The following is a 56086-nucleotide window of genomic DNA, read 5'->3' on the forward strand; positions in this document are numbered from 1 at the left end:
GCCGTGCCCCGGCCCGTCGCCGCGAACTCCTCCACCCGGCGCAGGAGTTCCTCCGTGCGGGCCGCCGCCTGTTCGCGGTCGTAGGCCAGCAACAGGCGGCAGTCCTGGCCGTGTCCCGGGCGGACATGCGGGAGCCAGCCCAGCCAGGACCACTCGGCCGTCCGCTCCTCCTCGGGGCGGCTGCGGTCCGCGCTGATCAGCACGATCTCCAGCAGGTCGGGGGAGTGCAGCGCGGCCAGCTGGGCCAGCACCGCGCGGGCCAGCCCGGACAGCCGGGGGCGCGGACCGGCCAGGCCCAGCGCACCCGCCTCGCGCAGCGCGGCGGTCACCGGTACGGCGGGCAGCACGCCCGAGCCGTCCGGCGCGCTCCGGTCGGCCGTGCCAAGGCGCACGGTCAGCGCTTCCGGGTGTCCCGGCCCCCGCTCCCACAGCCGGGGCCCGGGACCCAGCACCGTCAGCAGCAGCGCGGCGGGGTCCGGCCAGGTCTCCGGCAGCTGCGGGACATCGGCCGACCGCACGCCGCCCACACCGGCGTCCGCGACGCCGTACGCCTCCGGCCGGGCCACGGGCTGCTCCCCGCGCCCACCGGCCAGCCGCCGCGCCCAGGCGCCTATTCCGCCCCGGCGGCGGCCGCCCTCGGGTGCGTCGGTGCCCCGCAGCGGGGTGTCCTTGCGGCCGCGGCCCTCTCCCGCGTCGGTGCTGGAGGAAGCACTGCCCGACGCCGGGCCGCGGGCCGTCGTACCGGCGTCGGCGGCCCCGGTCAGGCCCCCCGGGCCGCCGACGCCGTACGGCCCCGCGTGCGTGTCCCCGCCACGGGAAGTAGAACCGGGCATGCCGGGGGCGGCTATGTCACCGCCCGGTCCGCCGGCCCTGTAGCGGCCTGCGGCGGTGCCTCCGCCGCTGGTGGTTGCGCCGGGCATGCGGGGTGCTGGGTGTTCGCCGCTGGATCCGCCGGCCCCGTACCGGCCGGAGGCGGTGCCCCCGCCGCCGGTGGTCGCGCCGGGCATCCCGGGTGCCGGGTGTGCGCCGCTCGGTCCGCCGGTCGCGAAGCCGCCCGCGTCGACGGAAGCCCTACCGGGAGCCGGACCCGGCCCCCCTGCGCCTCCGCCGCGCGTCTCGATGCTCGGCGCCCCGCCCTGGTCCGGTACCGACGGCTGTTCGCCGCGCCGGTGCTCCTGGACCCCCGCGCCCGCGTCCGGGGCAGCCCAGCTCGCGGTGCCGTACGCGTGATGGGTCGGCCCTGAGGGGCCGTCGGCGGCCGGGCCCGAGGTGGGCTCCACGCGCGCGTGCCCGGCGGCGCCCGCCGTACCCGGATCACCGGCTCCGCCGGCCGGCCCCGGGGCGAAGCGCACGCACCCCTCCCCGTCCGGCACCGTCCGTACCCGCGCCGCGGGGCCGCCGGACGGGGTGAGCCGCAGGGCGGACTCGCCGATCCTCAGCAGGGCCCCCGGAGCGAACCGCACCGCACGGTCGCTCACCCGGGTGCCGTCCAGGGCCGTGCCGTTGGTGGAGCCGAGGTCGGCCACCGACACACGGCCGTCGGCGGCGACCGTGACCGCGCAGTGCAGGCGCGAGACGTCCGGGTCGTCCAGCGGGACGTCGGCGTCGGCGGAGCGGCCGACCGTGATCCGGCCGCCGTGCAGCAGATGGACCCCGCCCGCGTCCGGGCCCGCGACCACGTGCAACTGGGCCGGGGCGTCGTCCAGCTCGGGATGCGGCTCGGGGGCCGCAGGGGCGCCCAGGGACAGCACGGCGCCGTCGACCAGGGGAGGCTCGCCGAGGGTGCAGCGGCGCGGGTCCAGTCGCTCCGCGCCCGCGTACAGGACCACCGAGGCGCCGCCGGTGTCCCGGCCCGTGCCGCCGTCTCCGGTGACCGTCGTGGCCAGTGCCGAAGCCACCGCGGCCAGGTCCGTGCCCGCGGGCGCCGTCACCAGCACGTCGCGGCTCGCGGCGCGGCCCCGCTGCGGGGACGGGCCCAGCGGGTCTACGACGGTCAGCCGGATCTGCATCGGCGCAGCGGTCCCTTCTGCCCGGGCGCGGACATCCCCCACCCCCGCACGAGCACGTCGGCCAGTACTGCACGCATCCTCGCACCTGTCACTGACAACGCGCCCGCGGCCCGGTGTCAAGTGATCTTGATTGGTCAGCTCTGCCCCCAAAAGTGCCTGACCATTAATCCATCGGTGATCAGTTGAGATCGGTCACGTCCGGCACTGGGCAACCACGAGACCAAGGCGAGCGTCTTTCCTTCGAACATCGACGGGAACGCTTACGTAGTGCCCTCGGGGGCGGCACTACAGTGGGCCGGAACACCGGAACACAGGCGAACAGACAGCAGGGAGCGCGGAACGTGCGGCCAGTCGGCAGCAAGTACCTGCTCGAGGAGCCGCTCGGACGCGGCGCCACGGGCACCGTCTGGCGTGCCCGCCAGCGCGAGACCGCGGGCGCCGAGGCGGCCGTCGCCGGCCAGCCCGGCGAGACGGTCGCGATCAAGGTCCTCAAGGAGGAGCTGGCGAGCGACCCGGACATCGTGATGCGGTTCCTGCGGGAACGCTCCGTCCTGCTCCGGCTCACCCACCCCAACGTCGTCCGGGTCCGCGACCTGGTCGTCGAGGGCGATCTGCTGGCCCTGGTCATGGACCTCGTCGACGGGCCCGACCTACACCGCTACCTGCGCGAGAACGGCCCCTTCACGCCGGTCGCCGCCTCGCTGATGACGGCGCAGATCGCCGACGCCCTCGCCGCGAGCCACGCCGACGGCGTAGTCCACCGCGACCTGAAGCCCGCCAACGTGCTGCTCCAGCAGCTCGACGGCCGGATGCACCCGATGCTGACCGACTTCGGCATCGCCCGCCTCGCCGACTCCCCCGGCCTGACCCGCACCCACGAGTTCGTCGGCACGCCCGCGTACGTGGCGCCGGAGTCCGCCGAGGGCCGCCCGCAGACCTCCGCCGTCGACATCTACGGCGCCGGCATCCTGCTCTACGAACTGGTCACCGGCCACCCGCCGTTCTCCGGCGGCACCGCCCTCGAGGTGCTGCACCAGCACCTGAGCGCCGAGCCGCGCCGCCCCTCCACCGTCCCGGGCCCGTTGTGGACGGTGATAGAGCGCTGCCTGCGCAAGAACCCCGACCAGCGACCCAGCGCCGAGAACCTGGCGCGTGGGCTCCGGGTCGTGGCCGAGGGCGTCGGCGTGCACGCGAACGCCGCCCAGATCGCCGCCGCCGAGGGCGTCGGTGCCCTGCTGGCCCCGGACCCGGCCCCGACCGCCGTCCCGGGCGTGCCCGGCGCCGCCGACCCCACCCAGGTGCTGCCGACGAACGCGGGGGCGTTCGACCCGAACGCGGCGACCAGTGTCCTGCCGCACACCGGTGGCCCCGTCGGCGCGGCCGACCCCACCGCCGTCCTGCCGAACACCGGCGCGGCCGACCCGACGGCCGTCCTGCCGCCGATGCCGCAGGGACAGCCGGGCCAGCAGCCCGATCAGCCGCACCCCTGGCAGACCCAGCTGCGCGCGGCCCGGGACCGCAACGAGCAGACGCAGATCCAGTACCTCGACCCCGACGAGGACCCCCTGCGCCGCCGCCCGCAGCGGCAGGTCGCCCGGCCGCAGCAGCAGCCGCGCCAGGCCCCGCAGGCGCGCCCGCAGCAACCGCAGCCGCGCGGCCGGCAGCAACAGCCGCACGCCGGGTACGGCTACCCGCAGCAGCCCCAGCAGTACGCCCCGCAGCAGCAGCCCCAGCGGTACGCGCCCCCCGCCCCGGAGCCGCAGCGCCCCGCGCGCGAGCCCCGGCCGGCGCGGCAGCGCAGCGCCAACCCGATGAAGATCCCCGGACTCGGCTGCCTGAAGGGCTGCCTGTTCACGATCGTCATCCTGGTCGTCGCCAGCTGGCTGATCTGGGAGCTGACCCCGCTGCACACCTGGATCGGCCAGGGCAGGGGCTACTGGTCCCAGCTGAGCGACTGGGCCGGGAAGGTGGGCTCCTGGCTCAAGGAGCTGGGCTCGGCCTCCGGCAGCAGCAACTGACCGCGAGTTTGGGGATTTGTCGACACCTGGCGGGTGATTTCCGTCTCCGCGGTGAAGGTTGGCTCGTTCGGCGCGTAGTTTTGTCGGCAACACGCGTCAGTAGGAGCAGTCTTGGCACGGAAGATCGGCAGCCGGTACACCGCCAACCAGATCCTGGGGCGGGGCAGCGCCGGCACGGTGTGGCTGGGCGAGGGACCCGAGGGGCCCGTCGCGATCAAGCTCCTGCGTGAGGACCTCGCGTCCGACCAGGAGCTCGTCGGGCGCTTCGTCCAGGAGCGCACCGCACTGCTCGGCCTGGAGCACCCGCACATCGTCACCGTGCGTGACCTCGTGGTCGACGGCAGCGACCTGGCGCTCGTCATGGACCTGGTGCGCGGCACCGATCTGCGCACCCGCCTGGAGCGTGAGCGACGGATGGCCCCCGAGGCGGCCGTGGCGATCGTCGCCGACATCGCCGACGGGCTCGCGGCGGCCCACGCGTCCGGGGTCGTGCACCGGGACGTCAAGCCCGAGAACGTCCTGCTGGACATGCAGGGCCCGCTCGGCCCGGGCGGCGCGCACCCCGCCCTGCTGACGGACTTCGGCGTCGCGAAGCTGATCGACTCGCCGAAGCGGACCCGGGCCACGAAGATCATCGGCACACCGGACTACCTGGCCCCGGAGATCGTCGAGGGCCTGCCGCCGCGCGCCTCGGTCGACATCTACGCCCTCGCGACGGTGCTGTACGAGCTGCTGGCCGGCTTCACCCCCTTCGGGGGCGGGCACCCGGGGGCAGTGCTGCGCCGCCACGTGACGGAGACGGTCGTACCGCTGCCGGGGATCCCCGACGAGCTGTGGCAGCTGATCGTGCAGTGCCTCGCGAAGGCCCCGGCGTCGCGGCTGCGGGCGTCGGAGCTGGCGTCGCGACTGCGGGAGCAGCTGCCGACACTGACCGGGATGCCGCCCCTGGACGTCGACGAGCCGGACGCGGAGTCGGCCGAGGAGGGCCCGGAGGAGGCACCGGCCCCGGCCGCGCCCGGGGAGCCCGTACGGCGCCGGGGTGCGGTCCCCCTGGTGCCGGGGGCCAAGCCGGACTCCAACCGGGACACCCACACGTCGATGCGGGTGCCGGCGCCCGACGAGCTGGCGGGAGGAGCGCGGGGCACGGCGCGAGCGCCCCGCACGTCGGGCGCGCCCCGCCCCGGCTCGGCCCGCCACCGCGCCGCCGCCCGGCGCCGCAGGATCACCCTGAGCGTCGCCGGGGTGGTCCTGGCCGCGGCCGTAGGGGTGGGTGCGTGGGCGGCGACCTCCGGGGACGACGAGCCGCCGCAGGAGACCCACAGCACCTCGACGCCGTAGGCGCGAGGCAGGTCGCAAGGCGGGCGAAGAGGTGCTCCTCACCGCTCGGCCCTGGCTGCCCGGCGGAGCCGTTACGCTGGAGGCGTGGCAGTCGTCGATGTATCCGAAGAGCTGAAGTCCCTCTCCTCGACCATGGAGTCGATCGAGGCCGTCCTGGACCTCGACAAGCTGAGGGCAGACATCGCCGTGCTCGAGGAGCAGGCGGCCGCGCCGTCCCTGTGGGACAACCCGGACGAGGCGCAGAAGATCACCAGCAAGCTCTCCCACCTCCAGGCCGAGGTCAGGAAGGCGGAGGCGCTGCGCGGCCGGATCGACGATCTCGCGGTCCTCTTCGAGATGGCCGAGGAGGAGGACGACCCGGACACCCGTGCCGAGGCCGAGTCCGAGCTGGCCTCCGTGCGCAAGGCGCTGGACGAGATGGAGGTCCGGACGCTGCTCAGCGGTGAGTACGACTCCCGTGAGGCGCTCGTCAACATCCGCGCCGAGGCCGGTGGCGTCGACGCCGCCGACTTCGCCGAGAAGCTGCAGCGCATGTACCTGCGCTGGGCCGAGCAGCACGGCTACAAGACCGAGCTGATCGAGACGTCGTACGCGGAAGAGGCCGGCATCAAGTCGACCACCTTCTCCGTGCAGGCGCCGTACGCCTACGGGACGCTCTCCGTCGAGCAGGGCACGCACCGCCTCGTGCGCATCTCGCCCTACGACAACCAGGGGCGCCGCCAGACCTCCTTCGCGGGCGTCGAGATCCTCCCCGTGGTCGAGCAGACCGACCACATCGAGATCGACGAGTCCGAGCTGCGGGTGGACGTGTACCGCTCCTCCGGCCCCGGCGGTCAGGGCGTCAACACCACCGACTCCGCGGTGCGCCTGACCCACATCCCCACCGGCATCGTGGTCTCCTGCCAGAACGAGCGGTCGCAGATCCAGAACAAGGCCACCGCGATGAACGTCCTCCAGGCCAAGCTGCTGGAGCGCCGCCGCCAGGAGGAGCAGGCCAAGATGGACGCCCTCAAGGGCGACGGCGGCAACTCCTGGGGCAACCAGATGCGTTCGTACGTGCTGCACCCGTACCAGATGGTCAAGGACCTGCGCACCGAGTTCGAAGTGGGTAACCCGGAGGCCGTGTTCAACGGCGAGATCGACGGTTTCCTGGAGGCCGGCATTCGCTGGCGCAAGCAGCAGGAGAAGTAACTTTGTCGACATGACAACTGCCGCCCGAGAGGCGGCAGTTGTCATTTGTCTGGGTTTTACATCACACTCACAGGCTCCAAGTCCCCCCAAACGCCGCCCCGTCGGACATTGCGCGCGCAATGGCCTTGACGTTGCTTTGAAAAATGGGAAGGCTGAAGCGTGGCATGCGTATCTCTGGGGCGCATGTGAACCGGGGGAATGGGCGCACATCTCGTCACGGCTACCTCCGTCGATCACGGCAAGCCCCGCCACGCCGCCTCATTGACGAACAGCTACTGGGGGTAGCAACCATATGACGAAGAAGACGCGGATCCGGGTCGCGCGGATAGCCGCCGGTGCCGTGATCGCGGCCGGCGCCTCACTGACCGCCGCGGGTGCCGCCTCGGCTCTGGACCTCGGCGTCCAGGCCGGTCCGATCACCCTGGGCGTGAGCGCGGACGGTGACGACGCAGGGACCACCGGTGGCTGCGACCCCGTCGGTGTCTGTGACACCACGGGCGGCACCACCACGGGTGGCGACGACTCCACGGGCGGCACCACCACGGGTGGCGACGACTCCACCGGTGGCACCACCACCGGCGGCGACGACAGCACCGGCGGCACCACCACCATCGGTGGCGTCATCGGCGGCGACACCGGTGGTGACAACTCGACCGGTGGCGACAACAGCACCGGCGGTGACAACTCGACCGGTGGCGACAACAGCACCGGCGGTGACAACTCGACCGGTGGCGACAACAGCACCGGCGGTGACAACTCGACCGGCGGTGACAACAGCACCGGCGGCGACAGCTCCACCGGCGGCGACAGCTCCGGCGGTGACAGCTCGACCGGTGGCGACACCGGCGGCAACGGCAACTCCGGTGGCAACGGCAACTCGGGTGGCAATGGCAACTCGGGCGGCAACGGTTCCTCCGGTGGCAACAGCAGCACCGGTGGCAACGGCCACACCACCCCCGACGGCGGCAACAACAACGCGTCCCAGGAGGAGGGCTCCTCGGCCCTCACCGACACGGGCTCGGACACCTCGGCCCAGGGCGGTGACAAGCAGCTCGCCGAGACCGGTGCCGGGCAGACCGCGTTCCTGATCGTCGGCGCCGCGACCATGATCGCCGGCGGCGTCGGCTTCCGCGTCCTGCCGCGTCTGGTGAACGGCCGGGGCGGCGCGGCCGCCTGAGCGTAGCCTCACGGTCACGCGCTGTAGGCACAGTGCAGACGGAAGGGCCCGGAGCTTGGCGCTCCGGGCCCTTCCGGTGTTCCTGAGGTCTTCTTACACGGTCTGGTGCGCCAGCAGCGCCACCGCGGCGATCAGTACCGCCAGCAGTGTGATCAGCGCCATCGGGTTCAGCCCGGCGAAGAAGCCCTCCTGCTGCTGCAGCCGCTCGCGGTTGGCACGGCACACCGGGCACCGGCCCTCACTCACAGGCGACGCGCAGTTCGCGCACACCAACCGGTCGTACGTCATGCGCTCGCCCTCCTTGCACCGGCCATCACACATACAACGCACACGGGAACGAGAACGTTCCCCCTCCACTCTGCCAGGTTCCCGCGGAGCTTGCGCGGGGTGCCTGTACAGCCCGTGCCCCTGGGTGGGGAAGCTCACGCTCGTTGAAAAGTCCCGTACAAAAACGCACAAGCCTCCACCAACCCCGCCCGGACCCTGCACCCCCGGCCCCGGTTCGCGTATGGTCACGCACATCTACCCCCGGCGACCCGTGGTGCATCCGTGATCCGATTCGACAACGTCTCCAAGGTCTACCCCAAGCAGACCCGCCCCGCGCTCAGGGATGTGTCCCTGGAAGTGGAGAAGGGCGAGTTCGTCTTCCTCGTGGGGTCCTCCGGCTCCGGAAAGTCCACCTTCCTGCGGCTCATCCTCCGCGAGGAGCGGTGCAGCCACGGCCAGGTGCACGTCCTGGGCAAGGACCTCGCGCGCGTCTCCAACTGGAAGGTGCCGCAGATCCGCCGCCAGCTCGGGACGGTGTTCCAGGACTTCCGCCTGCTGCCCAACAAGACGGTCGCGGAGAACGTGGCCTTCGCGCAGGAGGTCATCGGCAAGTCGCGCGGCGAGATCCGCAAGTCCGTGCCGCAGGTGCTCGACCTCGTCGGGCTCGGCGGCAAGGAGGAACGGATGCCGGGCGAGCTCTCCGGTGGTGAGCAGCAGCGCGTGGCCATCGCGCGGGCCTTCGTCAACCGGCCCAAGCTGCTCATCTGCGACGAGCCCACCGGCAACCTCGACCCGCAGACCTCCGTCGGCATCATGAAGCTGCTCGACCGCATCAACCGGACGGGCACCACCGTGATCATGGCGACGCACGACCAGAACATCGTGGACCAGATGCGCAAGCGCGTCATCGAGCTGGAGAAGGGCCGCCTCGTCCGAGACCAGGCCCGCGGCGTCTACGGCTACCAGCACTGACCGCACGAGATCCACGGAAAGGCTTAACCAGTCGCCATGCGCGCCCAGTTCGTCCTGTCGGAGATCGGTGTCGGTCTCCGCCGCAATCTGACGATGACCTTCGCCGTCATCGTCTCCGTCGCCCTGTCCCTGGCCCTGTTCGGCGGTTCGCTGCTGATGAGCGACCAGGTGAGCACCATGAAGGGCTATTGGTACGACAAGGTCAACGTCTCGATCTTCCTGTGCAACAAGAGCGACGCACAGTCGGACGTCAACTGCTCCAAGGGTGCGGTCACCGAGGACCAGAAGAAGCAGATCCTCACCGACCTGCACAAGATGCCGATCGTCGAGAAGGTCGCGTACGAGTCGCAGGACCAGGCGTACAAGCACTACAAGGAGCAGTTCGGCAACTCCCCGCTGGCCAGCTCGCTGACGCCGGACCAGATGCAGGAGTCGTACCGCATCAAGCTCAAGGACCCGCAGAAGTACCAGGTGATCGCGACCGCGTTCAACGGGCGCGACGGTGTCCAGTCGGTGCAGGACCAGAAGGGCATCCTGGACAACCTCTTCCAGCTGCTGAACCTGATGAACCGGGCGGCGCTCGGCGTGATGGCGCTGATGCTGCTCGTCGCGCTGCTGCTGATCGTCAACACCGTGCGTGTCTCGGCGTTCAGCCGTAGGCGCGAGACCGGCATCATGCGCCTGGTCGGTGCCTCGGGCTTCTACATCCAGGCGCCGTTCATCATGGAGGCCGCGGTCGCCGGACTCATCGGCGGTGGCCTCGCCTGCATCTTCCTGGTGGTCGGGCGGTACTTCACCATCGACCACGGCATGGCGCTGTCCACCAAGCTCACGCTGATCAACTTCGTAGGCTGGGACGCGGTGTTGACCAAGCTCCCGCTGATCCTCGCCACCAGCGTCCTCATGCCGTCATTGGCGGCATTCTTCGCACTGCGCAAGTACCTGAAGGTGTGACGCATACCAAGAGGGCCGTACGGACATCCGACCGTACGGCCCTTCGCGTTCCCCTAGACTCACGGCCATGTCAGGCCGCGACCTGTTCTGCCAGCCCCGCCGCATCCGCCGCGGGGCCGCCCTGACATTGGTGTTCGCCGGCGTCCTCGTCGCGGGCGCCGCCACCGGCTCCTTCCCGGACACCGGCCAGGCGGTCAGTGCCGGCCGCAGGGCCGCCGCGGATGCCGCGCAAGCGGATCTCGGACACGAGGACGTGCAGCAGGCCGCCGCGGAGGCCATGGCCGACGGCAAGTCGCCGATGGAGGCCGCCGAGCGGGCCGTCAGCCGCAGCGGCGACCGCTGGGGCGCCGTCTACTCCGAGGGCGAGTACCAGGAGTTCCAGGAGGCCCTCGACGGCCAGTACACCGGCGTGGGCCTGTGGGCGCGGCGCGAGCGGGACGGCCGGATCGCGGTGACCCGGGTGCAGCCCGGCTCGCCCGCGGCCGACGCCGGGATCCGCCGGGGCGACCGGCTGCGCAGCGTCGACGGTGACACGGTCGACGGGCGGCCGGTCACCGAGGTCGTCTCCTTACTGCGCGGCGACGCGGAGGACGCGGCCGCCGGCACGACGGTCACGCTCGGCCTGCAGCGCGGCACGCGCGCGTGGACCGAGACCCTGCACCGGGCCCGGCTGTCCACGGACTCGGTGACCGTCCGCAGGCTGTCCGACGGGGTCACCGTCATCCAGATCGCCGCCTTCACCAAGGGCTCCGGCGACGCCGTCCGCGCCGCCGTACGGCAGGCCCCGGCCGACGCCGGCATCGTGCTCGACCTGCGCGGGAACTCCGGCGGCCTGGTCACCGAGGCGGTGGACACCGCCTCCGCCTTCCTCGACGGCGGCCTGGTCGCCACCTACGACGTCGACGGCGCCCAGCGCGCCCTGCACGCCGACACCGGCGGCGACACCGACCGGCCCCTGGTCACCCTGGTCGACGGGGGCACCATGAGCGCGGCCGAGATGCTCACCGGCGCCCTCCAGGACCGGGGCCGCGCGGTCGTGATCGGTTCCCGCACCTTCGGCAAGGGCTCCATCCAGATGCCGACCGTGCTGCCCGACGGCTCGGTGGCCGAGCTGACCGTGGGCCACTACCGCACCCCCTCCGGCCACAAGGTGGACGGCCGTGGCATCACCCCGGACCTGGAGGCGGGTCCGGAGGCCCTCCAGCGGGCGGAGACGGTGCTCACCGGCCTCGGCGATCCCTCCCAGCGCCCTTAATACGCTTCCCACCCACCCCCTCCGTGGTGCGAAAATGGTCTGCACTATGAGCAAGGGAATGTACGTACCGAAGGAGTCCCAGCCCAAGCAGGGCGGTGGGGCCGCGAAGGCCAGGGACGGCGAGAAGGGCGGCAAGCGCAAGATCGTCGCCCAGAACAAGAAGGCCCGGCACGACTACGCGATCGTCGACACCTACGAGGCCGGGCTCGTGCTCACCGGCACCGAGGTCAAGTCGCTGCGTGAGGGACGGACCTCGCTGACCGACGGCTTCGTCCAGATCGACCGGGGTGAGGCGTGGCTGCACAACGCCCACATCCCGGAGTACCACCAGGGCAGCTGGACCAACCACTCCGCGCGCCGCAAGCGCAAGCTGCTGCTGCACCGCGAGGAGATCGACAAGCTGGAGTCCAAGGCCCAGGAGACGGGTCACACCATCGTGCCGCTCGCGATCTACTTCAAGGACGGCCGCGCGAAGGCGGAGATCGCCCTCGCCCGGGGCAAGAAGGAGTACGACAAGCGGCAGACCCTGCGGGAGCAGCAGGACCGGCGTGAGTCGGACCGTGCGATCGCGGCGGCGAAGCGGAGGCAGCGCCGCGTCTAGCCGGGGCGCTGGGAATAAGCTGGCACCGGCGTGCGTTGGTCACGTACGATGGCACTGCACTCCACAGAGGGTGCAACCCCCTCTCCGGAGGGATTGAAAAATCAACATGGGGATGATCGGTTTCGACAGCGGCTGTCGAAGCAGGGGAAGCGTGTCGAGGAAGCGGCAATGATCTCGTAAACCATATGTCGCAAAAAATAATCGCCAACACCAAGCGCGATTCCTTCGCCCTCGCTGCCTAAGTAGCGACTTGCGAAGTGTCAGCCCGGGGCTGTTCCCGACCCGGATCCTGGCATCAGCTAGGGAACTAAACCTTGATCCCGGTCACGGGGTGAAGAGGGAAACCAAACAGTGACTGGGCCCGTCGGCGACTTGTTCGCGTGATCGCCGGGGCCGAGAAAATCACAGCGGACTGCACACGGAGAAGCCCTGATTCCGCACCGTTGGACGCGGGTTCGATTCCCGCCATCTCCACGATCGAGAGGCCTCTGGCCTCTCAACCCATGTGGGCACAGGCCCCGCCGCTTCTAGCGGCGGGGCCTTTGTCTTGCGTGCCGACGCCGAGGCCACCGCGGCCGGGGAGGCGGCGAAGGACGGGATATGTGCAAGTACGTCAGGCGCGGGCGAGAGATCGCCCGGAGGGTGGCGCGGTTCCTCGGCCCCCGTTGGGTGGTGCGGTACTGGGACGAACAGCACCAGGGCGAGAAGTTCGTGTGCTGGGGCTGCGACCGGCTCCACTGGATCATCGACGCCCATGGCGACCCGCCGCACCCGCTCGACATCACGGTGGAGGGCGAGTGGGGGCTGCAACCCCGCCGCCGGCCTGTGTCCTCCCCCTGGTACGAGGGACTGGCCAACGGCGGGCTGGCCGCGCTGACGTCGGTGACCTGGCAGGGCGACCACCAGGTGAAGCCCCGCTGACGGCTCATGCGGGCGAAGACCCCGCTGCATCGGCAGCGGGGCCTTCACCGTCGTACGGGACATACCCCCGTCATGCCCCGTACGCGCGCGGTCCGGCCGTGGGCCGACCGCGGTCCGGTTGAATTCTGCATGCCGGGCGACCTCAACGCGGCGCGGAATGGGCCGGTTTGTCGCACCCCTTGACCGTCCCACGCCTCTGACCTGCGGTTTGGGACGCGTCCCTGAGACGAGGCGGGACTTCAGGGCGCGCTGCGGGGTGCGGTGCTCGCGCGTTCCGTCAGGCGGGGGGTCAGCAGGGTCGCCTCCGGTACGCCCGTTCCGGTCAGCTTGCGCATCAGCAGGTCCACGGCCCGCTCGCCCAGCTCGGCGGACGGCAGGGCCACCGAGGTGACGGGCACACGCAGGGCGGCCGCGGTCTCGTCCGGGCAGATCGCGATGACCGACAGATCGCCGGGGACGCGCAGCCCGAGCTGCTCGAAGGCCTCGATCAACGGTTCCAGCACCGCCTCGTTGTGCACGACGACCCCGGTCAGCGCGGGCTGTTCGCGCAGCAGCTGCTCGGCGACCCGGCGGGCGGCGGCGGGTGTGGCCTCGCAGGGGTGGACGCGGGAGGCGAGCCGGCCTCGGTCGGCGGCGGTGAAGCCCTGGACCACCCGCTGGGCGAACGCCGTGCCCCGCACGTACACCTCCGGCGGCGACCCGACCAGCGCCACCACCCGGTGCCCGAGCCCCGCCAGCCGCTGCACGCACAGCTCGCCGGCCGCCCTGAAGTCGAGGTCGACGCAGGTCAGTCCCTCCGGCTCGCGCGGGAACCCGATCAGCACCGACGGCCGGCCCAGCGCGCGCAGCAGCAGCCGCGGGTCGTGCAGCTGGACGTCCATCACGATCAGCGCGTCCACCAGCGCCGTGTCCGTGACCCGGCGCAGCCCGTCCTCGCCCTCCTCCTGGGTGAGCAGCAGGACGTCGTGGTCGTGGCGGCGGGCGGTCGTCACCACCGACACCGCGAACCGCATGACCACGGGGGCGTGGATGCCGGTCCGCAGGGGGATCACCAGGGCCAGGACGTTCGAGCGGCTGCCGGCCAGGGACCGGGCGCCCGCGTGCGGCCGGTAGCCCAGCTCGCGGACGGCCGCCTCGACCCGTCGTCTCGTCTGCGCGGAGATCGGGCGCTTGCCGCTGAGGGCGTAGGAGACGGTGCTGGGGGAGACCCCGGCGTGCCGCGCCACATCGGTGATCCTGACCATCGGCTCCCTCGTCGAACCCGTTCGATGAGTGACGTCGAAGCGCTTCGACGGAGGAAGGTAGGTGCGGGCGGTGCAGGCGTCAACGGGTGTGACGGGAATTGCCGTTGGCGGTTCGGCGGGAGGAACGCGCTGCCGTCGCCGCCGAGTTGATGAGTACGGCCGCGCCGGCCGCCGCGGCCGGGACGGCGAAGGCGAGGGCGGGGGAGAGGTGGTCCGCCGCCCAGCCGCCGGCCGCCGAGCCGCACGCGATGCCGGTGAGCAGGCCGGTGACGACGAGGCTCATGCCCTCGTTGAGCCGGTCCGCCGGGGTGCGCTCCTGCACCTGGGTCATCGCGGTCACCATCGTCGGCGCGGTCGCCATGCCGGCCAGGAGCAGCGCCCCCGCCAGGACCGTGAGCGAACCCGCGGTGGCGGCCGCCAGCCAGGGCAGGGTCATCAGCCCGGCCATCGCGAGCAGACACCGGGAGAGGCCGAGGCCGGCCGGCTTCAGCGCGCCGTACAGCAGGCCCGCCGCACAGGAGCCGGCCGCCTGCAGTGCGAGGACCACACCGGCCGCCGCGCGATGCCCCTGGGCGTCGGCGTAGGCGATCGTGACGACCTCCATCGAACCGAACACCGCGCCGGTCGCCACGAAGCAGGCCAGCAGCGGCGGCATCCCCGGGCTCCGCAGCGGCGACGGCGCCTTCGAACGGGCCTGCGGCGGCGGCTCGGTCGCCCGCTGTGCGGTGAACAGCAGCATGCCGGCCAGCAGCAGGACGGCCCCGGCGAGTGTGCCCGCCTCCGGGAAGAACGTGCCGGTCAGGAAGGACGCCAGTACCGGGCCGAGCATGAAGCACAGCTCGTCGGCCGCCTGCTCGAAGGAGTTCGCTGTGTGCAGCGCGCCGGGGTCGTCGCGCAGCAGATGGGCCCAGCGGGCGCGGGACAGGCCGCCGATGTTCGGGGTGGCCGCGGTGGCGGCGTACGCGGCGAACAGGGTCCAGTCCGGGGCGTCGTAGCGCACGCACAGCAGCAGCGCGAGGCTGCCGAGCACGGCCGTGAGCGTGGCCGGTACGGCGACCCGGGCCTGCCCGTGCCGGTCGACGAGCCGGGCGATCCAGGGCCCGGCCAGCCCGGTCGCCGCGAGCCCGGTGGCCGTGACGGCACCGGCGAGGGCGTACGAACCCCGGGACCCGGCGATCATCACGACCGCGCTCACACCGAACATGCCCATGGGGAGGCGGGCGATCAGGTTGCCGGCGGTGAAGGCGCGGGCGCCGGGGAGGGAGAAGAGGCGGCGGTATCCGGCGGGTTGTGCGGGTCTGCGGGGTATCTGGGTATTCAGAGTGTCTTCGACGGTCTGGTGCGGCATGGCTCTACGTTCACCCGGAGTCGATCACCGGGTCCAACACCTTCTCGGTGCCGATTCACGCACCCGCGTTGTAAATTGCTGGTCATGCCCGCCATGCCCGCCGCCATAGAGCCCCGCCTCCTGCGTGCCTTCCTCGCCGTCGCCGAGGAACTGCACTTCACCCGCGCCGCAGCCCGCCTGTACGTCGCCCAGCAGGCGCTCAGCCGGGATGTGCGGCGCCTGGAGCGGGAGTTGGGCGCCGAGCTGTTCGTGCGGACCACCCGGCAGGTGACGCTGACCGCGGACGGCGAGCGGCTGCTGCCGCACGCCCGGCGGGTCCTCGCCGCCCAGGACGACCTGCTCGCCGCCTTCGGGCAGGCCCGGCCGCTGCTGGTCGACCTCAACTCCGCGGGCCTGGCCACCGGCCGCCGCGTGCTGCACCGGGCCCGGGAACTCGCCCCCGACTGCGAGCTGATGGCCCGCTACGAGAGCGGCCTCACCGGAGCCGCTGCCGAGCTGCTCGCCGGCCGTCTCGACGCCTCCTTCGGGCGCTTCGCCGGCTTGGATCCCGCCCTGCGCTCCGGTCTTGAGCAGCTGCCCGTGCGCTACGAGCCGATGGCCGTGGTGCTGCCCGAGGACCACCCGCTGGCCGCCCGGCCGACGGTGCCGCTGGCGGCGCTGGCCGGGGAGACGGTGTACGCCGGTGCCGGGAACCCGCGCACCCGGGAGTGGACCGACCTGGCCCTTCGCCTCTTCGAGGGGCGCGGCATCCGGCTCGCGCCCCCTCTTCCGCTGGCGGTCGGGGACGAGGAGTTCGAGCGGATCATGTCCAAGACCCGCGCCCCGATCCTGGCCGTCGTGGACTTCCCGGTCATGCCCCGCACGGTGCTCCGGCCGCTCGTCGACCCCGTGCCGCTGTCGCCCGTCTCGCTCGTCTGGCGCAGGGGGCTGGTCCACCCGGCACTGGACGCGCTCCGGAGGGCCGCGGCCGAGATCGCGCAGGCCGAGGGCTGGCTGCGACAGCCCGCCGATCGATGGATTCCGGCCGGCGACGACGAAGTGATGAACCTCCACAACTGACGCGCACTTCTCCTAACTGCTGGAGAGTTCCTCCGATTCTTCCCTCACCGACGGCTCACCACGCGAGTGAGAGCAACGTTCCCTTCCGGTCACCCACAGCCACAGGCAGGAAACGCGCCCTCCCTACCTTCGGGACTCATCACCGCTCAGCACCCCGAACCACCCGAGCCCCGGAGCACCGTGGAGGCGTCATGACAGCCCCGAGTACAGCCCCCGCCCCGAGCAGCAGCAGGGGAGGCCGCTGGATCGAGAACTGGGATCCGGAGGACGAGGCCTTCTGGAACGCGACCGGCGAGAAGGTCGCCCGCCGGAACCTGATCTTCTCCGTCCTCTCCGAGCACATCGGATTCTCGATCTGGACCATGTGGTCCGTGCTGGTGCTCTTCATGGGCCCGGAGTACGGGCTGACCCCCGCGGACAAGTTCCTGCTGACCTCGATGGTCACGCTGGTCGGCTCCGTCGTCCGCGTCCCCTACACCTTCGCCGTCGCGATCTTCGGCGGCCGGAACTGGACGATCGTCTCCGCCAGTCTGCTGCTCGTGCCGACCGTCGCCGCGTTCGCCGTGATGAAGCCGGGGACGTCGTTCGACACCTTCCTCCTCGTCGGCCTGCTCGCGGGCATCGGCGGCGGTAACTTCGCTTCCTCCATGACCAACATCAACGCCTTCTTCCCCCTCAGGAAGAAGGGGTGGGCGCTCGGGCTGAACGCCGGTGGCGGCAACATCGGCGTGCCGGTCATCCAGCTGGTCGCTCTCGCCATCATCGGGGCCAGCGGCGGTCCGCGTCTGCTGCTGGGCATCTACATCCCGCTGATCCTGCTCGCCGCCGTCCTCGCCGCCCTCTTCATGGACAACCTCTCCTCCGTGAAGAACGACACCGGCGCCGCCAAGGACGCCGCGAAGGACGCCCACACCTGGATCATGTCCTTCCTCTACATCGGCACCTTCGGGTCGTTCATCGGCTACGCCTTCGCCTTCGGACAGGTGCTGCAGGTCCAGTTCGGGCGTACGCCGCTGCAGGCCGCGTACCTCACCTTCATCGGCCCGCTCCTCGGCTCCCTCATCCGGCCCGTGGGCGGCTGGCTCGCCGACCGGTACGGCGGCGCGAAGATCACCCTCTGGAACTACGTGGGCATGGCCGCCGCGACCGGCGTGCTCGTCGTCGCCAGCATGCAGAAGTCGCTGCCGCTGTTCGTGTCGGTCTTCGTGGCGCTGTTCGTGCTGACCGGTCTCGGGAACGGGTCGACGTACAAGATGATCCCGGGGATCTTCCAGGCCAAGGCCGTCGCCAAGGGGCTTCAGGGCGAGGAGGCGGCCGCCTACGGCCGGCGCCTGTCCGGTGCCTCCATGGGACTCATCGGGGCCGTCGGTGCGCTCGGCGGTGTCGGCATCAACCTCGCCTTCCGCCAGTCCTACCTCTCCTACGGCTCCGGCACCGGCGCGTTCGTCGCCTTCCTCGCCTTCTACGGCGTCTGCTTCGTGGTCACCTGGGCCGTATACCTTCGCCGGCCAGTCGGGCAGGTTCACGCCAATGCGGCCGCCTCGGAGGCGAAGCCGCAGCTCAGCTACGCCGAGGTGTGACGTAACACCGGCGACATCAAGCCGAACCGAGCCTGTCACGAGCCGTTGACAGGCTCGTTCGGCATGCGGGTCAGGTAGGAGAGCCATGGACGACGAACAGCAGCAGGCCGGACAGACGGAACACGGGCCCCTCGCGGGCTTCACGGTAGGTGTGACCGCCGCGCGCCGCGCCGACGAGCTGGGCGCGCTGCTCCAGCGGCGCGGAGCCGCCGTCCTGCACGCGCCCACCCTGCGCATAGTGCCCCTTGCCGACGACGGCGAACTGCTCGCCGCCACCAAGGAGATCATCGACCAGTTGCCGGACGTGGTGGTGGCGACCACCGCCATCGGGTTCCGGGGCTGGGTCGAGGCCGCCGACGGCTGGGGGCTCGGGGAGCAGCTGCTGGAGCGGCTGCGCGGGGTGGAGCTGCTGGCCCGCGGACCCAAGGTGAAGGGGGCCATCCGGGCCGCCGGGCTCACCGAGGAGTGGTCGCCGTCCAGCGAGTCCATGGCCGAGGTGCTCGACCGGCTGCTGGAGGAGGGCGTCGACGGGCGCCGGGTCGCCGTGCAGCTGCACGGGGAGCCGCTGCCCGGGTTCGTCGAGGCGCTGCGGGCCGGGGGAGCGGAGGTGCTTCCGGTGCCGGTGTACCGCTGGATGCCGCCGGAGGACATCGGTCCCGTCGACCGGCTGCTGGACGCCGTCGTCTCGCGCGGGGTGGACGCGCTCACCTTCACCAGCGCGCCGGCCGCCGCGTCCCTGCTGTCGCGGGCCGAGGAACGGGGGCTGCTCGCCGAGCTGCTGGCCGCGCTGAGCCATGACGTCCTGCCCGCCTGCGTCGGCCCCGTCACCGCGCTGCCGTTGCAGGCCCGGGGCGTGGACACCGTACAGCCGCAGCGGTTCCGGCTCGGGCCGCTCGTCCAGCTGCTCTGCCAGGAACTGCCCGCGCGGGCACGGTCCTTGCCGATCGCCGGGCACCGGGTGGAGATCCGGGGCCACGCGGTGCTGGTGGACGACGACCTGAAGCCGGTGCCGCCGGCGGGCATGTCCCTGCTGCGGGCGCTGTCCCGCCGCCCGGGCTGGGTGGTGGCCCGCGCCGAGCTGCTGCGCGCGCTGCCGGGCGCCGGCCGCGACGAGCACGCGGTGGAGACGGCGATGGCCCGGCTGCGTACGGCCCTCGGGGCGCCGAAGCTGATCCAGACGGTGGTGAAGCGGGGGTACCGGCTGGCGCTGGATCCGGCGGCGGACGCGAAGTACGCGGACGCGTGAGAGGCCGCTCGGTGCGGTAGGTGCCGTTGCGCCGGGTGGAGCGGGGGCTTCTTCGCGCGCCCCCTCGGCTCTCGTCGCTCCCCCTCGGCTCTCCTCGCTCCCCGCTTCACTCTCTCCTCAGTCGCCACGGCTGTCGAGACCATGAACTCGCCCCTGAACGACGGGGGTTGTGGCCGGATGCGGCTGCGTCACTTCCCTGCGAACGGAAGGACGAGTGCATGCGACATGATCTCACCGACTTCGACCGAGTGGTCCTGCCGGAACTCGAGTTGCCGTGGCCCAGCACGCTTCATCCCGAAGTCCAGGGGATGCACAGGGCCCTGACCGACTGGTCCGAGCGGCACACGCTGCTCCGGGACGAGGCCGAGCGCGACCGGTACGCGGGCTATCGGTTCGCGTGGCTGGCCGGGCGCTGCTTTCCCCGTGCCGATCCGGCGTTCGCCCAGTGGGCCGCCGACTTCATGCTGTGGTTCTTCCTGTTCGACGACGTGACGGCCGACCGCGTCGAGAGCGCGGAGCGGGCGACCACCATGGTGCGGCGGCTGACCGCGATGCTGGACGTGCTCGATCTCGACGAGCTGGGCGAGCGGCCCGTGCACGGCGAGACGGCATGGGACGACCTCTGCCGCCGGCTGCGTGCGCTGGTCCCCGCGGAGGAGAACTACCAGCGGTGGGCCACGGCGATGCGGCTGTGGTTCCTCTCCCTGACCACCCAGGTGTTCGACCAGGTGCGCACCCACCGGGTCAGCCCCCGTTCCTACGCGTCGTACCGTCGCTACTCGGCAGGCCTGAAACCCCCGCTGGCGCTCGCGGACGTGGCCAACGCCGGCTCCCTCACACCCGAGGAGTTCCACGCGCCCGAGGCGCGCCTGCTGGAGATGTACGCGACCCACGTCATTGGGTGGTCGAACGACGTGCTCAGCGCCCCGGCCGAGGTCCATGAGCCGGCGACCCGCAGCCTTGTCACCGTCATCAAGGACGCCGAGCCGGGCCGCTCCTGGCAGGAGGCGGTGAATCTGGCGGTCGACCAGACACATGCCGAGATCGCCAAGTTCGCGGAGCTGGCCGAACAGGTGCGCAGGTCCGCGAGCCCCCAGCTGGCCGGATGGATCGACGGCTGCCAGGACGATGACCGGCACGGTCAGCTGGTCCCTGCACGACACCGCCCGTTACGGCCACACCGCCGCCGCCCCTCTCGCGCGATAGGACGGTCCCGCACGATGGCCATCCCCCGATCGCTACCGCCCGGACCCGCCCCCGGCCCCGAGGACCTGTGGCGCCTGGAACAGCAGCCCGCGCTGCTGGAGGACTTCCGCGCCTCCTACGGCGACCTGTTCACGCTCCACCGGCCGGACCAGCCGCGCGGGTGTTCCTCAGCACCCCCGACCACTTCCGCGGCATCCTGCTCCGCCACGACCAGGAACTCGACGGCCTGGGCACCACCATGTACAACGACCTGATCGGCCCGCGCAGCATGCTGAAGCTGGCCGGAGCCGAGCACCGGCGCATACGGCAGACGGTGACACCGCCCCTGATCGGCGCCGCGCTGCGGCGGCGGGCCGGCACGGTGCACCGGCTGATCGCCCAGCGCCTGCACGACCTGCGGGGACGCCCTCCACAGCCACTGGCCAGGATGACCATCGGGATCACGGCGCGCATCATGAACGCGCTGATCTTCCCCGACCTCCCCGAAGCCACCGACCGCGCGCTGGAGGAAGCGCTCGTAGGCGTACTCAACGCCGTGCACGACGCACGCACGGCGGCCCCGCACCGACGCGCCCGGCTCGACGCGCAGTACGACCACCACCGCAGCGCCCTGGACCGCCTCCTGCTGGCCGAGATCACCCGCGCCCGCGGCGCAGGGGCCGACCACGGCGACTCCCTCCTGACCGCCCTGCTGGCGGCACCCCACCCGCTGTCCGACCACGACATACGAGACCAACTCGTCAGCCTCCTCATCGGAGGCACCACGACGGCCGGCAACGGCATGTCCATGGCCCTGTACTGGCTCCACCACCGTCCCGACATCGCCGCACGTGTGTCCGCGGAACTCCGGACGCTGCCGGAGAACGCATCCACCCTGCAGATCGCGTCGCTGCCCTACCTGTCCGCCGTGTGCCTGGAGGCCCTCCGCGTCCCGACGATCACCCCGACCAGCGCCGCGCGGCGCGTGGTGACGCCCTTCACCGCGGAGGGCTTCCACTTCCCCGCGGGCACGGAGATCATCGTCGCGATCCACCTGGCCCACCACGACGAACAGGCCTATCCCGACCACGCCCGGTTCCGCCCGGAACGCTTCCTCGGCCGGCCCCCCGACCGACTGCGCTACCTCCCCTTCGGCATCGGCACCCACCGCTGCCTGGGCGCCCAGCTGACCGAACTGGAGATGCGACTCACCCTCGCCGAAGCACTCCGCCTCCACGGCTTCGGCCTCCTGGGCGCCGACCACGAACTACGCCCACGCTCGCACGGGGTCAACCTCACGACACCGCATTCGATCGAGGTGCACTGCGGCAGCGCCTGATGGGCGGGGGCCGAGGCCGGTGGCCCGAGGCCAAGGTCCTCGGCGGCTCATGGTGATCGAGCCCCGGTCTCCCGGCCTGTCAACCTTCAGGCAGCTCCGTCACAGGCACGTCGCCTGGTGGATGTACAGGCACTTGTGCCGCGGGACGATCAAGTACAGGAAGAATCCGCCGGGGACATGCGCGACGTTCCCCTTGGGGCCCGCCTCCTGGTACGAGGTGCCGTCGAGGTAGAACGCGGCCGCGGCGCGGACCAGCTCCTCGGCCTGCTTCTCGACCTCGGCGACGAAGGCGGGCGGGGCGCCGCCGATGACGTAATCCTCGTCCGGGTCGTACTCCCACCGCCAGGTCACGCGGACACCGCCTGCCGGGCCTCGGCCTCGACGGCGCGGAGTTCCGTCATTGCCGCCCGGAACTCGGGGTCGTCGCTGCTGCCGGTGTTGTGCACAGAGACAAGGGCGGCCTGGTAACGGGAGTGGAGATCGGGCCGTCGTTCGATCTCCACCTGTGCCTGCCAGTAAGCGAGCCAGTGCTGGAGGTGGCCGATCTTGCCGTCTTGGAGGGCAGTCGCCAGGGCCTGCTCCTTGTGCTGTTCCATTTCGCCCAGCCGGTGAGGGGCGATACGCGCCAGCGCGACGCGAACCGCGTCAGGGGTGGGCTCCGGGCGTGGAATCAGCTCATGACCGTGGTCGGGTTGTGTGGTCACGCGGTGGCTCCTCTGTCCTCTATTTCCTGCCCTCCACCGTACTGGGCACCACGGACAACGGCGTGGCCTCACGGCGCACCCGCGACCTGCGGCGGTCCCGCTGCGGCTGTGTGCGCGATGGTCATCATGCAACGGCCTTTCGCGCCCCCCTCGGCTTGCCGCCCGCCCACCTCGAACCACAGCAACTTCCCGGCACCGCGGTCCAGCGGTCCGTCGCCGATGGCCAAGCCGCCCCATGAGTCGGCGTACTCCTGTACGAGATGCAGCCCGCGCCCCTTCTGGGCTTCCACCGGGGCCAGCGCCACGCGGTCCCAGGGCGGCTCGCCGAAGGGGGCAGGGATGCGCGGATGACTGTCCCAGACTCCGACCCGAAGCCGACCGTCCCCGAGGGCGGTCAGCCGCAGGGATGCGGGGCCGTTGGTGTGCCGGTAGGCGTTGGTGACCAGCTCGGACGTCAACAGCTCGACGGCGTCCAGTACTTTCTGCCTGCCGTGACTGCTGAGCGCCGCCCGCACGGTCATACGTGCGACGCGTGCCGCACGCGGATCATGGGGCAGTCGAAGGGCGTACACCCAGGTGTCGGGCAGGGATACGGTGCCCATGGAAACCTCCAGCGAGAGAAGGGACTCGGGCTCGCCCAACGACCGTGCCCGGCGGTGGCTCTGCCTGGGGTGGTGCGCTTCCGGCTTATGAGCGCGGGGAGTTGAGCGGTGCCTAATCACCGTAGAGCAGATGGTTAGATGCATCTAACCGAATGCACTGAAAGCATCCACGCTTCACTCGTGTGAGGGAGCGCAGCGCCGCGTCGCGGCAGGGAAGGAGAGGGTGTGCCGCCCACCAACAGCCCTACGCTCCGACAGCGGCGGCTGGGCGCGGAGCTGCGCAAATTGCGTGAGCGAGCCGGACTTACCGCCACGGCTGCCGCCGAACTCCTCGGCGTCAACCAGGCGCGCGTCAGCATGATCGAAACCGGCCGCACTCCCATCAGCGCCAACTGGCTGCGCTCCATGGCACACGCTTACGACTGCTCCGACGAAGAACTCGTCGACGCGCTCGCCTCGATGACGGGCCGACGTACTCGTGGCTGGTGGGAGGAGTACCGGGACCATGTACCCGTGGCGCTGGTCGACCTAGCCGAGTTGGAGCACCACGCCTCCGCACTGCGTGTGGCACTCCTGATCCACATCCCGGCGCTGCTGCAGACCACCGACCATGCCCGCGCCCTCTTCCGATCGGTCGTACCGCCGATGCGCCAGTACCAGATCGAGTACCGCCTGACGCACCGCATCAAGCGGCAGAACATCCTGGACCGTGTGGATCCGCCCCCGTACACGGCGATCATTCACGAGGCGGCACTCCGCATGGGCTTCGGCGGCCCTGCCGTCGCCCGTGGCCAGCTCAAGCATCTGCTCGACATGAGCGAACTGCCCCACGTCAACGTCCGGGTGATCCCTTTCGGCACGGATCACTTCCCGACCACAGGCCAGTCCTTCGACTATCTCGAAGGCCCTGTTCCTCAGCTCGACACTGTCCAGTTGGACTCGCATCACGGAGCCTGTGAGTTCCTCGACGCCGAAGCTCAGTTGAGCAAGTACCGGGCCGTGTTGGACCGTATGGAGTCCTGTGCGCTCGCACCCGCCAAGACACGCGACTTCATTCACCAACGTATCCAGGACATGTGAGGGACCGACCGTGCACGAACTTCACTGGCAGAAGTCCACCTACAGCGGCGACGGTTCGAACTGCGTCGAGATAGCCACCACGCCCACCACGATCCACATCCGCGACTCGAAGCACAGTACCGGCCCCCAGCTCACCGTCACCCCCTCCACCTGGGCGGACTTCCTGTCGTACGCGGCGGAAGCGGGACGCTGAGCGTAGAAGTTCGTGCAAGTTCATCGCCCTGGACGCCTCTTGGCGTGCAAGCTCGACCCCAGTGATCGCTCACCACGGTCGAAGGAGGCCAGGTATGGCGCTGCGCAAGCTGGGAAAGGACCCCGAGAGCCCGGACGGCAAGTCGCCGACCGTGTACCTGGACGACGAGAAGGACACCTACGTGGTCCAGGGCTGGAAGGTGACCGATGAGGACAGGCGCTCGCAGTTGGATCTTCCCGGCCATGAAGACGTCGTAGAGATCCCCCGACGCATGGTGCAGTTCTTCCTGGAGGTGAGCGGCGGTGGCGACGCCGACGCTTGAGGAGCGGCTCCGGTGCTGCACCCGTTCCGCCGTGCACCTGGAGATGCGCGACGGGTACATGCGTTCCGATCCTCGGTTCGTCGCCTGGCAGGAGGGCGTCCGGAACGACCCGGCTGACAGCGACCCCGAGCGTCGTCCGTGGCTGCGGCTGGTCGCCGACCTGGTGGCCCAAGGAGTTGAGGTGCGCAGGGCTCGGATCGTGTCGGAGCCGGTGTCGGACTACATCAGGTTTGAGCACCACCTGACTGGTCCCAACGTGGAGGCCGGCGAGCAGGTGCGCTGGCTGCCGCGCCGTCGCGCCTCCGGGCTGGCCCTACCGGGCAACGACTTCTGGCTCTTCGACGACAGCTCAGTGGTCTTCCACCACTTCGGCGGCGATGGCGAACTCGCGCCCGAAGACGAGGAGTTCATCGACGATCCCGCGGTTGTGAAGCTCTGCGCGGACGCGTTCGAGGCCGTCTGGTCCCTGGCAGTGCCGCACGTCGACTACCAGCTCACCTGATCCACAATCCCCAGCGTGACCTCATCCAGTGTGCGGCAAGCACGCCAGGCCCTGGGCCGGCGTCTGCGCGAGATCCGCAAGGACGCCGGCCTTACGGCGCGCGAGCTGGCTCGGCGTGCCGACTGGCACGAGTCCAAGTGCTCGCGACTTGAGACCGGGCGCACGCCGCCGTCCGACGCCGATATCCGCACGTACACGTCCCACTGCGCTGCCCAGGACCAGACCGCCGACCTGATCGCTACGGCACGCGGTATCGAGGGTGCGTATGTCCAGTGGCGGCGCATGGAGCGGGCGGGCCTGAAGCGCGTCCAGCAATCAGTGGCGCCTCTGTTCGAGCGCACGCGCCGCTTCCGCGTCTATCAGTCGTGGGTGATCCCCGGCTTGCTCCAGTCGGCCGCGTACACACGGGCCGTGCTGACCACCGTGGCCCACCTACGGGACGTGCCCGACGACATTGACGACGCAGTCGCCGTTCGTATGGACCGCCAGTCCATCCTGCGCTCCGGTGACCACAGGTTCGCGATGCTCGTCGAGGAGTGGGTGCTGCGCACGGTCATCGGAGACAACGACACCATGGCCGGGGCGCTCGGCCACCTGATCTCTGCTGCCTCGCTGCCCTCGGTCAGCCTGGGCGTCGTCCCCCTCGGCACGCCCCGTGGCGCCGGCTGGCCCGTCGAGTCGTTCACGATGTACGACGACGCGCAGGTCAACGTGGAACTCGTCTCTGCTCACCTGACGGTCACGCAGCCCGGTGAGATCGCCGAATACTCCAAGGCGTTCGCGGAGCTGTCAGCCATTGCTGTGTACGGCGCACAGGCCAGATCGCTCATCACCGCCGCTATCGATGCCCTCGCGTAACCCCTGCGCAAGTCCGTAGAAGCCCATGGACCCCAAGGCCACCACCGTTCCAGCCTGGACACCATGGCCAGAAACCGGCAGACCTGCCCCTCCCCGCGTCCCGTTGATCTCCCGATCGGCTTCAATGCCTGGCTCCTGGACTGCGCTCCTGTCGCCAGCTGCGAGACCTGCCGGCACGAGTGGCAGCGCCTCAACGCGGCCAAGGGGCTCGGCAACATCACGCAAGCCGCCAAGCACGCCACGAACATCCGCGATCACGCCTCTGGGGCCCACTGATGACGATGGACATGCAGACGTACAGGGACGGTCGCAAGCAAGCCACGGACGCGGCGGAGACCATCCGGGAGGCACTGGCCGGTCTCCCGTAGGACTGCCAGACCGGAACGTGTTCCCCGAAACGTTCGATGCTCGGACTCGCCTGCCCGGTCACGAAGCCCGGCTGAGGCGCCCGTGCACCAGCAGTGCCCGCGTCAGCAACCCCAGCGCCACCGTCGACCCCACCGCCCGCACCACGTTCCACGCCACCCACGGTCCCTCGAAGTGCGCGCGGAGGGCGGACGGGTCTCCCTTCGCCGCGAGGGCGTTGTTCAGGGGGATGTTGAAGGCCACCGTGATGAAGAAGACCAGGGCGTAGGCCGCCAGGGCCGCCCAGGTCCAGCGGGCGGCGGGGGTGGCGCGGAGTTGCCACGCCGACCATCCCGTCAGTGCCAGTGCCCCCATGAAGCTCAGGAAGAACACCGGGTTCTGGATCACGTCGTTGATGTTGCGCATGACCTCGACGTACGTGCGGTCGTCGCTGCGGGCCAGGGCCGGCATGACCGCGCAGGCGAAGATGTAGAAGACCCCGGCGATCAGGCCCATCGCGACGGTGGCCGCGCTCAGGACGACGTTGCCGGTCCGTGCTTCCCTCGTATGCGTCATGCCTTCCAGCCAACCGGAGCAGCCCCCGCCCCGGACATGGCCGAAGCACGCACCCGCATACGCGGGCGTCCAGCTACGCCGCCGCCTGCACGGGCGTACGGCGTTGTGGGTACCGGGTCACCGGCAACGGGCCGGGCGGTGCAGGCAGGTGCTGCGGCGGAGGGCGCTCGGCTCACGCCGTGCGACCAGGCGTGCTCCGGGCTGCCGGGCGTGCGCTCTGCCGGATGTTTTCGGCCGGGCGTCAGGCTGACGCCGGACTGTGGTGGGGAGGAGCCGCACCCGCAGACGGCGCGGCGAGCACTCGGGGGGACGAGGATGACACGCTGGCAGCCCCTGCCGGATTCGCTGCCGCGAGAGGCACGGCACCTGGTCGAGCAGCTGCGCGTCCTGAAGGGCCGTACCGGACTCAGCCTTGCCGAACTGGCCCGGCGCACCGCGTACAGCAAGTCGTCCTGGCAGCGGTATCTGAGCGGGGCCAAACTGCCGCCGAGGGGCGCGGCGTCGGTGCTCGGCCGACTGGGCGGGGCGGACCAGGCGCGGCTGCTGGCGCTGTGGGAGTTGGCCGAACAGGCATGGCAGCCCGGCGGGTCGGAACCCGCCGGGCCGTTGGAGGATGTCACAGCAGACGATGCCGTGGGCGAAGCCGGGCCGGAGCCGGCCGGCGGCGCGCACGGGCGGTGGCGGACGGTGGCGCTGGCCGCGTTCGCCGTCATCGTGCTGCTGGTCGCGGGGCTGCTGTGGGCGCTGCCCCGCAGGGCGGACGACCGAACGGCCGCCCGCCCCCGGGGTGTTCTCAGCCGAGCTGGTCGTAGTAGGCGAGCTTCCAGGGGCCGGTGGCCTTGATCCGCACGCGGTACTTGCCGCTGACGCGCTTGAGGGTGACGTTCCGTGCGTCACCGAGGTACGTCACGGTGCCGCCCGAGGTGGGGCCGGTGAGCCAGCGCTGGGCGAACGCCCAGCTCGGGTCGGTGACGACGCCGTCGTTCTCCGAGAGGTGGTAGTGCTCCTGCCACCACTGGGTGGCCGACTCGGTCTCGGGGCCGAAGGTGCCGTCGATCTGGTTCTTCTTGAAGGTGTGCGTGTCGCCGTCCTCGTCCTGCCACTGGGCGCCGTCCGCGTACAGGACGGTCTGCCACAGGGCCGTGGCGTTGCTCTCCGCGTAGTCGTCGACGCCGAGGTCCTCCTCGTCCTGGAAGTCGTCGGCGACGGCTCCGTTGCCGTCGATGCCGTGGTACGAGGCGGCACTTGCGCCGGGTGCCAGGGCGATACCGGTCGCTCCGGCGCCCAGCAGCGCGGCCGTCGTCATCGCGACGACCCGGGTGCGCATGCTCATGAACGTTTCCTTTCTGAAACCGCCGTCCCCCGTGGTTCCCCCTGGGGCGGCTCCGGTGCTTTCGCAGGACACAGCGTCATGGCCGTGGGCAGGGGCCACGAGCCCTGCCCGGGTTTCTGGACCGGAAGGGGCCGACCTGTGCTCCGGGCTCCGCCATCCCCGCCGGGGACGGGTCGGGCGGGGAACGCCGCGGGCCGGACGGGACGGCGCGGCGAAGGCGGGCGTGCCACCGGCGGTACGAGGGGTTCCGCAGTCGTGTGCGGGCAGGCACTGTGAAGAGGAGCGACGCAACGTTCCCCTGCCCTAGGCGGTGACAGGCACATGGCACTGGGTACGGCCACGGTCCCGTACGAGCTGCGGTTCGACGCCGGGCGGATCTGCCTGGATCTCCTCGCGACCACCCACCCGGTCGAACGGCTGGACGCCGTGGAGCCGTTGCGCGCCTGGATCAGCGGTTCGGGGCTGGTGCCGCCCGGCACCCCGCTGGGCCACGCCGACGTCTCCTGGCTGGCGGGGTTCCGGGAACTGCGCGGGTGCGTCGGCCAGTTGGTGCGCACCGCGAACCCGGCGGACTCGCGGTCGTACGAGCGCGCTCTCGTCCGGCTCAACGAGGTCGCCGCCCATGCAGCGCCCCCGGTCCCGTGCGCGGTGCGCGGCGAGGACGGCACGCTGGTGCGGGAGTTGGCGCAGGCGCCCGGGTGCGCGGGGCTGCTCGCGGTCGTCGCGCGGGACGCCGTCGAGCTGCTCACCGATCCAGTGGCGCGGGCGGCCGTGCGCGAGTGCGCGGGGGACAACTGCCCCATCGTGTACCTGGACACGTCCCGCGGGCGCAGGAGGCGCTGGTGCTCCAGCGAGGTCTGCGGGAACCGTGAACGGGTCGCACGGCATCGACGGCGGGTGGCTCTCACGCAGGCCTGAGTGTCCGGTACGGGCCTTCTGTCGCATTGCACCCTTGTGGCAACCGGAGTGATTTCCGCAACACCGCACGGCGCCGCGTTTGTTGACGGTCCGGCACGGGCAGCTCGGCCACCCTCGGCGATGTGTCGGAAATGTAAAGATCACGCGGTGGGAATGTGTGCGCATGTCCTGCTCGTCACACCACTCCCAAGAAAACTCCCAGCTCGCTTTGAACATCACGTCGCCCCTGTCCGTACGGGTGGGCGAGCGACCGACTGGGGGAACCCCCGGACACCGGAGGTGGGCGTGCGCAAGGATGCGGCCGTGGCCAATGAACGTGGAACGAGGGCCCGACATCGCATGTCCTCACAGCCCTCGGAACCGGATGAGGAGCTGATGCGTGCGCTCTATCGCGAGCACGCCGGACCTCTGCTTGCGTATGTCCTCAGGCTGGTCGCCGGAGACCGGCAGCGCGCCGAGGACGTCGTGCAGGAAACGCTCATCCGTGCCTGGAAGAACGCCGGTCAGCTCAATCGGGCGACCGGTTCGGTACGCCCCTGGCTGGTGACGGTCGCGCGCCGCATCGTCATCGACGGCCACCGCAGCCGGCAGGCCCGGCCGCAGGAGGTCGATCCGTCGCCGCTGGAGGTCATCCCCGCGGAGGACGAGATCGACAAGGCGCTGTGGCTGATGACGCTGTCTGACGCGCTCGACGACCTGACCCCGGCCCACCGGGAGGTGCTCGTCGAGACGTACTTCAAGGGGCGTACCGTCAACGAGGCGGCCGAGACGCTGGGTATACCCAGCGGCACTGTCCGTTCTCGGGTGTTCTACGCCCTGCGATCCATGAAGCTGGCACTGGAGGAGCGGGGGGTGACGGCGTGATGAGCACATACGGGGGGTTCGGCACGGGTGGTTCGGGTATGTCTGGGTCCATGCAGGGATCACAGGCTCCGAACGAGCACGAAACCGTCGGCGCCTACGCCCTCGGGATCCTCGACGACGCCGAGGCAACCGCTTTCGAGGCCCACCTCGCAGGCTGTGAGTGGTGCGCCCAGCAGCTGGACGAGCTGGCCGGGATGGAGCCGATGCTGGCCGCCCTCGCGGACCTGCCCGGCTCCGGCAGCACGCCCGCGATCGGCGAGTCGCTGTCCGCCAAGCCGAGCCCAAGACTGGTCGAGAAGCTGGTCGACGAGGTCTCCGAGCGCCGCGCGCTGAAGCGGCGCAAGGGCTTCTACCTGGTCGCGGCCGCTGCCGCGCTGATCATCGCCGGCCCGGTGGCCGTCATGGCGACGAGTGGCGGCAGCGAATCGGGGCAGAGCGCCACACCGCTGGCGGCCACCGCCCGGACGACCTTCGACCAGCTGCCCAAGAAGGTCTCGGGCACGGACAGCACGACGGGCGCCAGCGCGACCGTCGCCATGGGAGAGAAGAACTGGGGCACCTCGACGGTCCTTGAGCTGAAGGGCGTCAAGGGTCCGCTCAAGTGCTCCCTGGTCGCCGTCACCAGCAACGGTGAGCGCCAGACGCTGGGCTCCTGGTCCGTCCCGAAGTGGGGCTACGGCATTCCGGACGCCAAGACGGAGGAGGCCAAGAACCCCCTCTACATCGGCGGTGGCACGGCTCTGAAGCCGAACGAGATCGACCACTTCGAGGTCGTGACGTTCGACGGGAAGAAGCTCGTCCAAGTGGACGCGTAGCCTCGGCGGGCCCCCTTCGCGTACGGTTGACGGCTGCCCAGCACGTCAGAAGGGGGCCCGGTGGCCGCTCAGGTTCAACAGGAAACCGCGCTCGACTCGGTCCGGGACCGGGAGATCAGCGTCGAACAGGAACACCTCGACCGGGTGTACCGACGCCTCGAGGAGAAGATCCACGAGGCGGAGTTCCTCATGAACGACGCGGCCAAGCGCGGCCAGGTCGGCACGCCCGGCGCGCTCGCCGAGCGGGACGCCCAGGTCTTCCGGGCCGGTATCCACCTGAACCGGCTCAACAACGAGTTCGAGGACTTCCTCTTCGGCCGGATCGACCTGCTGCTCGGCAGGGACGGCAAGAAGGGACCCGACGGGGCGTACACGGCGGTGGAGCCCGCCGAGGGCGCGGTCCGGCCCGACAACACCGCCGACATCGCCGAGACCCTGCACATCGGCCGGATCGGCGTGCTCGACGAGGACTACTCGCCGCTGGTCATCGACTGGCGGGCACCGGCCGCCGCGCCCTTCTACCGGTCCACCCCGAAGGACCCCGGCCGGGTCGTGAGGCGCCGGGTCATCCGCTCCAAGGGCCGCCAGGTCCTCGGGGTCGAGGACGACCTGATGCGCCCGGAGCTGACGGCGTTCCTCGGCGACCGCGAGCTGCCCGTCATCGGCGACGGCGCGCTGATGGCCGCCCTCGGCCAGGCCCGCAGTCACACCATGCGGGACATCGTCTCCTCCATCCAGGCCGAGCAGGACCTGGTCATCCGCGCCCCCGCCGCCTCCGTCACCTACGTCGAGGGCGGCCCCGGCACCGGCAAGACCGCGGTCGCCCTGCACCGCGCGGCCTACCTGCTCTACCAGGACCGCAGACGCTACGCGGGCGGCATCCTGATCGTCTCGCCGACCCCGCTGCTGGTGGCCTACACCGAGGGCGTGCTGCCCTCGCTCGGCGAGGAGGGCCAGGTCGCCATCCGCGCGATCGGCTCCCTCGTCGACGGCGTGGAGGCCACGCTGTACGACTCCCCGTCCGTGGCCCGCGCCAAGGGCTCGTACCGGATGCTGAAGGTGCTGCGGAAGGCCGCCCGGGGCGCGCTGGAGCTGGGGCCGGCCGCTCCGGCGGGGCAGCTCGCCCTGGACGAGTACGACGAGGCCGGCGAGCCGCAGGCCTTCGACGGCCCCCCGTCCCTCCTGCGCGTCGTCGCCTTCGGACGCCGCCTCGAACTGGAGGCCGCCGAGCTGGAACGTGTCCGCCGCACCGCCCTGGGCGGCACCGCGCCGGTCAACCTGCTCCGCCCGCGCGCCCGCAAGCTGCTCCTGGACGCCCTGTGGGCGAAGTCCGGCGCGGCCGGCCGGCACACCGACCCGGAGCTGGCCGCCGAGCTGCGCTCCTCCTTCGACGAGGACATCAGCAGCGAGGACGTCTTCATCGCCTTCCTCGACGCATGGTGGCCCGAGCTGACCCCCAAGGGGGTCCTCGCCGCCATGGCCGACGAGCGGCGGCTCGGCCGCTGGGCCCGCCGGATCCTCAACCCGGGCGAGGTCCGCAGGGTCGCCCGCGCGCTGAAGCGGGACGGGTACTCCGTCCACGACGTCGCCATGCTCGACGAGCTGCAGGCGATCCTCGGCGCCCCGGCCCGGCCGAAGAAGAAGCGCGAATTCGATCCGCTGGACCAGCTCACCGGCCTGGAGGAGCTGATGCCGGTGCGCGAGGAGACCCAGCGCGAGCGGGCCGAGCGCCTCGCGCAGGAGCGCACCGAGTACGCGCACGTCATCGTGGACGAGGCGCAGGACCTCACGCCGATGCAGTGGCGCATGGTCGGCCGCCGCGGCCGGCACGCCACCTGGACGGTCGTCGGCGACCCGGCGCAGTCCTCCTGGTCCGACCCGGACGAGGCGGGCGAGGCCCGTGACGAGGCCCTCGGCACCCGCCCCCGGCGCCGCTTCCAGCTCACCGTGAACTACCGCAACCCGGCCGAGATCGCCGAGCTGGCCGCCAAGGTGCTCGCCCTCGCCATGCCCGGCTCCGAGGCGCCGTCAGCCGTACGGTCCACCGGGGTCGAGCCGCGATTTGTGAGAACGAACGACGGACGCGGCACCGTCGTACGGGACTCCCTGGAGAAGACCGTGCGCGCGGCGGCCGAGCAGCTCCTCGGCCTGGTGGACGGCACGGTCGGCGTGGTCGTCGCGATGAACCGCCGCGAGGAGGCCCGGCGCTGGCTGGCCGGGCTCGGCGACCGGGTGGTGGCGCTCGGCAGCCTGGAGGCCAAGGGCCTGGAGTACGACGCGACGGTCGTCGTCTCCCCGGCGGAGATCGCCGACGAGTCCCCGGCCGGCCTGCGGGTGCTGTACGTGGCGCTGACCCGGGCCACCCAGCAGCTGACGGTGGTCTCGGGAGAGCGGGACGAACCGGACGCGGCGGGGGTGCCCGACCTGCTGCGGGATTGAAAGCTGTGAAGTCGGCCGACGGGAATGGCCTTACGGGATCCGTTTGTTAGCCTTGGTGTGGCACCGGCCCGATCCAAGCCCCCGGGCCCAACCTTCGTCCCTCAGAGGGACCACTTGCCGCGAGGCGAGCATGGCGGGTCGGTGCCATGAACGTGTGGGAGGCCCACATCACCCTGTGATGTGGGCCTCTTTCATTGCCTGATCGAATCTCGTATGGTGGAAGTGATTTTCCGAAATCACGCACTCGCTGTGAACAAAACGTCCGCAATCCCGGGCGGCTATCACGTACTCACCGGTAGGTGCGACGATCGGACGGCACAACTCGCGACACGGTGAAAGCAGAGGAAGTCGGCCATGGCAACGGCGCCCAGCGTCTCCTACTCGATGACCATCCGGCTGGAGGTGCCCGCGAGCGGAACAGCCGTCTCGCAGCTCACCAACGCCGTGGAGTCCTCCGGAGGCTCGGTCACGGGCCTCGACGTCACCGCGTCCGGCCACGAGAAGCTCCGCATCGACGTCACCATCGCGGCCACCTCGACCACGCACGCCGACGAGATCGTCGAGAAGCTCCGCGGCATCGAGGGCGTCACGCTCGGCAAGGTCTCCGACCGTACGTTCCTGATGCACCTCGGCGGCAAGATCGAGATGCAGTCCAAGCACCCGATCCGCAACCGTGACGACCTCTCGATGATCTACACGCCGGGCGTGGCCCGCGTGTGCATGGCGATCGCCGAGAACCCCGAGGACGCACGCCGCCTCACCATCAAGCGCAACTCGGTTGCGGTCGTGACGGACGGCTCCGCCGTGCTGGGCCTCGGCAACATCGGCCCCAAGGCCGCGCTGCCCGTCATGGAGGGCAAGGCGGCCCTCTTCAAGCGCTTCGCCGGCATCGACGCCTGGCCGCTGTGCCTGGACACCCAGGACACCGACGCCATCGTCGAGATCGTCAAGGCGATCGCCCCCGGCTTCGCCGGCATCAACCTCGAGGACATCTCCGCGCCCCGCTGCTTCGAGATCGAGGCCCGCCTGCGCGAGGCCCTCGACATCCCCGTCTTCCACGACGACCAGCACGGCACCGCGATCGTCGTCCTCGCCGCCCTGACCAACGCACTTCGCGTCACCGGCAAGGCGATCGAGAACATCCGGGTCGTCATGTCCGGCGCCGGCGCGGCCGGCACGGCCATCCTCAAGCTGCTGATCGCGGCGGGCGTGAAGAACGCCGTCGTCGCCGACATCCAGGGCGTCGTGCACGCCGGCCGCGCGGACCTGGTGGACGCCCCGGCCGACTCCCCGCTGCGCTGGATCGCCGACAACACCAACCCCGAGGGCCTGACCGGCACCCTGAAGGAGGCCGTGCGCGGCGCCGACGTCTTCATCGGCGTCTCCGCCCCGAACGTCCTCGACGGCGACGACGTGGCCGCCATGGCCGAGGGTGCCATCGTGTTCGCGCTCGCGAACCCGGACCCCGAGGTCGACCCCGCAATCGCCCGTCAGACGGCCGCTGTTGTGGCCACCGGCCGCTCCGACTTCCCGAACCAGATCAACAACGTGCTGGTCTTCCCGGGTGTCTTCCGCGGCCTGCTGGACGCGCAGTCCCGCACGGTCAACACCGAGATGATGCTCGCCGCCGCGAAGGCCCTCGCCGACGTGGTGACCGAGGACGAGCTGAACCCGAACTACATCATTCCGAGCGTCTTCAACGACAAGGTCGCGGGTGCGGTCGCCGGAGCGGTGCGCGACGCGGCCAAGGCGGTCGGAGCGGCGTCCGAGTCCTTCGTGCCGTAGGGTTCAGAAGTTGTGGGACCGACTGTGCAGGGGCTGTGAGGATCGACACGGCAGCCCCCGCACCGGCGCGTCGTGGAACCCCCCACCGGCGGGTGCCCTCTAGGGTGACGGCCGAGCAGGCGCTTTTCGTGTGACTCCCTAGGGTGTTCTCACGACTCCTACGGGTGCCGGATTGGCTTTCCCGCCGCAGGTAGGGGCAGGATGCGTCTCTGGGCGCGAGCGCATCGGCATCGATCTCACCTCACGCCTCAACGGCAAGAAGAACACGGGAGTAACAACATGAACCGCAGTGAGCTGGTGGCCGCGCTGGCCGACCGCGCCGAGGTGACCCGCAAGGACGCCGACGCCGTTCTGGCCGCGTTCGCCGAGGTCGTCGGCGACATCGTCTCCAAGGGCGACGAGAAGGTCACCATCCCCGGCTTCCTGACCTTCGAGCGCACCCACCGTGCCGCTCGTACCGCGCGCAACCCGCAGACCGGTGAGCCCATCAACATCCCGGCCGGCTTCAGCGTGAAGGTCTCCGCGGGCTCCAAGCTCAAGGAAGCGGCCAAGGGCAAGTAAGCGCTCCGCTGAGAGCGCCGATGGGGCGGCACCCGTAAGTCTTCGGGTGCCGCCCCATCGTTGTTGCGGTCAAGAATGGCCTCAAACGCCGGCCGGGCTGGTTTTCGCTAGCCGAGTGCCTTGCCCGGCAGCTCGACCTTCGCGCCCAGCTCCATCAGCTTCTCCATGAAGTTCTCGTAGCCGCGGTTGATCAGTTCGATGCCGTGGACCCGGGAGGTGCCCTCGGCCGCGAGGGCCGCGATCAGGTACGAGAAGCCGCCGCGCAGGTCGGGGATGACCAGGTCGGCGCCCTGCAGCTTGGTCGGTCCCGAGACGACCGCGGAGTGCAGGAAGTTGCGCTGGCCGAAGCGGCAGTCGGAGCCGCCCAGGCACTCGCGGTAGAGCTGGATGTGTGCGCCCATCTGGTTGAGCGCGGAGGTGAAGCCGAGCCGGGACTCGTACACCGTCTCGTGGATGATGGACAGGCCCGTGGCCTGCGTCAGGGCCACCACCAGCGGCTGCTGCCAGTCGGTCTGGAAGCCGGGGTGCACGTCCGTCTCCAGCGCGATGGACTTCAGCTGGCCGCCCGGGTGCCAGAAACGGATGCCCTCGTCGTCGATCTCGAAGGCACCGCCCACCTTCCGGTAGGTGTTCAGGAACGTCATCATCGAGCGCTGCTGGGCGCCGCGGACGTAGATGTTGCCGCCGGTCGCGAGGGCCGCCGAGGCCCAGGACGCGGCCTCCAGACGGTCCGGCAGGGCGCGGTGGGTGTAGCCGCCGAGGCTGTCCACACCGGTGATGCGGATCGTGCGGTCGGTGTCCATCGCGATGATCGCGCCCATCTTCTGCAGCACGCAGATGAGGTCCTCGATCTCCGGCTCGACGGCCGCGTTGGACAACTCCGTGACACCCTCGGCCAGTACGGCCGTCAGCAGCACCTGCTCGGTCGCGCCGACGGACGGGTACGGCAGCCGGATCTTCGTACCGCGCAGCCGCTGCGGCGCCTCCAGGTACTGGCCGTCCGCGCGCTTCTCGATGGTCGCGCCGAACTGCCGCAGCACGTCGAAGTGGAAGTCGATGGGCCGGCCGCCGATGTCGCAGCCGCCGAGGCCCGGGATGAAGGCGTGGCCGAGACGGTGCAGCAGCGGACCGCAGAAGAGGATCGGGATACGGCTGGAACCCGCGTGGGCATCGATGTCAGCGACGTTCGCGCTTTCCACATGGGTCGGGTCGAGCACCAGCTCACCGGGCTCCTCACCAGGTCGGACCGTCACCCCGTGCAGCTGCAGCAGGCCGCGTACGACACGCACGTCACGGATGTCCGGAACGTTGCGCAGTCGACTTGGCGCGCTGCCCAGCAGGGCGGCGACCATGGCCTTCGGTACGAGGTTCTTCGCACCGCGGACACGGATCTCGCCCTCCAGCGGGGTTCCGCCGTGGACAAGCAGGACATCGTCGTTGACGGTCATGTATCTCGCGTTCCGATGAGTCGGGCAGGGGTCGGCCGATCACTTAGCGCGGGGGCCGGAGAGACAGGGTAATCGCCGATCGCCCCCCTGCCGTAAGCCCAAGTACCACCCAGCCACGTCATAGCTGTGTCACAACACGAACCGTTCCGCACCGGGCACATGGGGTCACCGCGCGCGGGGCTTGCGCCCACGCGCCCTGAGCTGCGTTCACTCCCACACCCCCGTTGGCTCCCCACACCGGGTAAAGATGCGGGATCATGTCTGGCATGACCGAGGTGTCCTCGCTCACAGGGCGGCTGCTCGTGGCCACGCCCGCCCTGGCGGACCCGAACTTCGACCGCGCGGTGGTGCTCCTTCTCGACCACGACGAGGAGGGCTCCCTCGGTGTCGTCCTCAACCGCCCCACCCCGGTGGACGTGGGCGACATCCTGGAGGGCTGGGCCGATCTCGCGGGCGAGCCCGGCGTGGTCTTCCAGGGCGGACCCGTCTCGCTGGACTCGGCGCTCGGCGTCGCGGTCATCCCGGGCGGTGCCAACGGGGACAGCGCCCCGCTCGGCTGGCGGCGGGTGCACGGCGCGATCGGCCTGGTCGACCTGGAGGCCCCGCCGGAGCTGCTCGCCTCGGCCCTCGGCTCGCTGAGAATCTTCGCCGGATACGCCGGCTGGGGCCCCGGCCAGCTGGAGGACGAGCTGGTGGAGGGCGCCTGGTACGTCGTCGAGTCCGAGCCGGGCGACGTGTCCTCGCCGGCCCCGGAGCGACTTTGGCGCGAAGTACTCCGCCGCCAGCGCAACGAGCTGGCGATGGTGGCCACGTATCCGGACGACCCGTCGCTCAACTGACTCTGAGCCTGCGCGGCTGGCTGCACGCTCTGGTGGATCATCCTTTCGGGTAGTCGTGCTCGTATTCGAATCCCATGTCTGCTTTCGATGGATAGCGTCGCAGGCATGAAACTGGTGGTGCAGGTAACCCTTCTGCCGACGCCTCGGCAGGCGTCGGCTCTCGAGGCGACCCTGCACGCATGCAACGAGGCGGCCACCTGGGTCAGCAGAGTGGCTTTCGACAGGGATGTGAAGAAGAACATCCCCTTGCGCAAGCTCACCTACGGCATGGTGAGAACGCGGTGGCAGCTGGGAGCGCAGGCCGCTCAGCACGTCATCAAGAAGACCTGTGATGCGTACACGGCGCTGAAGGCGAACCTGCAAGCTGGAAACTTCGGGAAACCTGGATCGAAGCGGTACCGCAAAGCCGCGGGGAAGCCAGTCGTCTTCCGGCTGGAGGGAGCGCAGCCCTTTGACGATCGCATGCTGTCCTGGCGGATGCCGGAGCGGCAGCTGTCGATCTGGACCGTGACAGGACGGATGAAGGGCGTGGCATTCACGGCCTCGCCGGAGCAGTTGACCATGTTGGCTCTGTACCGCCGGGGTGAGTCTGATCTTGTCCGTCAGGACGGCAGGTGGTTCCTGAATGCCACCTGCGAGGTCCCCGAAGCTGAACCCAACCCCGATCCTGTGGACTTCCTCGGCGTCGATCTGGGGATCGTGAACATCGCCACCACGTCCGACGGCGAGATCATGGCCGGGCGGGAGCTCGATCGGATCCGGGTCAGGGAACGGAATCTCCGTACCAAGCTGCAGAAGAAGAACACCCCGTCGGCCAAGAGGCGCCTGAAGAGGCGCAGGCGCAAGGAATCGCGGCGGGTGAAGGACATCAACCACAAGATCGCGAAGCATCTGGTGGCCGAGGCGGAACGCACCGGTCGCGGAATCGCCCTGGAGGACCTGACGGGGATCCGCGAGCGGGTACGGCTTCGAAAGCCCCAACGGGCCACCCACTCCAGCTGGTCTTTTGCGCAGCTTGGGGCGTACATGGCGTACAAGGCCCGCCGGGCGGGAGTGCCGGTGGTGTACGTCGATCCGGCGTACACCTCCAGCACCTGTGCCCAATGTGGGCACATCGACAAGGCGAATCGGGTCTCCCGGGCCCGCTTCGCGTGCCGGTCCTGCGGATTCGTTGATCACGCGGATCGGAACGGCTCCCGCAACATCCGCGCCCGCGCGTGTGAGTTGTGGCGACGCGGGGCCCCGTCAACGGCCCCTGCTCCACCTCTGGAACCGTCAGGGTGGACTGGACGCAAGCGACGCATCACATCCAGTGATGCCCGCCGTGCAAGCCTGGGACCCAGAGCCCCGGGCGGTTGATTACCCTTGCTGATATGAGCACTCTTGAGCCCGAGCGCGGGACTGGTACCGGGACCCTCGTAGAGCCGACGCCACAGGTGTCCCACGGCGACGGCGACCATGAGCGCTTCGCCCACTACGTCCAGAAGGACAAGATCATGGCGAGCGCCCTCGACGGGACCCCCGTCGTGGCGCTGTGCGGCAAGGTGTGGGTGCCCGGCCGCGACCCGAAGAAGTACCCCGTGTGTCCCATGTGCAAGGAGATCTACGAGTCCATGGGCAGCGGCGGCGACGACAAGGGTGGCGACAAGAAGTAGGGGTCTCCCCGCCCGGCTGAGGATCGCAAGGCCCCCGGGACGCGTCTGGACGCGTCCCGGGGGCCTTTGTGTTTTCTGGTCACAGAGTGGTTGAGACCTCTTGTCGCCATGTTCATGTTGTTCATAGCCTCCGTGGTGTTGTGCAGAGCGAAATAGGCATTGCATATGTTGCAACGCACTACTCCTCGGAGGAACGCTCCATGAAGCTGTCCGCTCCACTTGCCGCACTGCTCACCCTCGTCGTCGCCACCGCCTGCGCCCCGCAGTCCTCCTCCAACTCCGCCTCCGACAAGGACGACAAAACCGGCACCCTCCGGGTCTGGCTGTTCCAGGAGGTCGGCAACGAGCCGAAGAAGAAGGTCGTCGACACGGTCGTCGCCGCCTTCGAGAAGGCCCACAAGGGCAGCAGGGCCGAGGTCGAGTACATCCCGGTCGAGACCCGCGCCCAGCGCGTCAAGGCCGCCTTCAACGACCCGGCGTCCGCGCCCGACGTCATCGAGTACGGCAACACCGACACCGCCGGCTACGTCCACGACGGCGGACTCCTCGACGTGACCCGCGAGTTCTCCGCCTGGAGCGAGGCGAAGAACACCGACCCGACCGCCCGGCAGTCCGTCACGGTGGCCGGGAAGGTCTACGGCGCACCCTTCTACGTCGGCGTCCGCGCCCTGTACTACCGCACCGACGTCTTCCGGGAACTCGGCCTGAAACCGCCGAAGTCCCTGGCCGAGCTGGCCACCACGGCTCGTGCGATCCGGGCCGCGAAGCCCGACCTGTACGGCCTGGTCGTCGGCGGCGCCTACACCTACGGCGCCCTGCCCTTCATCTGGGCCAACGGCGGCGACCTGGCCACCGGCAAGGCCGGCTCGTACGCCTCCGCGCTCGACAGCGCCGCGGCCCGGACCGGCATCAAGGCCTACACCTCGCTGTTCTCCGACGCCAACTGTCCCGCCGCCAAGTGCGCGGGCATGGGCGGCAACGACACGGTGACCGCGTTCGCCGCGGGCAAGGCCGGGATGGCGATCGGCGGCGACTTCAGCCACGCGGCCGTGGAGGCCGGGAAGGTGAAGGGGAAGTACGCGGTCGTACCGCTGCCGGGCGTGGCCGCCGGCTCGATCGCCCCGGCGTTCGCCGGCGGCAACAACATCGGCGTCCTGAAGAGCACCACCCACCGCACGCTCGCCGTCGACCTCATGGAGCGGCTGGCGTCCAAGAAGACGCAGTCCGCCCTCTTCGACGCGATGGGCTTCCTGCCGACCTTCACGGACGTCCGCGACCGGGCGGCGGCGCGGCAGCCCTTCGTGCAGCCGTTCGTGCAGACGCTGGCATCCGGCACGAAGTTCGTCCCTGCCTCGCCCGCGTGGTCGCAGATCGACTCCTCGCTCGTGCTGCCGACGATGTTCCAGGAGGTGATCAGCGGCAAGAAGAGTGTGGACGGCGCCGCTGCGTCGGCTGCCGCGAAGATGGACTCCGCGTTCGGCTCCGCGGGGTGAGGGCGCCCAGGTGGACGCCCTGGTTCTATCTGGCCCCCGCTCTTGTCGTCCTCGGTGGGCTGCTCGTCTACCCCGTCTACCAGCTCGGGCTGATCTCCCTCTTCCGGTACACCCAGGCTCAGGTCAGTGGCGGTGAGCCGGCCTCCTTCCGGGGGTTCGGGAACTACACGGACCTGTTCTCGGACGGGCAGTTCTGGCAGGTGCTGGTGGCCACCGTGGTGTTCGCCGCGGCCTGTGTCGGGTCCACTCTCGCCGTCGGCTGTGCGCTCGCCGTGCTGCTCACGCGGGTGCGGGCCGTGCCGCGGCTGGTGTTGATGCTGGCCGCGCTCGGTACCTGGGCGACGCCGGCCGTCACCGGGTCCACGGTGTGGCTGCTCCTGTTCGACCCGGACTTCGGGCCGGTCAACCGGGCGCTGGGGCTCGGGGACCACTCGTGGACGTACGGGCGGTACAGCGCGTTCCTGCTCGTCCTGCTCGAAGTGGTCTGGTGCTCCTTCCCGTTCGTGATGGTGACGGTCTACGCCGGGATCCGCGCCGTACCGTCCGAGGTGCTGGAGGCCGCGGCCCTGGACGGCGCCTCGCAGTGGCGGATCTGGCGGTCGGTGCTCGCGCCGATGCTCCGGCCGATCCTCACCGCCGTCACCATCCAGTCGGTCATCTGGGACTTCAAAGTCTTCACGCAGATCTACGTCATGACGGGCGGCGGCGGCATCGCGGGCCAGAACCTGGTGCTCAACGTGTACGCGTATCAGAAGGCGTTCGCGTCCTCCCAGTACGGCCTCGGCTCGGCGATCGGCGTGGTGATGCTGCTGATCCTGCTCGCGGTGACGCTGGGGTACCTGCGGATCCTGCGCCGTGAGGGGGAGGAGCTGTGAATCTTCTTCGGGTGCGTGTGGCGCGGCCGTGGCGGTTCGTTGCAGAGGTCTCGGCCCTGCTGATCGCAGCCGCCGTCGCCTTCCCGCTGTACTGGATGGTGCTGAGCGCCTTCAGGCCGGCCGGCGAGATCGAGTCCGACCGGCCCCGGCCGTGGACGCTGTCGCCGTCCCTGGACTCCTTCCGGCGGGTCTTCGGGCAGCAGGAATTCGGCCGTTACTTCGCCAACAGCGTGGTGGTGGCGGGCAGTGTGGTGATCGCCTCGGCGGTGATCGCGTTTCTCGCCGCGACCGCCGTCGCACGATTCCGTTTCCGCTTCCGGACCACCTTGCTGATCATGTTTCTGGTGGCCCAGATGGTGCCCGTGGAAGCCCTCACCATCCCCCTGTTCTTCCTCATGCGGGACTTCGGCCGGCTGAACACGCTCGGCTCGCTGATCCTGCCTCACATCGCCTTCTCGCTGCCCTTCGCGATCTGGATGCTGCGGGGGTTCGTGAAAGCCGTGCCACAAGCGCTGGAGGAGGCCGCGTACCTGGACGGGGCGAGCCGCGGGAGATTCCTCTGGCAGATCCTTTTCCCGCTCGTCTTCCCGGGCCTGGTGGCCACGAGCGTGTTTTCCTTCATCTCGGCCTGGAACGACTTCCTGTTCGCCAAGTCCTTCATCATCAGCGACACCTCGCAGTCGACCCTGCCGATGGCCCTGCTGGTCTTCTACAAGCCGGACGACCCGGACTGGGGCGGGGTCATGGCCGCGTCCACGGTGATGACGATTCCGGTGCTGGTCTTCTTCGTACTCGTACAGCGACGCCTGGTCTCGGGGCTGGGCGGAGCGGTAAAGGACTGACGTGACCGAACTGATTCCGAACCCCTGTAGCGTCGTCGCCGGTTCCGGCGAGGTGCGGCTGACGGCGCACTCCCAGCTCTACGCCGGCACTGCCACGGAGGGCGTCGGTCACTGGCTGCGCACCGTCCTCTGGCAGGCCACCGGCCTGCCGCTGCGCGAGGGGCGGGAGCTCGACGACACCGAAGGCGACGGCATCGGGCTCCAGCTCGACTCTGAGCTCGGCCCCGAGGAGTACCGCCTCGTCAGCGACTCGACCGGCGTCCTGATCGAGGGTGGCAGCGCGACTGGTGTCTTCTGGGGCGCCCAGACGCTGCGTCAGCTCCTCGGCCCCGACGCGTACCGCAGGGCCCCACTCAGCCGCGACCGCGCCTGGATCGTGCCGCATGTCACGATCGAAGATGCCCCCCGCTTCCGCTGGCGCGGTCTCATGCTCGACGTGGCCCGGCACTTCATGCCCAAGGAAGGCGTCCTGCGCTACCTGGACCTGATGGCCGCGCACAAACTCAACGTCTTCCACTTCCACCTGACGGACGACCAGGGCTGGCGGATCGAGATCCGGCGCCACCCCAGGCTGACCGAGGTCGCGTCCTGGCGGGCGCGGACGAAATTCGGACACCGGGCCTCGCGGCTGTGGGAGGAGAAGCCGCACGGGGGTTACTACACCCAGGACGACATCCGGGAGATCGTCGCCTACGCCGCCGAGCGGCATATCACCGTCGTCCCGGAAATCGACGTACCGGGCCACTCGCAGGCCGCCGTCGCCGCGTATCCGGAACTGGGCAACACCGACGTGACGGCTGCATCCATTGAAGGGGGCTCCGCCCTGACCGTGTGGGACACCTGGGGGATCTCGTCCAACGTACTCGCCCCCACTGACACCACCCTGCGGTTCTACGAGGGGGTGTTCGAGGAAGTCCTGGAGCTGTTCCCGTCGGAGTTCATTCACGTCGGCGGCGACGAATGCCCCAAGGAGCAGTGGCGCGAGTCGGTCGCCGCCAAGACCCGCATCACGGAACTCGGGCTCGCCGACGAGGACGAGTTGCAGTCCTGGTTCATCGGGCACTTCGACAAGTGGCTTACCGCGCGCGGGCGCCGGCTCATCGGCTGGGACGAGATCCTGGAGGGCGGACTCGCGCCGGGCGCGGCGGTGTCCTCCTGGCGTGGCTACGGCGGCGGCGTCGCGGCCGCGCGGGCCGGGCACGACGTCGTCATGTGCCCGGAGCAGTACGTCTATCTGGACCACCGGCAGGCCCCGGGCGAGGACGAGCCCGTGCCGATCGGCTTCGTGCGCACCCTGGAGGACGTCTACCGGTTCGAGCCGGTTCCGTCCCAGCTCGGTGAGGCGGAGGCCCAGCATGTGCTGGGGACCCAGGCCAACGTCTGGACCGAGGTGATGGAGGACACCGCGCGCGTGGACTACCAGACCTTCCCGAGGCTCGCCGCCTTCGCGGAGGTCGCCTGGAGCCGGCTTCCCGCCCCGCAGGAGCGGGACTTCGCGGACTTCGAGCGCCGTATGGCCGCCCATTACGGGCGACTTGACGCCCTCGGCGTCGCCTATCGGCCGCCCACCGGGCCGCGGCCGTGGCAGCGGCGCCCCGGTGTGCTCGGCCGGCCGCTGGAGGGACCGCCTCCGAACAGATAACGGAAAAAACCTTTCGGTATCACCGAAGAGTGGCAATCGGAATATGCCGGTGAAGCTGTGTGAAAACGGACCATCTCCCCGATGAGGTGGGCGAATGCCTCCTAGCGGACCCCCGCGTTCGGGCCTTGCGAAGATGTGCCAGAGTTGCCACGTCCGCCCTGTGAGCACGTACCGTACGGCCACACAGGAGGGACCAGGTGGGGCAGCGGGAAGGGGCAGCCGGTTTGACCACGCACGCACCGCAGGCGGCGCAGGCCGTCACGCTGCCCACGACACTGGACGAGGCCGTGGCGGCGCTCACCGCCATGCCCACGGCCGTCCCCGTGGCGGGCGGCACCGACCTGATGGCCGCCGTCAACTCAGGCCAGCTCAGGCCCGCCGCCCTGGTGGGCCTCGGGCGGATCAGCGAGATCCGCGGCTGGCAGTACCAGGACGGCCACGCGCTGCTCGGCGCGGGCCTCACCCACGCGCGCATGGGCCGCCCCGACTTCGCGGCCCTGATCCCGGCGCTCGCCGCCGCCGCGCGCGCCGCGGGCCCGCCGCACATCCGCAACGCCGGCACCCTGGGCGGCAACATCGCCACCGCCGCCCCCACCGGGGACGCGCTGCCGGTGCTGGCCGCCCTGGAGGCGACGCTGATCATCGCGGGCCCGGGCGGAGCCCGCCGGGAGATCCCGGTGTCGCACCTGCTGGCCGGCGTGGAGATGCTGCGCGGCGGCGAGCTGATCGGCTACGTACGCGTGCCGCTGCTGCACGCCCCGCAGGTCTTCCTCAAGGCGACCGGACGCACCGGCCCGGGCCGTGCGGTGGCCTCCGTGGCCCTGGTGCTCGACCCGGCCCGGCGCGGAGTGCGGTGTGCCGTCGGTGCCATAGCGCCGATGCCGCTCAGGCCCCTGGAGGCCGAGCAGTGGGTCGCCGGGCTCATCGACTGGGACAACGACCGCGCGCTCGTCCCGGAGGCCCTGAACGCCTTCGGGGAGTACGTCGCCGCGGCCTGCATCCCCGACCCCGTCCCGGAGCCGGACGGTTCGGTGGTCCCGCTTCCGCCCGCCGTACTGCACCTGCGGCGCACCGTCGCCGCGCTGGCCCGACGAGCACTGGGGAGGGCGCTGTCGTGACCGACGACCAGCACGGAGAGGGCACGCCCCAGGGCGGCAGCCGCTGGGACCCGCTGCCCCAGGGCGACTACGACGACGGCGCCACCGCCTTCGTCAAGCTCCCCGAGGGCGGCATCGACGCCCTGCTGTCCGGTGACAGTCCCCTGGCCGCCCCCGGCCACGGCTACGTGCCGCCGCAGATAACGGCGACCCACGGGACGACCGACCCGGCCGCCACCGGCAGCTGGACCATGCCCGCCGACGGCCACCAGTGGCCCGACCCGAACGCCGTGCCCCAGGAGCAGGCGGCGGACGACCGGTTCACGTACCACCCCGCCGCCACCCAGCAGTGGACCTTCGAGGAGCCCGCGGCCCCGTCCGGGCCCGGGCACGACGTCACCGGGCAGTGGTCCATCCCGGTCGCCGGCGGCGATCTCCCGGACGAGTCGGGCGAGTTCACCACGTCCTCGCTGGTCGAGCAGTGGGGCGGCACCCCTCCGGCCACCCTGCCCGGCGGCGCGCCCGCGCCCTGGGCGACGGAGACCTCGGGCGGGTCCTGGGGGCAGCCGGAGCCCGGCGCCGAACCCCACACCGAACCCCACGCGGCCGACGCGTCCCCGGCGCCGGAGTACGCGCCCACGGCGCCGCACGCCGCCACAGGGCCCGCACAGGCCCCTGAGGGCCCCGCTGACGGCCCGGCGCAGCACGGTGGGGCCACGACCCCGACGGCCCCGCAGGAGGCCGTGGAAACGCCGGACACGGCCGCACCCCCCGCCCCGGCGGACCCCGTGCCCCCGGCCGACACGGCGGACACCCCGGACACCGCGCCGGAAGCCGCCCAAGCGGACCCGGCCGGCCCGCCGGAGGACACCGGGACAGCAGACCCGGTCGAGCGCACGGCACACACCCCGGCCCCCGAGGACCCGGCGGCCCCCGGACACGACGCCGTCGAGGACTCCGCCCAGGCCGCCCAGGGGCCGCAGGACGACCACCCCCTCGCCTCGTACGTGCTGCGCGTCAACGGCGCCGACCGGCCCGTCACCGACGCCTGGATCGGCGAGTCCCTGCTGTACGTCCTGCGGGAGCGGCTCGGCCTCGCCGGGGCCAAGGACGGCTGCTCGCAGGGCGAGTGCGGCGCCTGCAACGTGCAGGTGGACGGGCGCCTGGTGGCCTCCTGTCTGGTCCCGGCGGTCACCGCGGCCGGCGCCGAGGTCCGCACCGTCGAGGGCCTGGCCGTCGACGGGCAGGCCTCCGACGTGCAGCGGGCGCTCGCCCGGTGCGGTGCCGTGCAGTGCGGTTTCTGCGTGCCGGGCATGGCGATGACCGTGCACGACCTGCTGGAGGGCAACCCGGCGCCGACCGAGCTGGAGACCCGGCAGGCCCTGTGCGGCAACCTGTGCCGCTGCTCCGGCTACCGGGGCGTCCTGGACGCCGTCAAGGAAGTCGTCGCCGAACGCGAGGCGCACACCGCCGCCGACGCTGAGACGGACGGGGACGAGGCACGTATTCCGCACCAGGCGGGCCCGGGCTCCGGCGGCGTCAACCCGTCGGCGTTCGAGGCACACGGTGTCTTCGACAGTCCTGGCACCTTCGGTACACCGGGACCGCACGAGCAGCACTACGGCCAGGACGGAGGCCAGGCGTGAGCAACGAAGCCGCCACCGCGACCACCGCGGCCGAAGCGGCCCCGGCGGCCGAGCCGCTGCCGCACGGCCTCGGCGCCTCGCTGCCGCACGCCGACGCCCGCGCCAAGACCGAGGGCACCTTCCCGTACGCGGCCGACCTGTGGGCCGAGGGTCTGTTGTGGGCGGCCGTCCTGCGCTCCCCGCACGCGCACGCGCGCATCGTGTCCATCGACACCACCCACGCGCGCGAGATGCCCGGCGTACGGGCCGTCGTCACCCACGAGGACGTGCCCGGCACCCCCCGGTACGGCCGGGGCACGCCCGACCGCCCGGTGTTCGCCTCCGAGGTCGTACGCCACCACGGCGAGCCCATCGCGGCCGTCGCCGCCGACCACCCGGACACCGCGCGGATGGCCGCCGCCGCCGTCATCGTCGAGTACGAGGTGCTCGACCCGATCACCGACCCGGAGCAGGCCTTCGAGGCCGAGCCCCTGCACCCCGACGGCAACCTGATCCGGCACATCCCGCTGCGCCACGGCGACCCGGACGCGGTCGGCGAGGTCGTCGTCGAGGGCCTGTACCGCATCGGCCGCCAGGACCCGGCCCCCATCGGCGCCGAGGCCGGTCTCGCCGTGCCGCGGCCCGACGGCGGCGTGGAGCTGTACCTGGCCTCCACCGACCCGCACACCGACCGCAACACGGCCGCGGCCTGCTACGGCCTGTCGCCCGATCGGGTGAAGATCGTCGTCACCGGGGTGCCCGGCGCCACCGCCGACCGCGAGGACCAGGGCTTCCAGCTCCCGCTCGGCCTGCTCGCCCTCAAGACCGGCTGCCCGGTGAAGCTCACGGCCACCCGCGAGGAGTCCTTCCTCGGCCACGCCCACCGCCACCCGACCCTGCTGCGCTACCGCCACCACGCCGACGCCGACGGCAGGCTGGTCAAGGTCGAGGCGCAGATCCTCCTCGACGCGGGCCCCTACGCCGACACCTCCGCCGAGTCCCTCGCCGCCGCCGTCTCCTTCGCCTGCGGCCCCTACGTCGTCCCGAACGCCTTCATCGAGGGCTGGGCCGTCCGCACCAACAACCCGCCCTCCGGCCATGTGCGCGGCGAGGGCGCCATGCAGGTGTGCGCCGCCTACGAGGCGCAGATGGACAAGCTCGCCAAGAAGCTGGGCGAGGACCCGGCCGAGCTGCGCCTGCGCAACGTGCTCGCGACCGGGGACGTCCTGCCGATCGGCCAGACGGTCACCTGCCCGGCGCCGGTGGCCGAACTCCTCCAAGCGGTCCGCGACCACCCCCTCCCGGCCCTGCCCAAGGACACGCCCGAGGAGGACTGGCTGCTGCCCGGCGGCCCCGAGGGCGCGGGCGAGCCGGGCGCGGTGCGCCGCGGCGTCGGCTACGGCCTGGGCATGGTGCACATGCTCGGCGCGGAGGGCGCCGACGAGGTCTCCACGGCGACCGTGAAGGTCCACGACGGCGTCGCGACCGTGCTGTGCGCGGCCGTGGAGACGGGACAGGGCTTCACCACCCTCGCCCGCCAGATCGTCCAGGACACGCTCGGCATCGACGAGGTGCACGTGGCACCGGTCGACACCGACCAGCCCCCGGCGGGCGCGGGCTGCCGCGGCCGCCACACCTGGGTCTCCGGCGGCGCGGTGGAGCGCGCGGCAAAGATGGTCCGCACGCAACTGCTGCAGCCCCTGGCGCACAAGTTCGGCATGTCGACGGAGCTGCTCCAGATCACCGACGGCAAGATCACCTCGTACGACGGCGTGCTGTCGACGACCGTCACCGAGGCGATGGACGGCAAGGAGCTGTGGGCCACCGCCCAGTGCCGCCCGCACCCCACCGAGCCGCTCGACGCCGAGGGCCAGGGCGACGCCTTCGTCGGCCTCGCCTTCTGCGCGATCCGCGCGGTGGTGGACGTGGACATCGAACTCGGCGCGGTCCGCGTGGTCGAGCTGGCGGTCGCCCAGGACGTGGGCCGGGTGCTGAACCCGGCGCAGCTGGCCTCGCGCATCGAGGCGGGCGTCACCCAGGGCGTGGGCATCGCCCTGACCGAGAACCTGCGGACGCCCCGCGGCCTGATCCGCCACCCCGACTTGACCGGATACGCCCTGCCGACCGCGCTGGACGCGCCGGACATCCGGATCGTGAAGCTGGTCGAGGAGCGGGACGTGGTCGCCCCCTTCGGCGCCAAGTCGGTCAGCGCGGTCCCGGTGGTGACGTCACCGGCGGCGATCGCCTCGGCCGTCCGCGCGGCGACGGGCCGCCCGGTCAACCGCCTCCCGATCCGCCCGCAGGCCGCGGTGGTGACCCCCCAGTGACCACGCCCCCCGAGGAACCGCGCTACGAACCCCCGCCCAGCGTGGGCAAGTTGTTCGTCTGGATCCTGATCTTCGCCGTGGCGGCCCTGGCGGTCGTGCTGGGCGGCATCTACTTCACGTGAGGTCGACGATCGCGTAACTCCTGGCCGGAGTGGAACGCGCGAGGCTCGCCCGACGTCCTTTCCGACGGGCGTTGTCAGTGGTGCGGCGTAGTGTTCTGGGCAGTGGGGGACCGCCGCTTTCCGAGGGAAGCCGGAGGGCGGCCGGGCATGCCCAGCCCAGGGACCGACGCACCGAGGAAGATCGCGGGGGAGCGATGAGCACGACCGATGCCGGGGTGCCGGCGATCACGCTGACCGAGGCGGAGCTGGACCGGTACGTCACGCACGCGCCGACGCGCGGCCTGCTCACGGGCCCCGGACTGCCCACGGACACCGACCTGTTGACGTTCTCCCCGCTCCGCACGCACGGCCTGCGCACCTTCGGTGACGCCACGGACGGCCCCTTCCACCTGGCGGAGGAGCTGCGCGGCCGCCTGGTGATAGGCGAACTCCTCAACCCCGCGGGCATGGAGCGCGAGTCGATCCTGCTCGACGGCGACACGGGCGAGCTGACGACCGCGTACCTGGTCGCCCCCTCCGACCCCCGACCCTTCGCCCCCTCCCTCGACACCCTCCTGCGCTTCGCCGCCGTCACGGAAGAACTCGCGGGCCTGCGAGGCCGTTTCTCCTCCCTGTCGGGCCAGTACGGTCCCAGGACGGTGACCGAGGCCTCCCGCCGCCTCCTCGCGCTCTTCGAGGAGGGCACGGACGGCGAGGTCCCGCCGTACTGGAAGGCGGCGGCCCTGATCCGCCCGCTCGCCCTCATCGCCGGCCCCGGCACCACGTCCGGCCTCACCCTGGACGTCCCCGGCCGCGTCCTGGACCAGGAGTTCGGCCACGGCCGGGTGGCCCGCTTCGAGGAGGTGGACTTCCCCACCACGCTCACCCACGAGCCGACCCGCCGCTTCCTGCGCGAGACGGGCCTGCCGGAGGATGCGGTCCTCTTCCACGCCGACACGGACGTCCCGCTGCCCACCCTCACCGAGTACTTCACCGGCGAGCGAGCCGGCGAATACCCCCTGGAGGACCTCCCGGCCCACTCCGACCACCTGATCCGCCTCGGCTACCTGGTCGAGGACAACAGCCTGGTGATCGACGGCAGAACGGGCGCGATCCTCACCTTCAGCGAGCCGGAGGCGACGCTCTACCCCCTGAACACCGACGTCTCCACCCTGGCCTTCACCCTCTGGCTCCTGCACCACGAGCGCACGATCGACGAGCACCTGGGCAACGAACTGACGACGGAGGCCTACGACCAGCTGGCCGCGGCGATGATCCGGACCCTGACCTCGATCGACCCCACGGCCCTGTCCCAGAACACCGACTGGCACTACTGGACGGAACTGTTCCAGGACGAGGCCGGCGGAGTGCTCTGAGGCGGGTCGCGCCGAGACCGGACTCTCAGCCCATGGCGCTCTTGATGATGGCGAAGGCGGCACCGACGGGGTCGAGGAACATGGCGAAGCGACCGACCCCCGGCGCGTCGGTGGCCGGGATGAGGACGGTGGCTCCGGCAGCGGTGGCTTTGGCGAACGTGGCGTCGCAGTCACTCACCTCGAAGTAGGGATGCCACTCCGCCGTCGATCCGGCGTCGAGGTTCTCCTGGGGCAGCTGCATCAGCCCGCCGTGGTTCCCCTCCTCACCGGCACCGGACGGGGCCAGGAGCGTGTACGTCAGCTCCGGGCCCATCTGCACATCGTTCATCCGCCAGGAGAAGACCGACCCGTAGAACGCCTTCACCGCGGCGGCGTCGGTGGTGTAGAGCTCGACCCAGGACAGACTGTCGGGGACGCCGACAGCCTCCAGACCGCTGGTCTCGCCCGGCTGCCAGACGGCGAAGTCCGCGCCCGTGGGGTCGGTGAAGGCAGCCATCCGCCCGAAGGAGAAGACGTCCGCCGGAGCGACCCGGACCCTGCCGCCCCCCTGCTCCACGGCCTTGGCGGTGGCATCGGCGTCCGGCGTGTGGAAATACACCGTCCAGGAGGGCCTCGCCCCCTCTTCGGTGAGCGGACCGAGGCCCGCGACCGTCTTCCCGTCCAGCTGGAAGAAGCCGTACCCGCCCGCCTCCGGTCCCGCCGACCGGAAGTCCCAGCCGAAGACGGCGGAGTAGAAGGCGGCGCTCGCGTCGGTGTCCGGGCTGCCCAGATCAAGCCAGTTCGGAGCGCCCGGCACGTACTCGGTCGTCAGCATGGTGTGATCCTCCACCGTGGGTTCGGCACGCCGTCGCCCGCCGCACCAGCTCGGGCGAACCGCGCTTCTCGGGTCCGCACTGAGAAACGAATACGGCTCTGCGGGGTTTCGGCCCATGGCCCATCGGGGCGGGGTGCACGGCCCAGGTCACGGGATTCCGGTGGCCCTGGTCACCACGCGCTGACGACGGGCGCGTCGGGTTCGTGAAGCCGCCAGGCCTCATTGAGACGCACGAGCCGACCCGCGGCGGCGATGCCGCGCAGCGACGCGACCTTGCCGTCGCCGACTTCGAACACCACGGCGCCCACGACGCGGTCGTCGATCACGGCGACGACCGCCGGGGAGCCGTTGACCAGTGCGATGTGGAGCGCGGGGGAGCCACCGGCCAGCCGCCGCTTCGCCGGAGTGGGCTTGAAGCCGGCCCGCACGTAGGAGGCGATGCGCTCGCGCGTCGTGTAGCGCAGCAGCCGCCTGGCCAGTCCGGCGCCGTCCGAGACCGCGGTCGCGTCGGCGGTGAGCATCTCCACCAGCCGTTCGGTGCGCCCCGACGTGGCGGCGGCGAGGAACTCCTCGACGATCCGGCGCGCGGACGCGGGGTCCACCTCGTCGCCGCCCCGGCGCTCGGCGGCGACCCGGCGTCGGGCCCGGTGGACATGCTGCTGGCTCGCGGACTCGGTGATGTCGAGGATCCCGGCGATCTCGGCGTGGGGATACGAGAAGGCCTCGCGCAGGACGTAAGCGGCCCGCTCGACCGGCGAGAGGCGCTCCATGAGGGTCAGTACGGCCAAGGACACCGATTCGCGCTGCTCGAAGGTATCGGCAGGGCCGAGCATCGGGTCGCCTTCGAGGAGTGGCTCGGGCAGCCAGTCGCCGACAGCGCGCTCATGGCGCGCCTGCGCCGAGCGGAGCCGGTCGAGACAGAGATTGGTGACGATCTTGGTCAGCCACGCCTCGGGCACCTCGATCCGTTCCCGGTCTGCGGCCTGCCAGCGCAGGAACGTGTCCTGCACGGCGTCCTCGGCGTCGGCGGCCGAGCCGAGCAGACGGTACGCGAGCGAGGCCAGCCGGCCCCGGCTGGCCTCGAACCGATCGATGGCTGCGCTGTCCATGCGGAGCAGCCTAGGCGGCGACCCTCACACCGACCCGGTCGGGCGCGGTGGCCAGGCGGCGCCTGCGCTTCGGCATGCCGAAGGTCGGGTGGACGATGCTCCACCCGGCCCCCTTGAGGATGCCCGACTTGAGCCACACGGCGGGCCGGCCGCCCAGGTACCAGGGCTTCGACCGGACGTCCCCGTCCACCATCTGGAAGATCGCGTCCCGCCGCCCGAGGCTGATGTGGTTGCCGTGGTACTTCAGCCCGGTGGTCGGGACCTCGCTGCCCGTCAGGCGCGCGATGATCGCGGCGGTCGCCTGCATGTTGGTGTACCCGGCCGAGGCGCAGGACATCGGCAGCGGCCGGCCGTTCTCGCCGATCGCGTAGGCGCAGTCACCGGCGGCGTAGACGTCCGGGTGCGAGACCGAGCGCATGGTGCGGTCGACGACGATCTGGCCGGTCTCGGCGACCTCCAGGCCGCCGGCGGCCGCGATGGAGGGCACGGCGAACCCGGCCGACCACACGGTGACGTCGGCCGGGATGGACGTACCGTCGGCGGCGATCGCCCGTGTCGGCTCGACGGCTTCGATGCCGGTGTGCTCGTGGACGGTGATGCCGAGCCGGTCGAAGGCCTGGCGCAGGTGACGGCGGGCCTTCGGGGAGAGCCAGGCGCCCAGCTCGCCACGGGCGGCGAGCGCGACCGAGAGGTCGGGCCGGGACTCGGCGAACTCGGTGGCGGTCTCGATGCCGGTCAGCCCCTCACCGACGACCAGCACGGTGCCGCCCTTGCCCAGCCCGGCCAGGCGCTCGCGCAGACGCAGCGCCGAGGACCGGCCGGTCACGTCGAAGGCGTACTCGGCCACGCCGGGGACGCCATGGCGGGCCACGGAGCTGCCGAGCGTGTACAGAAGCGTGTCGTACGCGATCTCGCCGTCGCCGTCCTCGCCGGTCACGGCGACGGTCCTGCGCTCGGGGTCGACGCCGGTGACGCGCGCCAGCCGCAGCCGCACCCCGGTGCCCGCGAACACGTCGGCGAGCTTGCGGGACGCGAGGTCCTGGCCGATCGCGAGCTGGTGGAGCCGCATCCGCTCAACGAAGTCGGGCACGGCGTTGACGACGGTGATCTCGGTGTCGGCGGGCGAGAGCCGACGGGCCAGGTTCCCGGCGGCGAAGGCCCCGGCGTATCCGGCGCCGAGTACGACGATGCGGTGCTTCATGGCGTTGCTCCTTCTCGTTCGCGTGCCCCTTGAACGAGATGGCGCCCCGATTGCTGACAGGCGCCGGGTGTGACGCGGGTCACCTGACCGCAGTGGAGGCCGTGGCGGGAATCGAACCCGCGTAACTCGCTTTGCAGGCGAGCCCCTGAACCACTCGGGCACACGGCCGTGTCGGTCGCCTTTGGAGGCGGGCCGAACTCGGTGCATTGACCGTATGGGCGGGCCGAGGAGCCCTTCAAGGGAAACCCCGCCCCTGCAACGCGACTGCCACACCGCGTTCATGAAACGGCGGGAGTACGACCAAGGTCGCAGGTGGGGTGGGACTACCGACAGGGGTCACTTGCCGTTGTGGGCCTTACGCTGGCGAGCATGAATGCCCTTGAGTCCCCTGACACCGCTGTTGTGGATGATGCCGCCGGCAGAGGCGGCGGTGTGCTGGGTCGGGCCTATCGGGCGCTCAGTGTCGGGATCGTGTCCGTCGTGCTGCTCATCGCCTTCGAGGCGACCGCCGTAGGGACGGCGATGCCCGTCGCGGCGCGGGAGCTGGACGGCGTGGCGCTGTACGCGTTCGCCTTCTCGGGGTACTTCACGACCAGCCTGTTCGGGATGGTGCTCGCCGGGCAGTGGTCCGATCGCAAGGGCCCGCTCGGGGCGCTGACCTCAGGGATCGCGGCGTTCGCCGCGGGGCTCGTCGTCGCCGGGACCGCGCAGAGCATGTGGGTGTTCATCCTGGGCCGGGCCGTGCAGGGCTTCGGCGGCGGGCTGGTCATCGTCGCGCTGTACGTCGTCGTCGGCCGCGCCTACCCCGAGCGGCTGCGGCCCGCGATCATGGCGGCCTTCGCCGCCGGGTGGGTCGTACCGTCCATCGTCGGCCCCCTCGCCTCGGGCGCCGTGACGGAGCACCTCGGCTGGCGGTGGGTCTTCCTCGGCATTCCGGTGCTGGTCGTCTTTCCGCTCGCGCTGGCGCTGCCGCAGATACGGCGGAGGGCGTCGGGCCCGGTGGCCGGCGGCGAGGACTCCGGCTCCTTCGACCGGCGCCGAATCCGGCTCGCCCTCGGCATCTCCCTCGGCGCGGGACTCCTCCAGTACGCCGCCCAGGACCTGCGCTGGCTCTCCCTGCTTCCCGGCCTCGCCGGAGCCGCCCTCCTCGTGCCCGCCGCCCTCGGCCTGCTGCCGCGCGGCACCTACCGCGCAGCCCGCGGCCTGCCCTCCGTCGTACTGCTGCGCGGGGTGGCCGCCGGGTCCTTCATCGCCGCCGAGTCCTTCGTGCCGCTGATGCTGGTCACCCAGCGGGGGCTGTCGCCGACGCTGGCCGGGTTCTCGCTGGCCGCGGGCGGGGTGACGTGGGCGCTGGGCTCGTGGGTGCAGTCCAGGCCGCGCCTGGAGCAGTACCGGGACCGGCTGATGACGGTCGGGATGGTGCTGGTCGCCGCCGCGATCGTCACCGCGCCGAGCGTGCTCGTACAGGCCGTGCCCGTCTGGACCGTTGCCGTCGCCTGGGCCTTCGGCTGCTTCGGCATGGGGCTGGTGATCGCCTCCGCCAGCGTGCTCCTGCTCCAGCTGTCCGCCCCCGAGGAGGCCGGCGCCAACTCCGCCGCCCTGCAGATCTCCGACGCCCTCTCCAACGTGGTCCTCCTGGCCGCGACCGGCGCCGCCTTCGCCGCCCTCGGCGGCGGCAGCAGCACGGCCACGACAGCCGACCCCACCCGCCCCGCCGCCTTCGCCGCCGTGTTCCTGCCGATGGCGGGGGTGGCGCTGGTGGGGGCGTGGGTGACGACGCGGCTGCGGGAGCAAAAGGGGGAGCGGGGGCGGGAGCGGTGAGGCTGTGGAAATCGATCGCCGGGTGGTGACGCCAGACCCTAGCCTTCCCGCATGTACGAGATGTACGAGCTGACTCTCTCCCTCGACCCTGCCCTCCGGCAGGCGCTGGACGACCTCGCGGACGCGTCCGGGCGCCGTACCGAGGAGGTGGTGCTGGAGGCCGTACGCCGGTATCTGGACGAGGAAGGGGCGGCCGTCCGCGCCCACGCCGAGCGCCTCG

General features: G+C 71.0%; 54 protein-coding genes, 1 tRNA gene and 1 other RNA gene (2 of these 56 only partly in view). 42 read left to right on the forward strand and 14 right to left on the reverse strand.

The window, feature by feature from the left end; translation table 11 throughout:
* Positions 1–2009: the 5' portion of an FHA domain-containing protein gene (locus ACFY3C_RS03720; protein WP_390769572.1), read on the reverse strand. The gene continues 1756 nt to the left of window position 1, outside the view; the window shows 2009 of its 3765 coding nt (coding positions 1–2009); its start codon is at positions 2007–2009; its stop codon lies off the left edge, out of view.
* 341 nt (positions 2010–2350) lie between these two features.
* Between ACFY3C_RS03720 and ACFY3C_RS03725 the strand changes: the two genes are divergently transcribed.
* The 4 genes from ACFY3C_RS03725 (at position 2351) to ACFY3C_RS03740 (ending at position 7733) form a co-directional block, all read left to right on the forward strand.
* Positions 2351–4027: a serine/threonine-protein kinase gene (locus ACFY3C_RS03725; RefSeq protein WP_386581044.1), complete on the forward strand. Its 1677-nt coding sequence runs from the start codon at positions 2351–2353 to the stop codon at positions 4025–4027.
* A gap of 111 nt (positions 4028–4138) precedes the next feature.
* The gene (locus tag ACFY3C_RS03730; protein WP_390769573.1) at positions 4139–5365 is read left to right on the forward strand and encodes a serine/threonine-protein kinase; all 1227 of its coding nucleotides are present in this window, start codon (positions 4139–4141) and stop codon (positions 5363–5365) included.
* A gap of 84 nt (positions 5366–5449) precedes the next feature.
* Positions 5450–6556 carry a peptide chain release factor 2 gene (gene prfB / locus ACFY3C_RS03735; protein ID WP_386581042.1) on the forward strand — a complete coding sequence of 369 codons (1107 nt, stop codon included), beginning with the start codon at positions 5450–5452 and terminating at the stop codon, positions 6554–6556.
* 292 nt (positions 6557–6848) lie between these two features.
* Positions 6849–7733 carry a hypothetical protein gene (locus ACFY3C_RS03740; RefSeq protein ID WP_390769574.1) on the forward strand — a complete coding sequence of 295 codons (885 nt, stop codon included), beginning with the start codon at positions 6849–6851 and terminating at the stop codon, positions 7731–7733.
* A 93-nt stretch (positions 7734–7826) separates the two neighbouring features.
* Here the strand turns inward: ACFY3C_RS03740 and ACFY3C_RS03745 are convergent, their stop codons facing one another.
* Positions 7827–8021, reverse strand: coding sequence for a hypothetical protein (locus ACFY3C_RS03745; protein WP_386581038.1), 195 nt, complete (start codon positions 8019–8021; stop codon positions 7827–7829).
* A gap of 261 nt (positions 8022–8282) precedes the next feature.
* On the opposite strand from ACFY3C_RS03745, the gene ftsE reads away from it, so the two are divergent.
* The 6 genes from ftsE (at position 8283) to ACFY3C_RS03775 (ending at position 12703) form a co-directional block, all read left to right on the forward strand.
* Positions 8283–8972 carry a cell division ATP-binding protein FtsE gene (gene ftsE, locus ACFY3C_RS03750; protein ID WP_386581035.1) on the forward strand — a complete coding sequence of 230 codons (690 nt, stop codon included), beginning with the start codon at positions 8283–8285 and terminating at the stop codon, positions 8970–8972.
* 36 nt (positions 8973–9008) lie between these two features.
* Positions 9009–9926, forward strand: coding sequence for a permease-like cell division protein FtsX (ftsX, locus tag ACFY3C_RS03755; RefSeq protein ID WP_386581033.1), 918 nt, complete (start codon positions 9009–9011; stop codon positions 9924–9926).
* A 67-nt stretch (positions 9927–9993) separates the two neighbouring features.
* Positions 9994–11181 (forward strand): S41 family peptidase, encoded by a 1188-nt coding sequence (locus tag ACFY3C_RS03760; RefSeq protein ID WP_390769575.1) that lies wholly within the window; start codon positions 9994–9996, stop codon positions 11179–11181.
* A 58-nt stretch (positions 11182–11239) separates the two neighbouring features.
* Entirely contained in the window at positions 11240–11782 is a 543-nt protein-coding gene (smpB, locus tag ACFY3C_RS03765; protein WP_386581106.1) for an SsrA-binding protein SmpB, read from the forward strand.
* A gap of 108 nt (positions 11783–11890) precedes the next feature.
* Positions 11891–12259: a transfer-messenger RNA gene (ssrA, locus tag ACFY3C_RS03770) on the forward strand.
* A 123-nt stretch (positions 12260–12382) separates the two neighbouring features.
* The gene (locus ACFY3C_RS03775) at positions 12383–12703 is read left to right on the forward strand and encodes a hypothetical protein (RefSeq protein ID WP_390769576.1); all 321 of its coding nucleotides are present in this window, start codon (positions 12383–12385) and stop codon (positions 12701–12703) included.
* 239 nt (positions 12704–12942) lie between these two features.
* Here the strand turns inward: ACFY3C_RS03775 and ACFY3C_RS03780 are convergent, their stop codons facing one another.
* Together ACFY3C_RS03780 and ACFY3C_RS03785 are read right to left on the reverse strand one after the other, a co-directional pair.
* Positions 12943–13947 (reverse strand): LacI family DNA-binding transcriptional regulator, encoded by a 1005-nt coding sequence (locus tag ACFY3C_RS03780; protein WP_390769577.1) that lies wholly within the window; start codon positions 13945–13947, stop codon positions 12943–12945.
* 79 nt (positions 13948–14026) lie between these two features.
* Positions 14027–15295: an MFS transporter gene (locus ACFY3C_RS03785; protein ID WP_390769578.1), complete on the reverse strand. Its 1269-nt coding sequence runs from the start codon at positions 15293–15295 to the stop codon at positions 14027–14029.
* 84 nt (positions 15296–15379) lie between these two features.
* On the opposite strand from ACFY3C_RS03785, the gene ACFY3C_RS03790 reads away from it, so the two are divergent.
* From ACFY3C_RS03790 to ACFY3C_RS03810, 5 genes are all read left to right on the forward strand, one after another.
* Positions 15380–16354 carry a LysR family transcriptional regulator gene (locus ACFY3C_RS03790; RefSeq protein ID WP_390769579.1) on the forward strand — a complete coding sequence of 325 codons (975 nt, stop codon included), beginning with the start codon at positions 15380–15382 and terminating at the stop codon, positions 16352–16354.
* 191 nt (positions 16355–16545) lie between these two features.
* Complete coding sequence (locus tag ACFY3C_RS03795) at positions 16546–17934, forward strand: nitrate/nitrite transporter (RefSeq protein WP_390769580.1); 1389 nt, start codon at positions 16546–16548, stop codon at positions 17932–17934.
* Between the two features lie 85 nt (positions 17935–18019).
* Positions 18020–19180 carry a uroporphyrinogen-III synthase gene (locus ACFY3C_RS03800; RefSeq protein ID WP_390769581.1) on the forward strand — a complete coding sequence of 387 codons (1161 nt, stop codon included), beginning with the start codon at positions 18020–18022 and terminating at the stop codon, positions 19178–19180.
* A gap of 218 nt (positions 19181–19398) precedes the next feature.
* Positions 19399–20640 (forward strand): terpene synthase family protein, encoded by a 1242-nt coding sequence (locus ACFY3C_RS03805; protein ID WP_390769582.1) that lies wholly within the window; start codon positions 19399–19401, stop codon positions 20638–20640.
* Positions 20547–21704 carry a cytochrome P450 gene (locus ACFY3C_RS03810; protein WP_390769583.1) on the forward strand — a complete coding sequence of 386 codons (1158 nt, stop codon included), beginning with the start codon at positions 20547–20549 and terminating at the stop codon, positions 21702–21704. Before ACFY3C_RS03805 ends, ACFY3C_RS03810 begins: the two co-directional genes overlap by 94 nt.
* Positions 21705–21803: 99 nt before the next feature.
* Here ACFY3C_RS03810 and ACFY3C_RS03815 read toward each other — a convergent pair whose 3' ends face one another.
* From ACFY3C_RS03815 to ACFY3C_RS03825, 3 genes are all read right to left on the reverse strand, one after another.
* A complete protein-coding gene (locus ACFY3C_RS03815; RefSeq protein WP_390769584.1) occupies positions 21804–22055 on the reverse strand; it encodes a hypothetical protein in 252 nt (83 codons plus the stop codon).
* Positions 22052–22408 (reverse strand): hypothetical protein, encoded by a 357-nt coding sequence (locus tag ACFY3C_RS03820; RefSeq protein WP_390769585.1) that lies wholly within the window; start codon positions 22406–22408, stop codon positions 22052–22054. Before ACFY3C_RS03820 ends, ACFY3C_RS03815 begins: the two co-directional genes overlap by 4 nt.
* A 68-nt stretch (positions 22409–22476) precedes the next feature.
* Entirely contained in the window at positions 22477–23010 is a 534-nt protein-coding gene (locus tag ACFY3C_RS03825) for an ATP-binding protein (RefSeq protein WP_390769586.1), read from the reverse strand.
* Positions 23011–23235: 225 nt separating this feature from the next.
* On the opposite strand from ACFY3C_RS03825, the gene ACFY3C_RS03830 reads away from it, so the two are divergent.
* The 6 genes from ACFY3C_RS03830 to ACFY3C_RS03855 all read left to right on the forward strand — a co-directional run bounded on the left by ACFY3C_RS03830 (position 23236) and on the right by ACFY3C_RS03855 (position 26241).
* Positions 23236–24090, forward strand: a complete 855-nt coding sequence (locus ACFY3C_RS03830; protein ID WP_390769587.1) for a helix-turn-helix domain-containing protein — start codon at positions 23236–23238, stop codon at positions 24088–24090.
* A gap of 10 nt (positions 24091–24100) precedes the next feature.
* Positions 24101–24283 carry a DUF397 domain-containing protein gene (locus tag ACFY3C_RS03835; protein WP_390769588.1) on the forward strand — a complete coding sequence of 61 codons (183 nt, stop codon included), beginning with the start codon at positions 24101–24103 and terminating at the stop codon, positions 24281–24283.
* Between the two features lie 94 nt (positions 24284–24377).
* Positions 24378–24605 carry a hypothetical protein gene (locus ACFY3C_RS03840; protein WP_390769589.1) on the forward strand — a complete coding sequence of 76 codons (228 nt, stop codon included), beginning with the start codon at positions 24378–24380 and terminating at the stop codon, positions 24603–24605.
* Positions 24606–24648: 43 nt separating this feature from the next.
* Positions 24649–25107, forward strand: coding sequence for a DUF6879 family protein (locus ACFY3C_RS03845; RefSeq protein ID WP_390769925.1), 459 nt, complete (start codon positions 24649–24651; stop codon positions 25105–25107).
* Between the two features lie 6 nt (positions 25108–25113).
* Positions 25114–25965 carry a helix-turn-helix domain-containing protein gene (locus ACFY3C_RS03850; protein ID WP_390769926.1) on the forward strand — a complete coding sequence of 284 codons (852 nt, stop codon included), beginning with the start codon at positions 25114–25116 and terminating at the stop codon, positions 25963–25965.
* Positions 25966–26028: 63 nt separating this feature from the next.
* A complete protein-coding gene (locus ACFY3C_RS03855; protein WP_390769590.1) occupies positions 26029–26241 on the forward strand; it encodes a hypothetical protein in 213 nt (70 codons plus the stop codon).
* Positions 26242–26391: 150 nt separating this feature from the next.
* Here ACFY3C_RS03855 and ACFY3C_RS03860 read toward each other — a convergent pair whose 3' ends face one another.
* On the reverse strand, positions 26392–26886 hold the full coding sequence (locus tag ACFY3C_RS03860) for a DUF1772 domain-containing protein (protein WP_390769591.1): 495 nt from the start codon (positions 26884–26886) through the stop codon (positions 26392–26394).
* Positions 26887–27201: 315 nt separating this feature from the next.
* Between ACFY3C_RS03860 and ACFY3C_RS03865 the strand changes: the two genes are divergently transcribed.
* Positions 27202–27729 carry a helix-turn-helix domain-containing protein gene (locus tag ACFY3C_RS03865; protein ID WP_390769592.1) on the forward strand — a complete coding sequence of 176 codons (528 nt, stop codon included), beginning with the start codon at positions 27202–27204 and terminating at the stop codon, positions 27727–27729.
* On the opposite strand, the gene ACFY3C_RS03870 is transcribed toward ACFY3C_RS03865, so the two are convergent.
* Positions 27680–28219 (reverse strand): peptidoglycan-binding protein, encoded by a 540-nt coding sequence (locus tag ACFY3C_RS03870; protein WP_386580854.1) that lies wholly within the window; start codon positions 28217–28219, stop codon positions 27680–27682. The two genes, ACFY3C_RS03865 and ACFY3C_RS03870, sit on opposite strands and share 50 nt — an antisense overlap.
* A 321-nt stretch (positions 28220–28540) precedes the next feature.
* Here ACFY3C_RS03870 and ACFY3C_RS03875 point away from each other — a divergent pair, with 321 nt between their 5' ends.
* The 6 genes from ACFY3C_RS03875 to ACFY3C_RS03900 all read left to right on the forward strand — a co-directional run bounded on the left by ACFY3C_RS03875 (position 28541) and on the right by ACFY3C_RS03900 (position 35601).
* Positions 28541–29137 (forward strand): CGNR zinc finger domain-containing protein, encoded by a 597-nt coding sequence (locus ACFY3C_RS03875; RefSeq protein ID WP_390769593.1) that lies wholly within the window; start codon positions 28541–28543, stop codon positions 29135–29137.
* 279 nt (positions 29138–29416) lie between these two features.
* A complete protein-coding gene (locus ACFY3C_RS03880) occupies positions 29417–30001 on the forward strand; it encodes a sigma-70 family RNA polymerase sigma factor (RefSeq protein WP_079071569.1) in 585 nt (194 codons plus the stop codon).
* A gap of 50 nt (positions 30002–30051) precedes the next feature.
* Entirely contained in the window at positions 30052–30816 is a 765-nt protein-coding gene (locus ACFY3C_RS03885) for an anti-sigma factor family protein (RefSeq protein WP_390769594.1), read from the forward strand.
* Positions 30817–30876: 60 nt separating this feature from the next.
* Positions 30877–33255, forward strand: a complete 2379-nt coding sequence (locus tag ACFY3C_RS03890) for a HelD family protein (protein ID WP_390769595.1) — start codon at positions 30877–30879, stop codon at positions 33253–33255.
* 354 nt (positions 33256–33609) lie between these two features.
* Positions 33610–35040 carry an NAD-dependent malic enzyme gene (locus ACFY3C_RS03895; RefSeq protein ID WP_390769596.1) on the forward strand — a complete coding sequence of 477 codons (1431 nt, stop codon included), beginning with the start codon at positions 33610–33612 and terminating at the stop codon, positions 35038–35040.
* A 279-nt stretch (positions 35041–35319) separates the two neighbouring features.
* Positions 35320–35601 carry an HU family DNA-binding protein gene (locus ACFY3C_RS03900; protein ID WP_018549700.1) on the forward strand — a complete coding sequence of 94 codons (282 nt, stop codon included), beginning with the start codon at positions 35320–35322 and terminating at the stop codon, positions 35599–35601.
* Between the two features lie 107 nt (positions 35602–35708).
* On the opposite strand, the gene murA is transcribed toward ACFY3C_RS03900, so the two are convergent.
* Complete coding sequence (gene murA / locus ACFY3C_RS03905) at positions 35709–37049, reverse strand: UDP-N-acetylglucosamine 1-carboxyvinyltransferase (protein WP_386580862.1); 1341 nt, start codon at positions 37047–37049, stop codon at positions 35709–35711.
* A 266-nt stretch (positions 37050–37315) separates the two neighbouring features.
* Here murA and ACFY3C_RS03910 point away from each other — a divergent pair, with 266 nt between their 5' ends.
* The 12 genes from ACFY3C_RS03910 to ACFY3C_RS03965 all read left to right on the forward strand — a co-directional run bounded on the left by ACFY3C_RS03910 (position 37316) and on the right by ACFY3C_RS03965 (position 50921).
* Complete coding sequence (locus tag ACFY3C_RS03910) at positions 37316–37888, forward strand: YqgE/AlgH family protein (RefSeq protein ID WP_386580864.1); 573 nt, start codon at positions 37316–37318, stop codon at positions 37886–37888.
* 105 nt (positions 37889–37993) lie between these two features.
* Entirely contained in the window at positions 37994–39247 is a 1254-nt protein-coding gene (locus tag ACFY3C_RS03915) for an RNA-guided endonuclease InsQ/TnpB family protein (RefSeq protein ID WP_390769597.1), read from the forward strand.
* A 14-nt stretch (positions 39248–39261) separates the two neighbouring features.
* Complete coding sequence (locus tag ACFY3C_RS03920) at positions 39262–39543, forward strand: DUF3039 domain-containing protein (protein ID WP_031159440.1); 282 nt, start codon at positions 39262–39264, stop codon at positions 39541–39543.
* A gap of 200 nt (positions 39544–39743) precedes the next feature.
* Positions 39744–41036 carry an extracellular solute-binding protein gene (locus ACFY3C_RS03925; protein ID WP_390769598.1) on the forward strand — a complete coding sequence of 431 codons (1293 nt, stop codon included), beginning with the start codon at positions 39744–39746 and terminating at the stop codon, positions 41034–41036.
* Positions 41033–41911: a carbohydrate ABC transporter permease gene (locus ACFY3C_RS03930; RefSeq protein WP_390769599.1), complete on the forward strand. Its 879-nt coding sequence runs from the start codon at positions 41033–41035 to the stop codon at positions 41909–41911. The genes ACFY3C_RS03925 and ACFY3C_RS03930 overlap by 4 nt, the downstream gene beginning before the upstream one ends.
* The gene (locus tag ACFY3C_RS03935) at positions 41908–42753 is read left to right on the forward strand and encodes a carbohydrate ABC transporter permease (RefSeq protein WP_390769600.1); all 846 of its coding nucleotides are present in this window, start codon (positions 41908–41910) and stop codon (positions 42751–42753) included. Before ACFY3C_RS03930 ends, ACFY3C_RS03935 begins: the two co-directional genes overlap by 4 nt.
* 1 nt (position 42754) lies before the next feature.
* Positions 42755–44395 (forward strand): beta-N-acetylhexosaminidase, encoded by a 1641-nt coding sequence (locus tag ACFY3C_RS03940; protein WP_390769601.1) that lies wholly within the window; start codon positions 42755–42757, stop codon positions 44393–44395.
* Between the two features lie 224 nt (positions 44396–44619).
* On the forward strand, positions 44620–45513 hold the full coding sequence (locus ACFY3C_RS03945) for an FAD binding domain-containing protein (protein WP_386580875.1): 894 nt from the start codon (positions 44620–44622) through the stop codon (positions 45511–45513).
* Positions 45510–47138 carry a 2Fe-2S iron-sulfur cluster-binding protein gene (locus ACFY3C_RS03950; RefSeq protein ID WP_390769602.1) on the forward strand — a complete coding sequence of 543 codons (1629 nt, stop codon included), beginning with the start codon at positions 45510–45512 and terminating at the stop codon, positions 47136–47138. Before ACFY3C_RS03945 ends, ACFY3C_RS03950 begins: the two co-directional genes overlap by 4 nt.
* Positions 47135–49444 (forward strand): xanthine dehydrogenase family protein molybdopterin-binding subunit, encoded by a 2310-nt coding sequence (locus ACFY3C_RS03955; RefSeq protein ID WP_386580879.1) that lies wholly within the window; start codon positions 47135–47137, stop codon positions 49442–49444. The genes ACFY3C_RS03950 and ACFY3C_RS03955 overlap by 4 nt, the downstream gene beginning before the upstream one ends.
* Complete coding sequence (locus ACFY3C_RS03960) at positions 49441–49566, forward strand: hypothetical protein (RefSeq protein ID WP_386580881.1); 126 nt, start codon at positions 49441–49443, stop codon at positions 49564–49566. The genes ACFY3C_RS03955 and ACFY3C_RS03960 overlap by 4 nt, the downstream gene beginning before the upstream one ends.
* A gap of 194 nt (positions 49567–49760) precedes the next feature.
* Positions 49761–50921, forward strand: a complete 1161-nt coding sequence (locus tag ACFY3C_RS03965) for an SUKH-4 family immunity protein (RefSeq protein ID WP_390769603.1) — start codon at positions 49761–49763, stop codon at positions 50919–50921.
* Positions 50922–50946: 25 nt separating this feature from the next.
* Here the strand turns inward: ACFY3C_RS03965 and ACFY3C_RS03970 are convergent, their stop codons facing one another.
* The 4 genes from ACFY3C_RS03970 to ACFY3C_RS03985 all read right to left on the reverse strand — a co-directional run bounded on the left by ACFY3C_RS03970 (position 50947) and on the right by ACFY3C_RS03985 (position 54213).
* Complete coding sequence (locus tag ACFY3C_RS03970) at positions 50947–51735, reverse strand: VOC family protein (RefSeq protein ID WP_390769604.1); 789 nt, start codon at positions 51733–51735, stop codon at positions 50947–50949.
* Between the two features lie 170 nt (positions 51736–51905).
* Positions 51906–52844 carry a sigma-70 family RNA polymerase sigma factor gene (locus tag ACFY3C_RS03975; protein ID WP_390769605.1) on the reverse strand — a complete coding sequence of 313 codons (939 nt, stop codon included), beginning with the start codon at positions 52842–52844 and terminating at the stop codon, positions 51906–51908.
* Between the two features lie 10 nt (positions 52845–52854).
* Complete coding sequence (locus ACFY3C_RS03980) at positions 52855–54045, reverse strand: NAD(P)/FAD-dependent oxidoreductase (protein ID WP_390769606.1); 1191 nt, start codon at positions 54043–54045, stop codon at positions 52855–52857.
* A gap of 93 nt (positions 54046–54138) precedes the next feature.
* Positions 54139–54213: transfer RNA gene (locus ACFY3C_RS03985), tRNA-Cys, on the reverse strand.
* A gap of 201 nt (positions 54214–54414) precedes the next feature.
* Between ACFY3C_RS03985 and ACFY3C_RS03990 the strand changes: the two genes are divergently transcribed.
* Positions 54415–55866 (forward strand): MFS transporter, encoded by a 1452-nt coding sequence (locus ACFY3C_RS03990; RefSeq protein WP_390769607.1) that lies wholly within the window; start codon positions 54415–54417, stop codon positions 55864–55866.
* 51 nt (positions 55867–55917) lie between these two features.
* A protein-coding gene (locus tag ACFY3C_RS03995) for a hypothetical protein (RefSeq protein ID WP_390769608.1) crosses the window boundary here: on the forward strand, positions 55918–56086 show its 5' portion. It continues 41 nt past the right edge of the window; the window shows 169 of its 210 coding nt (coding positions 1–169); its start codon is at positions 55918–55920; the stop codon falls past the right edge of the window.

Origin of the sequence: Streptomyces sp. NPDC001410, assembly GCF_042895235.1 — a bacterium.
GTDB lineage: Bacteria > Actinomycetota > Actinomycetes > Streptomycetales > Streptomycetaceae > Streptomyces.

What these genes read in the sequence shown, in the direction of transcription:
- ACFY3C_RS03740 (WP_390769574.1), top strand. Translation starts at nt 6,849, where the DNA reads ATGACGAAGAAGACGCGGATCCGGGTCGCGCGGATAGCCGCCGGTGCC.
- ACFY3C_RS03745 (WP_386581038.1), bottom strand. Translation starts at nt 8,021, where the DNA reads ATGACGTACGACCGGTTGGTGTGCGCGAACTGCGCGTCGCCTGTGAGT.
- ftsX (WP_386581033.1), top strand. Translation starts at nt 9,009, where the DNA reads ATGCGCGCCCAGTTCGTCCTGTCGGAGATCGGTGTCGGTCTCCGCCGC.
- ACFY3C_RS03760 (WP_390769575.1), top strand. Translation starts at nt 9,994, where the DNA reads ATGTCAGGCCGCGACCTGTTCTGCCAGCCCCGCCGCATCCGCCGCGGG.
- smpB (WP_386581106.1), top strand. Translation starts at nt 11,240, where the DNA reads ATGTACGTACCGAAGGAGTCCCAGCCCAAGCAGGGCGGTGGGGCCGCG.
- ACFY3C_RS03775 (WP_390769576.1), top strand. Translation starts at nt 12,383, where the DNA reads ATGTGCAAGTACGTCAGGCGCGGGCGAGAGATCGCCCGGAGGGTGGCG.
- ACFY3C_RS03780 (WP_390769577.1), bottom strand. Translation starts at nt 13,947, where the DNA reads ATGGTCAGGATCACCGATGTGGCGCGGCACGCCGGGGTCTCCCCCAGC.
- ACFY3C_RS03785 (WP_390769578.1), bottom strand. Translation starts at nt 15,295, where the DNA reads ATGCCGCACCAGACCGTCGAAGACACTCTGAATACCCAGATACCCCGC.
- ACFY3C_RS03790 (WP_390769579.1), top strand. Translation starts at nt 15,380, where the DNA reads ATGCCCGCCATGCCCGCCGCCATAGAGCCCCGCCTCCTGCGTGCCTTC.
- ACFY3C_RS03795 (WP_390769580.1), top strand. Translation starts at nt 16,546, where the DNA reads ATGACAGCCCCGAGTACAGCCCCCGCCCCGAGCAGCAGCAGGGGAGGC.
- ACFY3C_RS03800 (WP_390769581.1), top strand. Translation starts at nt 18,020, where the DNA reads ATGGACGACGAACAGCAGCAGGCCGGACAGACGGAACACGGGCCCCTC.
- ACFY3C_RS03805 (WP_390769582.1), top strand. Translation starts at nt 19,399, where the DNA reads ATGCGACATGATCTCACCGACTTCGACCGAGTGGTCCTGCCGGAACTC.
- ACFY3C_RS03825 (WP_390769586.1), bottom strand. Translation starts at nt 23,010, where the DNA reads ATGGGCACCGTATCCCTGCCCGACACCTGGGTGTACGCCCTTCGACTG.
- ACFY3C_RS03840 (WP_390769589.1), top strand. Translation starts at nt 24,378, where the DNA reads ATGGCGCTGCGCAAGCTGGGAAAGGACCCCGAGAGCCCGGACGGCAAG.
- ACFY3C_RS03845 (WP_390769925.1), top strand. Translation starts at nt 24,649, where the DNA reads ATGCGCGACGGGTACATGCGTTCCGATCCTCGGTTCGTCGCCTGGCAG.
- ACFY3C_RS03855 (WP_390769590.1), top strand. Translation starts at nt 26,029, where the DNA reads ATGGCCAGAAACCGGCAGACCTGCCCCTCCCCGCGTCCCGTTGATCTC.
- ACFY3C_RS03860 (WP_390769591.1), bottom strand. Translation starts at nt 26,886, where the DNA reads ATGACGCATACGAGGGAAGCACGGACCGGCAACGTCGTCCTGAGCGCG.
- ACFY3C_RS03865 (WP_390769592.1), top strand. Translation starts at nt 27,202, where the DNA reads ATGACACGCTGGCAGCCCCTGCCGGATTCGCTGCCGCGAGAGGCACGG.
- ACFY3C_RS03870 (WP_386580854.1), bottom strand. Translation starts at nt 28,219, where the DNA reads ATGAGCATGCGCACCCGGGTCGTCGCGATGACGACGGCCGCGCTGCTG.
- ACFY3C_RS03875 (WP_390769593.1), top strand. Translation starts at nt 28,541, where the DNA reads ATGGCACTGGGTACGGCCACGGTCCCGTACGAGCTGCGGTTCGACGCC.
- ACFY3C_RS03885 (WP_390769594.1), top strand. Translation starts at nt 30,052, where the DNA reads ATGCAGGGATCACAGGCTCCGAACGAGCACGAAACCGTCGGCGCCTAC.
- ACFY3C_RS03895 (WP_390769596.1), top strand. Translation starts at nt 33,610, where the DNA reads ATGGCAACGGCGCCCAGCGTCTCCTACTCGATGACCATCCGGCTGGAG.
- ACFY3C_RS03900 (WP_018549700.1), top strand. Translation starts at nt 35,320, where the DNA reads ATGAACCGCAGTGAGCTGGTGGCCGCGCTGGCCGACCGCGCCGAGGTG.
- murA (WP_386580862.1), bottom strand. Translation starts at nt 37,049, where the DNA reads ATGACCGTCAACGACGATGTCCTGCTTGTCCACGGCGGAACCCCGCTG.
- ACFY3C_RS03910 (WP_386580864.1), top strand. Translation starts at nt 37,316, where the DNA reads ATGACCGAGGTGTCCTCGCTCACAGGGCGGCTGCTCGTGGCCACGCCC.
- ACFY3C_RS03915 (WP_390769597.1), top strand. Translation starts at nt 37,994, where the DNA reads ATGAAACTGGTGGTGCAGGTAACCCTTCTGCCGACGCCTCGGCAGGCG.
- ACFY3C_RS03920 (WP_031159440.1), top strand. Translation starts at nt 39,262, where the DNA reads ATGAGCACTCTTGAGCCCGAGCGCGGGACTGGTACCGGGACCCTCGTA.
- ACFY3C_RS03925 (WP_390769598.1), top strand. Translation starts at nt 39,744, where the DNA reads ATGAAGCTGTCCGCTCCACTTGCCGCACTGCTCACCCTCGTCGTCGCC.
- ACFY3C_RS03965 (WP_390769603.1), top strand. Translation starts at nt 49,761, where the DNA reads ATGAGCACGACCGATGCCGGGGTGCCGGCGATCACGCTGACCGAGGCG.
- ACFY3C_RS03970 (WP_390769604.1), bottom strand. Translation starts at nt 51,735, where the DNA reads ATGCTGACGACCGAGTACGTGCCGGGCGCTCCGAACTGGCTTGATCTG.
- ACFY3C_RS03975 (WP_390769605.1), bottom strand. Translation starts at nt 52,844, where the DNA reads ATGGACAGCGCAGCCATCGATCGGTTCGAGGCCAGCCGGGGCCGGCTG.
- ACFY3C_RS03980 (WP_390769606.1), bottom strand. Translation starts at nt 54,045, where the DNA reads ATGAAGCACCGCATCGTCGTACTCGGCGCCGGATACGCCGGGGCCTTC.
- ACFY3C_RS03990 (WP_390769607.1), top strand. Translation starts at nt 54,415, where the DNA reads ATGAATGCCCTTGAGTCCCCTGACACCGCTGTTGTGGATGATGCCGCC.